The sequence below is a fragment of the Streptomyces sp. cf386 genome (assembly GCF_900103585.1).
Taxonomy (GTDB): Bacteria; Actinomycetota; Actinomycetes; order Streptomycetales; family Streptomycetaceae; genus Streptomyces.
In genome coordinates, this window is sequence record NZ_FNHV01000003.1 from 1 (window position 1) to 56,556 (window position 56,556).

At 69.8% G+C, this 56,556-nt stretch carries 53 protein-coding genes and 2 pseudogenes (1 of these 55 only partly in view); 21 read left to right on the forward strand and 34 right to left on the reverse strand.

Annotated features, from left to right (window positions below; genetic code table 11):
* The coding region (locus BLU79_RS07890) for an ATP-binding SpoIIE family protein phosphatase (RefSeq protein WP_107489281.1) at positions 1–1,713 on the forward strand (1,713 nt) is incomplete at its 5' end.
* 81 nt (positions 1,714–1,794) lie between these two features.
* Here the strand turns inward: BLU79_RS07890 and BLU79_RS07895 are convergent.
* Positions 1,795–4,188 carry a transglycosylase domain-containing protein gene (locus BLU79_RS07895; RefSeq protein ID WP_093904941.1) on the reverse strand — a complete coding sequence of 798 codons (2,394 nt, stop codon included), beginning with the start codon at positions 4,186–4,188 and terminating at the stop codon, positions 1,795–1,797.
* Between the two features lie 268 nt (positions 4,189–4,456).
* Here BLU79_RS07895 and BLU79_RS07900 point away from each other — a divergent pair, with 268 nt between their 5' ends.
* From BLU79_RS07900 to BLU79_RS07920, 5 genes are all read left to right on the forward strand, one after another.
* A complete protein-coding gene (locus BLU79_RS07900) occupies positions 4,457–5,410 on the forward strand; it encodes an SPFH domain-containing protein (protein ID WP_093904942.1) in 954 nt (317 codons plus the stop codon).
* A complete protein-coding gene (locus BLU79_RS07905; RefSeq protein WP_093904943.1) occupies positions 5,407–5,652 on the forward strand; it encodes a type II toxin-antitoxin system antitoxin in 246 nt (81 codons plus the stop codon). The genes BLU79_RS07900 and BLU79_RS07905 overlap by 4 nt, the downstream gene beginning before the upstream one ends.
* Positions 5,653–5,757: 105 nt before the next feature.
* Complete coding sequence (locus tag BLU79_RS07910; protein ID WP_093904944.1) at positions 5,758–6,282, forward strand: PadR family transcriptional regulator; 525 nt, start codon at positions 5,758–5,760, stop codon at positions 6,280–6,282.
* The gene (locus BLU79_RS07915; protein ID WP_093904945.1) at positions 6,279–6,968 is read left to right on the forward strand and encodes an ABC transporter ATP-binding protein; all 690 of its coding nucleotides are present in this window, start codon (positions 6,279–6,281) and stop codon (positions 6,966–6,968) included. The genes BLU79_RS07910 and BLU79_RS07915 overlap by 4 nt, the downstream gene beginning before the upstream one ends.
* A gap of 68 nt (positions 6,969–7,036) precedes the next feature.
* On the forward strand, positions 7,037–9,337 hold the full coding sequence (locus BLU79_RS07920) for an ABC transporter permease (protein ID WP_177000930.1): 2,301 nt from the start codon (positions 7,037–7,039) through the stop codon (positions 9,335–9,337).
* A 90-nt stretch (positions 9,338–9,427) separates the two neighbouring features.
* Here BLU79_RS07920 and BLU79_RS07925 read toward each other — a convergent pair whose 3' ends face one another.
* The 3 genes from BLU79_RS07925 to BLU79_RS47825 are packed head-to-tail and all read right to left on the reverse strand — an operon-like array spanning position 9,428 to position 11,122.
* A complete protein-coding gene (locus BLU79_RS07925; protein WP_093904947.1) occupies positions 9,428–10,480 on the reverse strand; it encodes a M12 family metallopeptidase in 1,053 nt (350 codons plus the stop codon).
* A 34-nt stretch (positions 10,481–10,514) separates the two neighbouring features.
* A complete protein-coding gene (locus tag BLU79_RS07930; RefSeq protein WP_107489282.1) occupies positions 10,515–10,856 on the reverse strand; it encodes a DUF1036 domain-containing protein in 342 nt (113 codons plus the stop codon).
* 2 nt (positions 10,857–10,858) lie between these two features.
* Positions 10,859–11,122 (reverse strand): hypothetical protein, encoded by a 264-nt coding sequence (locus BLU79_RS47825; RefSeq protein WP_143052470.1) that lies wholly within the window; start codon positions 11,120–11,122, stop codon positions 10,859–10,861.
* A gap of 968 nt (positions 11,123–12,090) precedes the next feature.
* Between BLU79_RS47825 and BLU79_RS07935 the strand changes: the two genes are divergently transcribed.
* Genes BLU79_RS07935 through BLU79_RS07945 form a run of 3 tightly spaced genes read left to right on the forward strand, consistent with a single transcriptional unit; the run spans position 12,091 to position 13,890 of the window.
* Positions 12,091–12,750 (forward strand): hypothetical protein, encoded by a 660-nt coding sequence (locus BLU79_RS07935; RefSeq protein WP_143052471.1) that lies wholly within the window; start codon positions 12,091–12,093, stop codon positions 12,748–12,750.
* A gap of 46 nt (positions 12,751–12,796) precedes the next feature.
* A complete protein-coding gene (locus BLU79_RS07940; RefSeq protein ID WP_093904950.1) occupies positions 12,797–13,351 on the forward strand; it encodes a peroxiredoxin in 555 nt (184 codons plus the stop codon).
* Between the two features lie 5 nt (positions 13,352–13,356).
* Entirely contained in the window at positions 13,357–13,890 is a 534-nt protein-coding gene (locus BLU79_RS07945) for an alkyl hydroperoxide reductase (protein WP_093904951.1), read from the forward strand.
* A gap of 53 nt (positions 13,891–13,943) precedes the next feature.
* On the opposite strand, the gene BLU79_RS07950 is transcribed toward BLU79_RS07945, so the two are convergent.
* The 4 genes from BLU79_RS07950 to BLU79_RS07965 all read right to left on the reverse strand — a co-directional run bounded on the left by BLU79_RS07950 (position 13,944) and on the right by BLU79_RS07965 (position 19,058).
* Complete coding sequence (locus tag BLU79_RS07950; RefSeq protein WP_177000931.1) at positions 13,944–15,368, reverse strand: AI-2E family transporter; 1,425 nt, start codon at positions 15,366–15,368, stop codon at positions 13,944–13,946.
* 138 nt (positions 15,369–15,506) lie between these two features.
* Positions 15,507–16,199: an aggregation-promoting factor C-terminal-like domain-containing protein gene (locus BLU79_RS07955; protein WP_256333199.1), complete on the reverse strand. Its 693-nt coding sequence runs from the start codon at positions 16,197–16,199 to the stop codon at positions 15,507–15,509.
* Between the two features lie 417 nt (positions 16,200–16,616).
* Positions 16,617–17,942 carry a PhoH family protein gene (locus BLU79_RS07960; protein ID WP_093904954.1) on the reverse strand — a complete coding sequence of 442 codons (1,326 nt, stop codon included), beginning with the start codon at positions 17,940–17,942 and terminating at the stop codon, positions 16,617–16,619.
* 342 nt (positions 17,943–18,284) lie between these two features.
* Positions 18,285–19,058 (reverse strand): isoprenyl transferase, encoded by a 774-nt coding sequence (locus BLU79_RS07965; RefSeq protein WP_093904955.1) that lies wholly within the window; start codon positions 19,056–19,058, stop codon positions 18,285–18,287.
* 769 nt (positions 19,059–19,827) lie between these two features.
* On the opposite strand from BLU79_RS07965, the pseudogene BLU79_RS49895 reads away from it, so the two are divergent.
* A pseudogene (locus BLU79_RS49895) lies at positions 19,828–20,415 on the forward strand (DNA glycosylase AlkZ-like family protein); the annotation flags it as partial.
* Between the two features lie 408 nt (positions 20,416–20,823).
* Positions 20,824–21,357: pseudogene (locus tag BLU79_RS49900) on the forward strand (DNA glycosylase AlkZ-like family protein); the annotation flags it as partial.
* Positions 21,358–21,378: 21 nt separating this feature from the next.
* Here the strand turns inward: BLU79_RS49900 and BLU79_RS07975 are convergent.
* On the reverse strand, positions 21,379–22,209 hold the full coding sequence (locus tag BLU79_RS07975) for a class I SAM-dependent methyltransferase (protein ID WP_093904957.1): 831 nt from the start codon (positions 22,207–22,209) through the stop codon (positions 21,379–21,381).
* 51 nt (positions 22,210–22,260) lie between these two features.
* Here BLU79_RS07975 and BLU79_RS07980 point away from each other — a divergent pair, with 51 nt between their 5' ends.
* Complete coding sequence (locus tag BLU79_RS07980; protein ID WP_256333200.1) at positions 22,261–22,773, forward strand: DinB family protein; 513 nt, start codon at positions 22,261–22,263, stop codon at positions 22,771–22,773.
* A gap of 8 nt (positions 22,774–22,781) precedes the next feature.
* Here the strand turns inward: BLU79_RS07980 and BLU79_RS07985 are convergent, their stop codons facing one another.
* Positions 22,782–23,660 (reverse strand): LLM class flavin-dependent oxidoreductase, encoded by an 879-nt coding sequence (locus tag BLU79_RS07985; RefSeq protein ID WP_093904959.1) that lies wholly within the window; start codon positions 23,658–23,660, stop codon positions 22,782–22,784.
* Positions 23,661–23,721: 61 nt separating this feature from the next.
* Between BLU79_RS07985 and BLU79_RS07990 the strand changes: the two genes are divergently transcribed.
* The 3 genes from BLU79_RS07990 (at position 23,722) to BLU79_RS08000 (ending at position 25,774) form a co-directional block, all read left to right on the forward strand.
* Entirely contained in the window at positions 23,722–24,108 is a 387-nt protein-coding gene (locus BLU79_RS07990) for a DUF192 domain-containing protein (RefSeq protein WP_093904960.1), read from the forward strand.
* Positions 24,109–24,458: 350 nt separating this feature from the next.
* On the forward strand, positions 24,459–25,370 hold the full coding sequence (locus tag BLU79_RS07995) for a trypsin-like serine peptidase (protein WP_177000932.1): 912 nt from the start codon (positions 24,459–24,461) through the stop codon (positions 25,368–25,370).
* A gap of 11 nt (positions 25,371–25,381) precedes the next feature.
* Positions 25,382–25,774 carry a carboxypeptidase-like regulatory domain-containing protein gene (locus BLU79_RS08000; RefSeq protein ID WP_093904962.1) on the forward strand — a complete coding sequence of 131 codons (393 nt, stop codon included), beginning with the start codon at positions 25,382–25,384 and terminating at the stop codon, positions 25,772–25,774.
* Positions 25,775–25,778: 4 nt separating this feature from the next.
* Here BLU79_RS08000 and BLU79_RS08005 read toward each other — a convergent pair whose 3' ends face one another.
* The 14 genes from BLU79_RS08005 to BLU79_RS08070 all read right to left on the reverse strand — a co-directional run bounded on the left by BLU79_RS08005 (position 25,779) and on the right by BLU79_RS08070 (position 37,118).
* Positions 25,779–26,408 (reverse strand): OmpA family protein, encoded by a 630-nt coding sequence (locus tag BLU79_RS08005; protein ID WP_093904963.1) that lies wholly within the window; start codon positions 26,406–26,408, stop codon positions 25,779–25,781.
* Between the two features lie 8 nt (positions 26,409–26,416).
* Complete coding sequence (locus tag BLU79_RS08010; protein ID WP_093904964.1) at positions 26,417–26,995, reverse strand: hypothetical protein; 579 nt, start codon at positions 26,993–26,995, stop codon at positions 26,417–26,419.
* 34 nt (positions 26,996–27,029) lie between these two features.
* Complete coding sequence (locus BLU79_RS08015) at positions 27,030–27,629, reverse strand: pilus assembly protein TadG-related protein (protein WP_093904965.1); 600 nt, start codon at positions 27,627–27,629, stop codon at positions 27,030–27,032.
* On the reverse strand, positions 27,626–27,820 hold the full coding sequence (locus tag BLU79_RS08020) for a Flp family type IVb pilin (protein ID WP_093905470.1): 195 nt from the start codon (positions 27,818–27,820) through the stop codon (positions 27,626–27,628). Before BLU79_RS08020 ends, BLU79_RS08015 begins: the two co-directional genes overlap by 4 nt.
* 145 nt (positions 27,821–27,965) lie before the next feature.
* Positions 27,966–28,712, reverse strand: a complete 747-nt coding sequence (locus tag BLU79_RS08025; RefSeq protein WP_093904966.1) for a response regulator transcription factor — start codon at positions 28,710–28,712, stop codon at positions 27,966–27,968.
* Complete coding sequence (locus BLU79_RS08030) at positions 28,709–30,136, reverse strand: sensor histidine kinase (RefSeq protein ID WP_371131842.1); 1,428 nt, start codon at positions 30,134–30,136, stop codon at positions 28,709–28,711. Before BLU79_RS08030 ends, BLU79_RS08025 begins: the two co-directional genes overlap by 4 nt.
* A gap of 79 nt (positions 30,137–30,215) precedes the next feature.
* Positions 30,216–31,127: a DUF5936 domain-containing protein gene (locus tag BLU79_RS08035; protein WP_093904968.1), complete on the reverse strand. Its 912-nt coding sequence runs from the start codon at positions 31,125–31,127 to the stop codon at positions 30,216–30,218.
* Between the two features lie 31 nt (positions 31,128–31,158).
* On the reverse strand, positions 31,159–32,106 hold the full coding sequence (locus BLU79_RS08040) for a type II secretion system F family protein (protein ID WP_093904969.1): 948 nt from the start codon (positions 32,104–32,106) through the stop codon (positions 31,159–31,161).
* Positions 32,107–32,151: 45 nt separating this feature from the next.
* On the reverse strand, positions 32,152–33,489 hold the full coding sequence (locus BLU79_RS08045) for a TadA family conjugal transfer-associated ATPase (RefSeq protein WP_093904970.1): 1,338 nt from the start codon (positions 33,487–33,489) through the stop codon (positions 32,152–32,154).
* Between the two features lie 12 nt (positions 33,490–33,501).
* Complete coding sequence (locus tag BLU79_RS08050) at positions 33,502–33,852, reverse strand: TadE/TadG family type IV pilus assembly protein (RefSeq protein ID WP_093904971.1); 351 nt, start codon at positions 33,850–33,852, stop codon at positions 33,502–33,504.
* A gap of 1 nt (position 33,853) precedes the next feature.
* Positions 33,854–34,174 (reverse strand): pilus assembly protein, encoded by a 321-nt coding sequence (locus BLU79_RS08055; RefSeq protein ID WP_256333249.1) that lies wholly within the window; start codon positions 34,172–34,174, stop codon positions 33,854–33,856.
* A gap of 53 nt (positions 34,175–34,227) precedes the next feature.
* Complete coding sequence (locus BLU79_RS08060; RefSeq protein ID WP_093904973.1) at positions 34,228–35,493, reverse strand: CpaE/TadZ family protein; 1,266 nt, start codon at positions 35,491–35,493, stop codon at positions 34,228–34,230.
* Between the two features lie 9 nt (positions 35,494–35,502).
* Positions 35,503–36,210 carry a Flp pilus assembly protein CpaB gene (cpaB, locus tag BLU79_RS08065; RefSeq protein WP_093904974.1) on the reverse strand — a complete coding sequence of 236 codons (708 nt, stop codon included), beginning with the start codon at positions 36,208–36,210 and terminating at the stop codon, positions 35,503–35,505.
* 98 nt (positions 36,211–36,308) lie between these two features.
* Positions 36,309–37,118: a hypothetical protein gene (locus BLU79_RS08070; protein ID WP_256333250.1), complete on the reverse strand. Its 810-nt coding sequence runs from the start codon at positions 37,116–37,118 to the stop codon at positions 36,309–36,311.
* Between the two features lie 231 nt (positions 37,119–37,349).
* Between BLU79_RS08070 and BLU79_RS08075 the strand changes: the two genes are divergently transcribed.
* Entirely contained in the window at positions 37,350–39,038 is a 1,689-nt protein-coding gene (locus BLU79_RS08075; protein WP_093905471.1) for a chitinase, read from the forward strand.
* Positions 39,039–39,050: 12 nt separating this feature from the next.
* Here BLU79_RS08075 and BLU79_RS08080 read toward each other — a convergent pair whose 3' ends face one another.
* A complete protein-coding gene (locus BLU79_RS08080; protein ID WP_093904976.1) occupies positions 39,051–39,500 on the reverse strand; it encodes a hypothetical protein in 450 nt (149 codons plus the stop codon).
* Between the two features lie 126 nt (positions 39,501–39,626).
* Here BLU79_RS08080 and BLU79_RS08085 point away from each other — a divergent pair, with 126 nt between their 5' ends.
* Positions 39,627–40,142: a SigE family RNA polymerase sigma factor gene (locus BLU79_RS08085; protein WP_093904977.1), complete on the forward strand. Its 516-nt coding sequence runs from the start codon at positions 39,627–39,629 to the stop codon at positions 40,140–40,142.
* 87 nt (positions 40,143–40,229) lie between these two features.
* Positions 40,230–41,498: a hypothetical protein gene (locus BLU79_RS08090; RefSeq protein WP_177000933.1), complete on the forward strand. Its 1,269-nt coding sequence runs from the start codon at positions 40,230–40,232 to the stop codon at positions 41,496–41,498.
* Between the two features lie 37 nt (positions 41,499–41,535).
* Here BLU79_RS08090 and BLU79_RS08095 read toward each other — a convergent pair whose 3' ends face one another.
* The 4 genes from BLU79_RS08095 to BLU79_RS48905 all read right to left on the reverse strand — a co-directional run bounded on the left by BLU79_RS08095 (position 41,536) and on the right by BLU79_RS48905 (position 47,622).
* Positions 41,536–42,855 (reverse strand): Nramp family divalent metal transporter, encoded by a 1,320-nt coding sequence (locus BLU79_RS08095; RefSeq protein WP_093904978.1) that lies wholly within the window; start codon positions 42,853–42,855, stop codon positions 41,536–41,538.
* 94 nt (positions 42,856–42,949) lie between these two features.
* Positions 42,950–43,387, reverse strand: coding sequence for an ATP-binding protein (locus BLU79_RS08100; protein WP_256333201.1), 438 nt, complete (start codon positions 43,385–43,387; stop codon positions 42,950–42,952).
* Positions 43,388–43,486: 99 nt separating this feature from the next.
* Positions 43,487–44,407, reverse strand: a complete 921-nt coding sequence (locus BLU79_RS08105) for an MEDS domain-containing protein (RefSeq protein WP_093904979.1) — start codon at positions 44,405–44,407, stop codon at positions 43,487–43,489.
* 56 nt (positions 44,408–44,463) lie between these two features.
* Positions 44,464–47,622: an ATP-binding protein gene (locus BLU79_RS48905; protein WP_256333202.1), complete on the reverse strand. Its 3,159-nt coding sequence runs from the start codon at positions 47,620–47,622 to the stop codon at positions 44,464–44,466.
* A 365-nt stretch (positions 47,623–47,987) separates the two neighbouring features.
* Between BLU79_RS48905 and BLU79_RS08120 the strand changes: the two genes are divergently transcribed.
* Positions 47,988–49,340: a M14 family metallopeptidase gene (locus BLU79_RS08120; RefSeq protein ID WP_093904980.1), complete on the forward strand. Its 1,353-nt coding sequence runs from the start codon at positions 47,988–47,990 to the stop codon at positions 49,338–49,340.
* Between the two features lie 24 nt (positions 49,341–49,364).
* Here BLU79_RS08120 and BLU79_RS08125 read toward each other — a convergent pair whose 3' ends face one another.
* The 5 genes from BLU79_RS08125 to BLU79_RS08145 all read right to left on the reverse strand — a co-directional run bounded on the left by BLU79_RS08125 (position 49,365) and on the right by BLU79_RS08145 (position 53,910).
* The gene (locus BLU79_RS08125; protein ID WP_093904981.1) at positions 49,365–49,970 is read right to left on the reverse strand and encodes a hypothetical protein; all 606 of its coding nucleotides are present in this window, start codon (positions 49,968–49,970) and stop codon (positions 49,365–49,367) included.
* A gap of 75 nt (positions 49,971–50,045) precedes the next feature.
* A complete protein-coding gene (locus tag BLU79_RS08130) occupies positions 50,046–51,524 on the reverse strand; it encodes a GntP family permease (RefSeq protein WP_093904982.1) in 1,479 nt (492 codons plus the stop codon).
* 118 nt (positions 51,525–51,642) lie between these two features.
* Entirely contained in the window at positions 51,643–52,053 is a 411-nt protein-coding gene (locus tag BLU79_RS08135) for a RidA family protein (RefSeq protein WP_093904983.1), read from the reverse strand.
* Between the two features lie 22 nt (positions 52,054–52,075).
* Entirely contained in the window at positions 52,076–52,837 is a 762-nt protein-coding gene (locus BLU79_RS08140; RefSeq protein WP_093904984.1) for an IclR family transcriptional regulator, read from the reverse strand.
* Positions 52,834–53,910, reverse strand: a complete 1,077-nt coding sequence (locus BLU79_RS08145) for a sugar kinase (protein WP_093904985.1) — start codon at positions 53,908–53,910, stop codon at positions 52,834–52,836. Before BLU79_RS08145 ends, BLU79_RS08140 begins: the two co-directional genes overlap by 4 nt.
* 138 nt (positions 53,911–54,048) lie before the next feature.
* On the opposite strand from BLU79_RS08145, the gene BLU79_RS08150 reads away from it, so the two are divergent.
* Both BLU79_RS08150 and BLU79_RS08155 read left to right on the forward strand, forming a co-directional pair.
* Complete coding sequence (locus BLU79_RS08150) at positions 54,049–55,320, forward strand: amino acid deaminase (protein WP_093904986.1); 1,272 nt, start codon at positions 54,049–54,051, stop codon at positions 55,318–55,320.
* A 52-nt stretch (positions 55,321–55,372) separates the two neighbouring features.
* A protein-coding gene (locus tag BLU79_RS08155) for an N-acyl-D-amino-acid deacylase family protein (RefSeq protein WP_093904987.1) crosses the window boundary here: on the forward strand, positions 55,373–56,556 show its 5' portion. 439 nt of this gene lie beyond the right edge of the window; 1,184 of the gene's 1,623 nt are visible here — the first part of the coding sequence; the start codon lies at positions 55,373–55,375; its stop codon lies off the right edge, out of view.

Below are 56,556 nucleotides of genomic sequence, written 5' to 3' on the forward strand. Positions count from 1 at the left end.
CGGGACGGTGACCGGCTGCGCTTCGTCGGCGCCGCGACCCGGCGGATCGCGCGCGGTATCGACCTGGACGAGATCGTGATGGGGCTGTGCCGGGCGACCGTGCCGACCTTCTCCGACGCGATCCTCGTCTACCTGCGCGACCCCCTCCCCGTCGGCGACGAACGGCCCACCGGCCCCGTCGTCCTGCGCCTGCGCCGCACGGACCGCATCCCCGAGGAACGGGACACCGACGGCGGCTTCCTGCCCGCGCAGGCCCAGCCGGAGCCGACGGAGCTGGCCGAGTTGTCGGCCCTGACCGCCGAGTTGTGCGAGGTCCGCCCCGGCGGCGCGCTCGCCGAGGTCCTGCGCGGCGTACGCCCCGTCTTCGCCGACGCACCCGCAGCCCGCGCCGCCCTGCCCGAACTCCTCGGCGACGACGGCGAACTGATCATCCCCGACGGACAACGCGCCATCCTCGCCCCCCTACGAGGCCGCCGCCGCGTCATCGGCGCCGCCGTCTTCCTACGCCGCCCCGACCGCCTCGCCTTCGAACCCGACGACCTCCTCGTCGCCGCCCAACTCGCCACCCACAGCGCCCTCGGCATCGACAAAGCCGTCCTCTACGGCCGCGAGGCCTACATCGCCGACGAACTCCAGCGCACCATGCTGCCCGAAACACTCCCCCGCCCCACCGGCGTCCGGCTCGCCTCCCGCTACCTCCCCGCCGCCGAAACCGCCCGCGTCGGCGGCGACTGGTACGACGCGATCCCCCTGCCCGGCAGCCGCGTCGCCCTGGTCGTCGGCGACGTCATGGGCCACTCCATGACCTCGGCCGCGATCATGGGCCAACTGCGCACCACCGCCCAGACCCTCGCCGGCCTCGACCTGCCCCCACAAGAAGTCCTCCACCACCTCGACGAACAGGCCCAACGCCTGGGCACCGACCGCATGGCCACCTGCCTGTACGCCGTCTACGACCCCGTATCCCACCGCATCACCATCGCCAACGCCGGCCACCCACCACCCGTCCTGCTCCACCTCGGCGGCCGGGCAGAAGTACTCCGCGTTCCCGCGGGCGCCCCGATCGGCGTCGGCGGCGTCGACTTCGAGGCCGTGGAACTGGACGCGCCGGCCGGAGCGACGCTGCTTCTGTACACCGACGGCCTGGTCGAGTCCCGGCTGCGCGACGTCTGGACCGGCATAGAGCAACTACGCGAAAAGCTCGCCGCGACCGCCCAGCTCACCGGACCCGACCACCCCCCGCCCCTCGAAGCCCTCTGCGACGAAGTCCTCGACATGCTCGGCCCCGGCGACCGCGACGACGACATCGCCCTGCTCGCCGCCCGCTTCGACGGCATCGCCCCCAGCGACGTCGCCTACTGGTTCCTCGAGCCCGAAGACGCCGCCCCCGGCCGCGCCCGCCGCCTCGCCCGACGCGCCCTGGCCCGCTGGGGACTGGAAGAACTCACCGACTCCGTCGAACTCCTCGTCAGCGAAGTCGTCACCAACGCCGTCCGCTACGCCACCCGACCCGTCACCCTGCGCCTGCTACGCACCGACGTCCTGCGCTGCGAAGTCGGCGACGACGTACCGCAGTTGCCGCGGTTGCGCCAAGCCCGCGCCACCGACGAAGGCGGACGCGGCCTCTACCTCGTCAACCGACTCGCCCGCCGCTGGGGCGCCACCCGCCTCAGCACCGGCAAAGTCGTCTGGTTCGAGCTGAACCGGGGCTGAGCAGGCACCGCAGGACCTCGCAACAGAGAAGGGCGCCCGGCAGCAGGCCGGGCGCCCTTCTCTGTAGCCACTGGTCGTCAGCTACCGGTCGTCGTTGGGTCTGACCGGGTCCAACGTGATGTCGTCCGTCGGTTCGGTCGTCGGCTCGTCCGTCGGTGGCTCGGTCGTCGGCTCGTCCGTCGGTTCCTCGGTCGTCGGCGTTTCCGTCGGCTCCTCGGTCGTCGGGGTCTCCGTCGGCTTCTGGGTCGTCGGTTCCTCCGTCGGCTCCTGGGTCGTCGGCTCCTGCGTCGGAGTCGGCGTCCAGGTCGGCTGGACCGCCGCGCCCTGGTCGGTGTCGAGGTCGAACTTGGCGTTCGTCTTCGTCACGCCGAACATGTACGCCGCCCAGATCTCCGCCGGGAAGCCACCGCCGTTGACGCGGACCTCGCCGCCCGCGCCGTACATCTTGGTCTGAGCGTGGGTCTTCTCGTCCTCGCCGAACAGGCCGACCGAGGTGACCAGGTCGGGTGTGTAGCCGGTGAACCAGGCCGACTTGTTGTCGTCGGACGTACCCGTCTTGCCGGCGACCTTCTGGCCGTCGCGCTTGGGGTTGTTCGCCACGGACTTCCGGGCCGTACCGTCGTCGACCACGCCCGTCAGCACCGAGGTCACGGTGTCGGCGACCTCGCGGCTGATGACCTGCTCGCCGATCGGGTTCGGTATCTCGACCGCCTGGCTGTTGTGCTCGGCCGTCTTGATGATGCTCGGGGTGACCTTCTTGCCGTGGTTGTCCAGGGTGGCGTACACGCCGGCCATCTGCAGCGGGCTCGCGCCCATGGTGCCCAGGGTCTGGGCGGGTACGGCCTGCTCGTCGGCGACGTCCATGCCGAGCTTGCCGGCCACGTCCATGACGTTCTTCATGCCGACGTCGACGCCCATCTGCGCGAAGACGGAGTTGACCGACTTGTTCATCGCCGTCTGGACGGTGATGTCGCCGTAGTTCTCGTCGTCCTCGTTCTCGGGGGCGAAGCCGACCTTGTCGCCGTTGCTGTCCAGGACCTGCCGCTTGCTGGTGCCGTCGTAGATCGTGTTCGCGGTGATCGGCTTGCCGGACCGGGTCTCGGCGTTCTCCTCCAGGGCGGCGGCGAGGATCACCGGCTTGAACGTGGAGGCGGGCTGGTAGTCCGTGCGGGTCGCGTTGCTCGTGTAGTGCTTGAAGTAGTCCACGCCGCCGTACAGCGCCACGACCTTGCCCGTCTTGGGGTCGACGGAGGCGGCACCGGCCTGGATGTCCGCGTCGACCTTGCGCTTCTTCGCGTCCAGCTTGCTGGTCAGCTGCGCCTTGACGGCCTTCTCCAGCTGGGCCTGCTTCTTCTTGTCGATGTTCAGGGTGATGGTCCAGCCCTGGTCGACGACCGCGGCCTCGGCCTGGGAGCGGGTGAGGCTCTGCTGCTTCATCAGCTGGTCCTCCAGCTGACGGTTGGCGAGCGCGACGAAGTAGCCCTTCTGGCCCTCCAGTCCGGCGGCGGGCTTCGGTTCCCTCGGCTTCGGGAACGTCATGTCCTGGCGATCGGCCTTGCTCAGCCAGCCCTCCTCGACCATGTTGTCCAGGACGTAGTTCCAGCGGGCCTGGACCAGCTTCTTGCCGGTCTCGGACGCGGCCTGCCAGTCGTACTGACTCGGCGCCTGCAGCAACGCGGCGAGATACGCGCCCTGTGCGACGGAGAGCCTGTCGGCGTCGACGCCGTAGTAGGCCTGGGCGGCGGCCTGGATGCCATAGGCGCTGCGGCCGTAGTAGCTGGTGTTGATGTAGCCGGCGAGGATGTCGTCCTTCGACATCTGGCGGTCGACCTTCAAGGAGATGACCATCTCCTTGAGCTTGCGACTGACGGTCTGTTCCTGGCTGAGGTAGTAGTTCTTGACGTACTGCTGGGTGATCGTCGAACCACCCTGCGCGCCCTTGCCCATCACCGTGTTGAGCAGACCGCGGGCCGTGCCCTTCAGGTCGATGCCGTTGTCGTTGTAGAAGGACTTGTTCTCGGCGGCGACGAAGGTGTACCGGACCTCCTTCGGCACCTTGGTCAGGTCCACGATCTCGCGGTTGATCTCGCCGTCACGGGCCAGGGTCGAGCCGTCGCTGTACTTGTAGACGTTGCTCTGGCGCTGGGCGGCCTGGGCGGCGGCGTTGTCCTCCGGGATGTCCACGTACAGATACAGCGCGATGAAGGCCCCGATGCCGAGCAGGCAGATGCCGAGGAACGTGCCGAGCATCTTCTTCCAGGTGAAGAGCCTCCGTATTCGGCCCTTGCCTGCACCACCCTTGCCGGCCCCGCCCTTGGCCGCTCTGCGGGCCGCGGCCCGGCCTCCCGGGACGGGCGCCGAGCCCACCACGGTGACCGCGTCGCCTCCGGCGGCCGACGGTGTCGCTTCCGAGCGCCGGGGGGCGGCGCGGCGGCCACCACGTTGACGCGCTCGTCTCTCTTCCGCTCGTCCCATGGGTCCGTTCCGCTCCGCTTCGCTCTTGTGTGCGCTCCCGCCACACAGGTTCGCCGCTCAGGTCAGCTCAGAAAGCTAACACCAGAAGTTGTGACAAAGGACTGCCGATCCGGGCTTTTACGGACGTGACAATCAGCACCTGTCCCACAGGAACCGACGACCGAGGGATGCATAGGGTTGCTCGCTCGGGGTAAAGTGATATCACTTAGATAGACGCGCGATAGGGGAAGTCGGCCGCGGCTTCCGGACGAAACGGGGGATACCGCCCATGTCGAACGACAAGAGCGACGCGACATCCGTCGCCGCCGAAGCACCCGACGTACCCGACATGCCCGCACCGCAGGTGCGCGAGTTCACCGCGCACAGCATCGGCGGCGGGCTCGCCCTGCTGCTGGGGCTGGTCGGGCTGCTGCTCGGCGCGGGACTGCTGGTCAGCGCCGGGGCCGTCTCCGGGGCCGGCGCCCAGGCGGTGCTGATCATCGCCGGCATCCTGGTCGCCATCGCCGCCATCCTGGCGATGTGCGGGCTGAACATGGTCGCGCCGGGCGAGGCGCGGGTCGTCCAGCTCTTCGGGCGGTACCGGGGGACGATCCGGCAGGACGGGCTGCGCTGGGTGAACCCCCTCACGTCCCGCACGAAGATCTCGACCCGGGTCCGTAACCACGAGACGGCCGTCCTCAAGGTCAACGACGCCTACGGCAACCCGATCGAGCTCGCCGCGGTCGTGGTGTGGAAGGTCGAGGACACCGCACAGGCGACCTTCGAGGTGGACAACTACCTGGAGTTCGTGGCCACTCAGACGGAGGCCGCCGTGCGGCACATCGCCATCGAGTACCCCTACGACGCCCATGACGAGGGCGGCCTGTCGCTGCGCGGCAACGCCGAGGAGATCACCGAGAAGCTCGCCTTCGAACTGCACGCGCGCGTGGAGGCCGCCGGAGTGCAGATCATAGAGTCCCGCTTCACGCATCTCGCGTACGCTCCCGAGATCGCCTCCGCGATGCTCCAGCGACAGCAGGCCGGAGCGGTCGTCGCGGCCAGGCGGCAGATCGTCGACGGGGCGGTCGGCATGGTCGAGGCGGCGCTCGCGCGGATCTCCGAGCGGGACATCGTGGAGCTGGACGACGAGCGGAAGGCGGCGATGGTGTCGAACCTGATGGTGGTGCTGTGCGGCGACCGGGCCCCACAGCCGGTCCTCAACACCGGGACGCTCTACCAGTGACGGTTCCCGCCGGGGGTTCGGCCCCCCAGGGTCGGCCGCAGCGCAAGCAGGTGCTGCTGCGGCTCGACCCGTCCGTGTACGACGCGTTGGCGCGCTGGGCGGGGGACGAGCTGCGCTCGGCCAACGCGCAGATCGAGTTCCTGCTGCGGCGCGCCCTCGCGGAGGCGGGGCGGCTGCCGGGTGAGGCCAAGCCGATTCCCCGCAGGGGACGCCCGTCGGCGAACCCGCCCGAGTCCCAGTAGCAGAACCGTGACAATCGACCCCCACCTGGGGCTTCACACCCCACGCCATGATCTACACACTGCGCGTATACATGCCGCGTATACACCCGGTGTAGTGTCCTGGTCATGTCCATCGGTCACACCCTTCTAGGGCTCCTGGAATCGGGCCCCCGCCACGGCTACGACCTCAAGCGGGCCTTCGACGAGAAGTTCGGTCACGACCGGCCGCTGCACTACGGCCAGGTCTACTCGACGATGTCCCGGCTGCTGAAGAACGGCCTCGTCGAGGTCGACGGGATCGAGCCCGGCGGCGGGCCCGAGCGCAAGCGGTACGCCATCACCGACGCCGGGATCACCGACGTACAGACATGGCTCGCGACGCCCGAGAAGCCGGAGCCGTACCTCCAGTCGACCCTGTACACCAAGGTCGTCCTCGCCCTGCTCACGCGGCGCAACGCGGCCGACATCCTCGACACCCAGCGCGCCGAGCACCTGCGGATGATGCGGATCCTCACCGACCGCAAGCGCAAGGGGGACCTCGCCGATCAGCTGATCTGCGACCACGCCCTGTTCCACCTGGAGGCCGACCTGCGCTGGCTGGAACTCACCGCCGCGCGTCTCGACAAGCTGGCCGAGGTGGTGACCAAGTGACTCCGCCTCCCGGTTCCCTGCTCGCGGCCGAAGCGCTGCGCAAGGCCTACGGCCCCACCCTCGCCCTCGACGGCGCCGAGTTCTCCATCCACCCCGGCGAGGTCGTCGCCGTCATGGGGCCGTCCGGCTCCGGCAAGTCGACCCTGCTGCACTGTCTCGCCGGCATCGTGCCACCCGACTCCGGGTCCATCACCTACAACGGGCGCGAGCTGGCCACCATGAACGACGCCGAACGCAGTGCGCTCAGACGCTCCGAGTTCGGGTTCGTCTTCCAGTTCGGGCAGCTCGTACCGGAGTTGACCTGCGTCGAGAACGTCGCCCTCCCGCTGCGGCTCAACGGCACCTCCCGCAAGGAGGCCGAGAAGGCCGCCCTGACCTGGATGGAACGACTGGAGGTCGACGACCTGCGCAAGAAGCGGCCCGGCGAGGTCTCCGGCGGTCAGGGGCAGCGCGTCGCCGTCGCCCGCTCGCTGGTCACCAACCCGCGCGTGCTGTTCGCCGACGAGCCGACCGGCGCGCTCGACTCCCTCAACGGCGAGCGCGTGATGGAGCTGCTGACGGATGCGGCACGGTCGACCAACGCCGCCGTCGTCCTCGTCACGCACGAGGCACGGGTCGCCGCCTACTCCGACCGCGAGATCGTCGTACGGGACGGCAAGTCGCGGGACATGGAGCGCGCCGTATGAGCGTGGGAGGGGGGCACCCCCGGGCTCGAGCGAAGTCGAGAGTTTGGGGGAGGACCAAGGATCTGGGCATGGGGATGCGGTTCGCCTTCGCCGGCGGACGCGAGGGCTGGGTCCGGGCCCTGCTGACGGCCGTCGGCGTCGGGCTCGGCGTGGCGCTGCTGCTGCTGACCACCGCCATCCCGAGCGCGCTGTCCGAGCGCAACGAGCGCGGCAGCGCGCGGGACGACTTCACGTACAGCGGCAAGGTGCTGCCGAAGGCGGACGACACGCTGATCATCGCCCACACCGACACCTTCTTCCGCAGCAAGGACGTACGCGGCCGGCTGCTGGAGCCCGAGGGAGCACAGGCGCCGCTGCCGCCGGGGGTCGAGAAGTTCCCCGCGAAGGGCGAGATGGTGATCTCGCCCGCGCTGGACCGGCTGCTCAAGTCCGACTCCGGCCAGCTGCTGCGCGAACGCCTCCCGTACCGGATCACCGGCACCATCCAGCAGGCCGGGCTCATCGGGCCCGGCGAACTCGCCTACTACGCGGGTGCCTCCGGGTTGGAGGACCAGCTGTCCGGCGGCACCGTCGAGCGCATCGACTACTTCGGCCCGTCGCCCGGGAACACAGGGGATGAGCTGGACCCGGTACTGCTCCTGCTCATCCTGATCGTCTTCACCGTCCTGCTGCTGCCGGTCGCGGTGTTCATCGCGGCGGCCGTGCGCTTCGGCGGCGAACGCCGGGACCGTCGGCTCGCGGCGCTCCGGCTGGTCGGCGCGGACGGGCGGATGGCGCGCCGGATCGCGGGCGGCGAGGCACTCGCCGGGGCGCTGCTCGGGCTGGTCTTCGGCACCGGCTTCTTCCTGGTGGGGCGTCAGGCGGCGGCCCTGCTGGAGGTGCGGGACATCAGCGTGTTCCCGAGCGACCTCAACCCCTCGCCCGCGCTCGCCGTGCTGGTCGCCGTCGCCGTACCGGCCGCGGCGGTCCTGGTGACGCTGTTCGCTCTGCGCGGGGTCGTCATCGAGCCGCTGGGTGTGGTCCGTACGGCGAAGCCCCCCCGCCGCAGGCTGTGGTGGCGGCTGCTGCTGCCGCTGGGCGGCCTCGCGTTGCTGTACCCGATGGTGGGGCAGGGCAACAGCAACGGGGACTTCAACCAGTGGATGGTGATCGGCGGCACCGTGCTGCTGCTGGTCGGCATCACCGCGCTGCTGCCGTGGATCGTCGAGGCCGTGGTGGCCCGCCTGAACGCGGGCTCGGTCTCCTGGCAACTGGCCGTCCGCAGGCTGCAGTTGAGCAGCGGCTCGGCCGCCCGCATGGTCAACGGCATCGCTGTCGCGGTGGCCGGGGCGATCGCGCTGCAGATGCTGTTCTCCGGGGTCGAGGGCGACTACACCAAGGCCACGGCGAACGACCTGAGCCGAGCTCAGATGGAGGTCTCCGTGCGCGGCGACGCCTCGCTGGACGAGGTCAACCGGCAGCTGCAGCAGACCAAGGGCGTACGCCGTGCGTCGGCCGTCTCCCTGGGCTCGGCCGCAGACCAGGCGCAGGACCCGGAGAACTCGGTGGAGGTGGCCGTCGGCAGCTGCGCCCAGCTGCGCGAGGTGGCACGTCTGACCTCGTGCCGGGACGGCGACGTCTTCCAGATCCTCGGCGGGGAGTACGACAGCGACACGACCAAGGTCACCAAACCGGGCGGCACCCTGTACTTCGACCCGGCGTACACCGGGTCGACGAGCCACACGGTGGCCTGGAAGGTGCCGTCCGGCATCAAGACGGCGGCGCGACGCGCGGACCCGACCGGCTACGAGCGCGGCGGCCTGCTGTTCACCTCCGCCGCACTGCCCGAGGCCGCGCGAGCCGGCATGAGCCAGCAGGTGTTCCTCCAGCTGGACCTCTCGGAGCCGGACGCCTCCGAATACGCGCGCAACACCGCCGCGCGGCTCGCCCCCCTCGCGAACGTGTACACGATGGCGTCCAGCACGCGCTCGCTGCAGTTCCAGTCCATCCGCACCGGGCTGTTCGTCGGCGCGACCTGCGTGCTGCTGCTCATCGGCGCGAGCCTGCTGGTCTCCCAGCTGGAGCAGCTGCGCGAGCGCAAGAAGCTGCTGTCGTCCCTGGTCGCCTTCGGCACCCGGCGCCGCACGCTGAGCCTGTCGGTGCTGTGGCAGACGGCGATCCCGATCGCGCTGGGTCTGGTGCTGGCGTCGGTGGTGGGACTGACGCTGGGCGCGGTGCTGCTGAAGATGGTCGACACCGCGGTGAGCGTGGACTGGGCCAGCGTGCTGACGATGACGGGCATCGGCGCCGCGGTCGTCCTCGCGGTGACCGTCCTCAGCCTGCCGCCGCTGCTGCGGCTGATGCGCCCGGACGGGCTGCGCACGGAGTGAGTGACAGGGGTCGACGCCTGCGCGTCGGCCCCGGCACATGAAAGAGCGAGGCCCGGTCTACAGGGCCTCGCTCTTTTCTCCCGCCTGCGGTCACCAGTACATGACCGACGCGTTCGCAGAACCCCACGTGGAGTACATCCGGACGCGGAGGACATACCGGCGCCCTTTGAAGAGTTTGACTTCAAAGCGGCCGTTGCGGTCCTCGCCGCTGTCGTCATCTCCGGTGACATAGCGCAGGTTCTCACCGTCGACCTGCTCGAAGAGAACCATCTTCACGTCGGCGTTTCCGAAGGTGCCGAACTGGTATTTCTGGCTCTTCTCCGGGATGACCTCGTAGTCGGCCTGGTCTCCTGAGGCGAGGCCGAGGACCGACGACTGGAACGGCTTCAGCTCGTCCATTTGAGGGGCCAGCGGCGGATACCACGTGCGCACGTACTCCTTGTCCTGATCAGACAGTTTGAGCGGAGAAGGAATGCCGTTCCGGTATGCCTCCGGCCGCTTTATCAGACCGGGTCCGAAGCCGTATTCCATGATGGACAGCACATCCCAGTGCGAACCGGCCACCTGATCCGTGGAGAGTTTGCGGATGATGTTGTGGTAAGTCGTCTCCGGGGGCCAGAAATTGGGCGATCCCGCCATGTACTCGTAGACCTTGTCCACGTTCCACTCGATGCCGGCGAACGGATTCTGATGCTCATGGCAGAAGCCGAGCGCATGCCCTATCTCGTGCCGGACCGTGGCCTTGCCGTAGGGCGAGGTCGGGTCCCATCCGAAGTTCATCGTGGCCTCTTCGGCGCCGATGCCGAGACAGTCCGTGCCGACGTACGACCAGGATCCGTCATCGGCAAAGGTGATCCGGATCTCCGATTCCGCAGGGTTGTCCTCGGGACGGAACTTCAGTCCGATGCCCAGGCCCTCCCACTCCTCAAAACCGTCGTGGACCTCGGTCAACCACGCTTTTGCCACGCCGTCGTCGGCACCGTCGAGGAAGCTGTACCGCAGCTGGGTGCCGTTCACCCACTTCGCGTGATTGGCCAATATCGCCCTGGTCCGCGGAAGACTGAGGTCCGAGGGCAGCGCCGGGATTCTCTGCGGAGGCTGGGCGCAGTACCGCTCAGCGTCCTTTTCCTGTTGAGCAGTCATGGTGATGCTCCAGACTTCCTGCTCGCGGTGCGGCTCAGATGTCCACGTTCACGCCACCGGGATAGGCGTACTGGTCGTGCGGGCGCATCGTCACCGTCTTCCACGCTCCGGTCGAGCCGATCTGCAGGCAGGATTCGAACGGGTAGAGATAGGTATAGACGGGACCGTAGCGGCCGTCCCACTTGTAGCCGTCGTCGGACTCGGCGTACCAGTAGAAGAACTGCTGATTGTTGGGCGCAAGGAGGATTCGCTCGTAGGGCTTGATGCGCCACCAACCCAGGGTCCGGTAGTTTCCGTACTGCCCGCATCTCTGCGGGTCCCAGTACATTCCAGCCACCTGGATCGTCGAGGAATGACTGTTGCGGACATACGGCATGATCACGCTCCTCGCTGTCGAGACGCCTCTATGTGCTCGCGCCACCGTTCTGCGAGGGTGGTCTGCGGCACTTCTTCCACCGGCACGAAGGGAGGTGGCTGTGCCGCCGCGGCATCGGCGTCACCGGCCCCCTGGCCCTCGACCTCATGGAGCGTCGCGTCCAGCCCGCTCCGGGCGTCCTCTTCCGGTGCCTCCTGGAGCAGTTCGACAGCCGGCTCGAAGCTCTGGAGCGGTGCCGGGACACCACTCGGTTGATTGTTGGACATAGCGCATCGCCCCATCGATTTCTTCTTGATGACGGAATTCTCGGGACATGCCCGGGCCGAGAGTGATTGACCGTTGAAAGGTCGTTCCTGTGCAATCGGAGAATCCCCGTCGAACCGAAGCCCCTGGAAGCAAACCGATGCCCCTGGATTCGATGCTGAGCCAGCTTTCGCTGTCGCGCATCTCGGGGACCGTCTTCACCGCGGTGATGTTCACTGTTGACGGCATGAACGGATCACGCACGGCGTCGAGCCACCGGCTTCAGATGGTGCGCGAGAGAGTTGGAGGAGCTCGCCGTCGCCCCACAATGCAGGGCAGGGAGTGCACAATCTCTCTGTGGATCAGGGAATCGCGGCGCTGCTGGGGGCCGTTCAGGCGTCCTCGGAACCGTCTCAGCGTCGGCCATATCCGGGTGGTCGAGCCGCCGGCAGATACGAGCCCAGGCAACAGTTGACCACGCACAGTGGCGCAGACAGGCCCGGCGCGACGCCTACAGCGCCTTTCTCGCGCCCGCCCACGAGACACGTAACGCTCTGAAACGGGCTGCACGTTCCCTGATCGATGACGCGGACGTTGAAGAAGCTCATCGCCAACTCCAAGCCGCACACGACAGGTTGGGAGACGCGCAGGCATCCTGGTCCGCTCGCGCAGTCTCGCATGTTCGCCGCGGCAGCCCGAGCCGCACTCGACGAAGCAACTCTTCCCGTGGACACGGGCAACAGCTGAACGAGGTACGGAGCACGCCGCGGACGCAGGGCCCTACGGCATGACGCACCGTGCAGTGCACCGCCGTACGGTCTTTGCCCGCCTGCGAAACGCTCGCCCAGACAGTGACCGCCGACAACCCGCCCGCGGATCACCTATGGGACTGCGCCAACCCCGATCAAGCCGTGTGACCGGTCCTCGGCGTGCTCTGGCTGGTGGTGGGCGGCAGTCTACGGAGTAGATCGACTGGGTGCAGGCAGGGTCGGTGCAGAGCCTGGTGACGAACCGTCCGCGTATCGAGATCGTCGGTGTGATGCTCGGGTTATCGGCGATCACGCTGACTGAGCCGTTTGTTCATTCATGGTGGCCTGGCATGTTGATCGCTGTGAGCGTTGCCGCCCTCGGCGCCTTTACCGTTGGACAGGCTGTCAATAGCCTGCCTCTTGTTTCGGCTGCTCGGCTCGCCACCGTCACGACGGTCATCATCTGCGGCGGCGGGATGGTCGCCGCCGTCATCGCAGGGCCCCGAGCAAATGCCGGCCAAGAATTCGCCATAGTCCTGGCCGGCTATGTGATGTTGCGTCTCATCGGTGCGACGGTGGATCGGCTGACGTCGTGGGTGAACATCTCCAGAGCGGAGCAGCTGAAGGCCCCGTGGGATCAGCTGCTGACGGGGGCGCAGGCTGTCACGAGACCGGTCGACATCCACACCAACCACACGGGCGGTCCCATGTCGCGCTGGAGGAGCGCTCGGGCGCCAAGGCCCCTTCCTGCACCCTGGCAGAGGCTCTCGTCGTATCCGTCGTCTGCCCCGCGCGGGGAATCCCCATGTGAGCAGCCAGGCACTCGCCCGGCGTGCGCACTGATCGACATTGCTGATCACATTGACCAATTGGTCGATTTTACCTCCGACAGGAGTGTCTGACAGGGTTACACCTGTCCAACCCAAGTAATGTCTGAAGGGCCTGTACGTGCTCACTGTCGGTGACAAGTTCCCCGAGTTCGAACTGACCGCCTGCGTCTCGCTGGAGAAGGGCAAGGAGTTCGAGACGATCCACCACAAGACCTACGAGGGCAAGTGGAAGATCGTCTTCGCCTGGCCGAAGGACTTCACCTTCGTCTGCCCGACCGAGATCGCGGCCTTCGGCAAGCTGAACGAGGAGTTCGCCGACCGTGACGCCCAGGTGCTCGGCTTCTCCGGTGACTCGGAGTTCGTGCACCACGCCTGGCGCAAGGACCACGACGACCTGCGCGACCTGCCGTTCCCGATGCTGGCCGACTCCAAGCACGAGCTGATGCGCGACCTCGGCATCGAGGGCGAGGACGGCTTCGCCAAGCGCGCCGTCTTCATCGTCGACCAGAACAACGAGATCCAGTTCTCCATGGTGACCGCCGGCTCCGTCGGCCGTAACCCCAAGGAGGTCCTGCGGGTCCTCGACGCCCTCCAGACGGACGAGCTGTGCCCGTGCAACTGGACCAAGGGCGAAGACACCCTGGACCCGGTCAAGCTGCTTGCCGGAGAGTGAGTGACATGTCCCTCGACTCTCTCAAGTCCCGCGTACCTGACTACGCCAAGGACCTGAAGCTCAATCTGGGCTCGGTCATCGGCAACTCGGACCTGCCCGCGCAGCAGCTGTGGGGCACGGTACTCGCCACCGCGATCGCCTCCCGCTCCCCGATCGTGCTGCGCGAGCTGGCGCCGGAGGCCAAGGCGAACCTCTCGCCGGAGGCCTACCACGCGGCCAAGTCCGCCGCCGCGGTGATGGCGATGAACAACGTCTTCTACCGGACCCGGCACCTGCTGTCCGACCACGAGTACGGCAACCTGCGCGCGGGACTCCGTATGAACGTCATCGGCAACCCCGGTGTCGACAAGGTCGACTTCGAGCTGTGGTCCTTCGCGGTGTCCGCCATCAACGGCTGCGGGCTGTGCCTCGACTCGCACGAGCAGGTGCTGCGCAAGGCGGGCGTGGACCGTGAGGTCATCCAGGAGGCGTTCAAGATCGCTTCGGTGATCCAGGCGGTCGGCGTGACGCTGGACGCGGAAGCGATTCTGGCGGAGTAGCGCTTCGCCGAGAAACGCGGGGCCCGTTCACCCTGAGGGTGAACGGGCCCTTGTCAGTGCTCCGACGCCGCCTTGTCCGTGCCCCTGGCCTTGTCCTTGTCCTTGTCCCTGTCGGACGGTGGCGGGTCCACAGCAGCCACACCCACCGCTGTCGCTCCCCTGGGTTCGGGTGCGTAGCGAAGTGCCGCCTCCTGCGAGTACGCCCGCAGATACCCCACGATCGTGTTCGTCACCGCCACCAGCGGTACGGCCACCACCGCGCCGCCGATCCCCGCCACCATGCCGCCGGCCGCCACCGACAGCACGACCGCCAGCGGATGGACGCGCACCGCGCGGCCCAGGATGAACGGCTGGAGGATGTGGCCCTCGATCTGCTGCACGGCCAGGACGACCGCGAGGGTCATGACCGCGGTGAAGACGCCCTGTGTCACCAGGGCCACGACCACGGCCAGCGCGCCGGAGGCCACCGCGCCGACGAGCGGGATGAAGGAGAACAGGAAGATGAAGACGGCGAGCGGGACGGCCATCGGGACGTCGAGGAAGTAGATGCCGATGCCGATGAAGACGGCGTCGATCAGGGCGACCATCACCGTGCCGCGCACATACGCCGTCAGCGTCGCCCAGGCCCGCGGCCCGGCACCCGCAACGCCCGGACGGGCCGCGGCCGGGACCAGCTTGAGGGTCCACTGCCAGATCCGCTTGCCGTCGTAGAGCAGGAACAGCGTCGAGAAGGCCGCCAGCAGAATGCCGGTGAGCGCCTCGACGATGACCGTGACGCCTTCGAGGCCGGCCGAGGTGATCGCGTCGGTGTTGGCGCCGATCGCCTCCCGGAGGTTCTCGGCGATGTCGTTGATCTGCTTGTCGGTGACGTGGAACGGGCTGTTGAGCAGCCAGTTGCGCAGCTCGTCGATGCCGTCCTGGACCTGGTCGGAGAGGTTGTCGATGTTCTCCATGACCTGCCAGGTCACGAACCAGCCCATCAACCCGATGACCACGAACCCGAGGATCGCGGTCAGGGCTGTGGCGAGCCCGCGCGGCACACCGCGCCGTGTCAGCCCCGCCACGGCCGGCTGCATCAGCGCGGTGAGGAGCAGGGCGATGACGAACGCCAGCACCACCAGCTGTACGGCGCTGATGACCCGCATCAGCACCCAGACCGTGCCGGCCAGCACCAGCAGTCGCCAGCCTGCCTCGGCCGCGACCCGTACGCCCCACGGCACGACCTGTGCGGGGTCGGGGCGGGGCGGCGGGGCGGCGGGCGCGTAGTCGGGGGGCCGTGGGACGTGGTCGGCGGGCGGCGGTGATGCCTCAGCGGCGGCGGAGTCGGGCACGGTGGCGGGTCCCCCGGCACCGGACCGCCGTGCCGGCTGGAGCTCGTCGCTCTCCCGTTCCACCGCGGCGCGGCGCTCGTTCAACCGCTCGCTCATCTCGCTCAGTCCGGCGCCGAGCCGACCGAGCCACCCTGGCACTCGCGACATGATCCGTCCTCTTCCCCCGTCTCTCCTCACCACTCCCCCCTGGAGTCGTTCCGTCCGACCGTACATGGCGTTGCACGGAGGCAAGCGAAAGCCCCTCACCGAAGGACGGTGAGGGGCTCCACAAGGTTGAGCGCGGACTCAGTACCAGTTGTTGGCCTGCCAGAAGTCCCAGGCGCCGCACGGGCTGCCGTAGCGGTCGTTCATGTAGTTGAGGCCCCATTTGATCTGGGTGGCCGGGTTCGTCTGCCAGTCCGAGCCGACGGACGACATCTTGGAACCGGGCAGGGCCTGGAAGAGACCGTAGGCGCCCGAAGACGGGTTGACGGCCTTGTAGTTCCAGTCGGACTCGTGGTCCACGATGTTGCTGAAGCACTGGAACTGGTCGCTCGGGACCATCGAGCGCGCCATCGACTGGATCTCGGCGATGCTGTACGAGCCCTGGATGGGGAAGTCGGAGGCGGACCGGGAGGCCTTCGCCTCGGCCTCTTCGCGCTCCTTGGCTTCCTGCGCCGCCTTCTCTGCCTTCTCGGCGGCTTCCTTCTTGTCGATCGCGGTCTGGGCGGCAGCCTTGCGGGCGGCCTCCTCAGCATCCTTCTTGGCGCTCGCGTCCGCGGCGATGGCCTGGACATCGGCCTGCGCCGACATGGACTCGATCTGCACCTGGGCCTGCTGGCCCGCGGGTATGTCCGCGAGGAGCGTCGAATCGGCAGCCGTCGCCTCGGCGTCGTTGTTCTGCGCGGTGCTGCCCGAGGCAACGCCGACGACGCTTCCGACAGCGGTGACCGCGGTGGCCGAGGCCACTGCGAATCCCCTGACCGAAATCGGACTCACACGGTTTCCTTCCAGCATCGTCCACTTCGGTGACCCTGGCGGACGCAATCGTGCCCCTGGCTCTGGCCTCCCAACTGCGGGGTCACGGGAGGCTCGGACCCGGTGGGCAACTCCCCTGGGGGAGCGCCGCGTGAGAACTCGGGCGGCATACGACGACGCTATGGAGTTAGCTGTGGTGTTGCTGTGGTGCCGTACCGCTGGGGGTACAGATGTGTCGTATGCGGGGCCTGACAGGAGTGAGACTCTGCCGCACCCGGACGCCGCAAGGCAATTCTGTGTTGCGTGTGAAAGCTCACACCTCGTTTGTCCCAGGGGTTTTACGGAAAGCCGCACACGCCAAGGCGCCGCCCGGATAGGCTCACTGCCTTTCCGAACGGCGCCAACCAACGAGTAGCTACCGCAAGTTGAGCACTTGGGTCAGATCTGCCCGTCCTCCAGCATTTCGGTCACAAGGGCGGCGATCTGGGACCTCTCGGACCTCGTCAGCGTGACGTGGGCGAAGAGCGGATGTCCCTTCAGCTTCTCCACGACGGCGACGACACCGTCGTAGCGCCCGACCCGCAGATTGTCCCGCTGGGCCACGTCATGGGTCAGAACGACCCGCGAATTGGCGCCAATTCGGGACAGAACCGTCAGCAGGACATTCCTTTCCAGTGACTGCGCCTCGTCCACGATCACGAACGCGTCGTGCAACGAGCGTCCGCGGATGTGGGTGAGAGGAAGCACCTCCAGCATTCCGCGCGCGGTGACCTCTTCGATGACCTCGCGGCTGGTGACCGCGGACAGCGTGTCGAAGACCGCCTGCGCCCAGGGGCTCATCTTCTCGGCCTCGGAGCCGGGCAAATAACCGAGCTCCTGCCCGCCCACCGCGTACAGCGGCCGGAAGACCATCACCTTCTGGTGCTGACGGCGCTCCAGCACCGCCTCCAGGCCGGCGCACAGCGCCAGCGCCGACTTGCCGGTGCCGGCCCGGCCGCCCATGGAGACGATCCCGATGTCCGGGTCGAGCAGCAGGTCGAGCGCGATCCGCTGCTCGGCGCTGCGGCCCTTGATGCCGAACGCCTCCCGATCGCCGCGCACCACCCGGACGTTGCCCTCGGGTGTGATCCGGCCCAGCGCCTTGCCGCGCTCGGACTGGATGGTCAGCCCGGTGTGCACCGGCATTCCGGCGACCTCGGGGACGTAGACATGCCCCTCCTCGAAGAGGATGTCCACCTGTTCGCCGGGCAGGGTCAGTTCGGACATTCCGGTCCAGCCGGACGAGTCCGTGATGGCGAGCTCGGCGCGGTACTCCTCGGCGAGGAGGCCGACGGACGAGGCCTTGATCCTGAGCGGCAGGTCCTTCGACACGACGGTGACGTCGAACCCCTCGGCCTGCAGATTGCGGGCGACCGCGAGGATGCGGGAGTCGTTGTCCCCCAGGCGGTAGCCGGTCGGCAGAACGCTGGGGTCCGAGTGGTTGAGCTCGACACGGACGGTCCCGCCGAGGTCCCCGATCGGAATGGGGGCGTCGAGGCGACCGTGCCGGACCCGGAACTCGTCGAGCAGACGCAGTGCCTGCCGGGCGAAGTAGCCGAGTTCGGGATGGTGCCTCTTGGCCTCCAGTTCCGTCACCACGACGATGGGGAGCACGACCTCGTGCTCGTCGAAGCGGCTCAGGGCATTGGGGTCGGCCAGCAGGACGCTGGTGTCGAGAACGTAGGTGCGCCGGTCTGGCTTGTGGCGCTTTGTGCTGGTCACCACGGAAGGACGTACCCCCTCGGATGAGGTCGGGGAGCGACGGAGTGGAGCTGGACCGGTCGACGGCCCTGCACGGGCCGAAAACCGGCCCCCCGCGTCTTCTTCCGTGCTGTGACCGCACGGTCGGGCTGGTGCAAAGGGCCTCCCGGGCGGACGGCTCCGGCGCCGCCCGCTGAGATACGACACCCGTGGTTCGGGTGTCGACCTGCTTGGCTTATGCCCTCGAACATGCGGTGCCATGCCAGCGCATATGACGGCGCGCTGGTGAACTCCTTGTTACTTCTGTCCCGGAGAGGGTGACTTTCGCCTCGTCCGGATACGGCGAGGAGAGCGGCGGAAAGCGGCTCAGCCGCCGTAACGCCGGTGCCGTGCCGCGTAGTCGCGCAAGGCGCGCAGGAAGTCGACCTTGCGGAAGGCCGGCCAGAAGACCTCACAGAAGTAGTACTCGGAGTGGGCCGTCTGCCAGAGCATGAATCCGGACAGCCGCTGCTCGCCGCTGGTGCGGATCACGAGGTCGGGGTCGGGCTGGTCGCCGGTGTAGAGGTGGCGGCCGATCAGATCGACGCTGACCGAGTCGGCGAGCTCCTCCATCGAGGTGCCCTTGTCCTGTGCGTCGAGGACCATCGACCGCACCGCGTCGGCGATCTCCTGGCGACCGCCGTAGCCGATGGCGACGTTGACCAGTATCCCGTCGACGTCGGCGGTGGTCTCCTCGGCTTCCTTGAGGGTGTTCTGCATCCCGGCCGGCAGCAGGTCGGGCGTGCCGACGTGATGCACGCGCCAGCGGCCGTCGGTGGCCAGGGAGCGGACGACGTCCTCGATGATCCCGAGGAGCGGGCCGAGCTCGTCCTGCGGCCGGTCGAAGTTGTCGGTCGACAGCAGCCAGAGGGTGACGACCTCGACGTCGGTCTCGCTGCACCAGCCGAGGAACTCCTCGATCTTCTCGGCGCCTGCGCGGTGACCGTGCACGGTGGTGGAGCCCGCCGCCTTCGCCCAGCGCCGGTTGCCGTCCATGATCACGCCGATGTGCTTGGGCACCTGAGCGTGGTCCAGGTGACCTTCCACCCGGCGTGCGTACAGCCTGACCAGCAGGCCGCGCAGCTTGTCGCGCAGGTTCACGTGATTGTCAGCCCCTCCGTACGGTGGCGGTCCCCGCACATGCAGGGTAGCGGTGCCTGTTGTTGGCGCCTGTTTCAGGGTGCGAGGCGCACAAAAAAACGGGCCGGTCCGTGGGGGGGAGACGGACCGGCCCGAGGGGGGGTTTCCACCATAACCCTTCGTAAGGGATGCTGCGCGCATCGGCGTGCCACAACTACTCTCCGAAATCGCTCGGCGACGGCCCGGTGACGACCAGAGGGCCCTTTCGTGGCGAAATCGTGCCCTAGTCGGGGCGGATTCCCTGGGGAAAACGGGTGGGATGCGGAGGGATCCGTAGGAATCCATGGGGTTTGCCGCATCTTGGGAGCTGCTCGGCGACTTGTCCGCGCTTCCCTCGCCCGGGTGACCCCGACCGCGAACGCCCACTTGACGGCACGGAGGGCGCCATGGGGCGGAGGCGGGGTCGACGCGATGCGCGTCCAGCAGGGGCGCCTACGGGCGCACGGCACCGCGCAGCCCCCTCCGCTGCGCGGCCCCGCCGCGCAGCTTTGCTTACGCGAATTACCTTGGTCTGAACTTACGCGACAAGCGGGATGAAAGCGAGTCAGCCGTCATAACAATGTGGAAAAGGCGAGGGCTCCTTTGATGCGCAGGAGGCGACGGGCGTTCGCGCACGGATGCACGGTTTGCACCGCGCGGCACACGGTGGGTGACGAGCCGCCGACGATCCGCCGAAAGAGCCGCCTGTAAGCGGACAGCATCTGTCCTCTGTCCGGCCTAACGTCGACCTATGACTGTCACTGTCACGTGGGACCAGGCGAGTGCGCGGCGGCTGGAACGGCAGTTCCTGGACCGTCCCGCCGGGCGCGGCACGCCGGTGGCCGACGTGGTCGGGGCGATGCTGGGCGCGCATGCGCAGGTGCTGTCCGCGGCCGAGGTGTCGGTGGGGGTGCGGGTCGCGGGGGTGACGCGGGCCGACGTACGGGCGGCACTGTGGGAGGACCACTCACTGGTGAAGACGTTCGGCCCACGCGGCACCGTGCATCTGCTCCCCGCCGCCGAACTGCCCCTGTGGTGCGGTGCGCTCAGCGCGATTCCGACCGGCCCGAGCCCGTTCCCGCCGGACGTGCGGGTGACGGAGGAACAGGCGCAGCAGATCGTGGCGGCGATCGGGGACGCCCTGGACGGGGTGTGCCTGACCGTGGAGGAGCTGGGCACGGAGGTGGTCGCCCGCACCGGGCCCTGGGCCGGCGACCTGGTGATGCCGGCTTTTCAGGACCTGTGGCCACGCTGGCGGCAGGTGATGCATCGGGCGGGGCAGGCGGGGGTGCTGTGCTTTGGGCCGAATCGGGGGCGGAGGGTTACGTATACGCGGCCGCGGGGGGTGGGGGCAGGGGGGCCGTCGGATTTCGGGGCGGGGCTGGAATCCGGGGCGGGGGCGGGGGCAGTTTCAGGGCCGGGGTCGGGCTCCCGGGCGGGGCTGGGATCCGAGCCAGCGCTGTGGCACGGATCCGGGCTGGGACCCGGGTCAGGGCCGTCGTCGGGTTCGGGGCCGGGGCAGGGTTCCGGGGTGTCCCGGTCGGGGCCGACGGCCGGCGAAGAGACAGAGCCCGGGCTGTCCCAGTCAGCGCCGACCGTCGGCGAAGAGACAAAGTCCGGGCTGGCCCGGCCAGGACCGACCGCCGGCGAAGAGACAAGGCCTGGACTGTCCCAGTCAGGGCCGACAGCGGGCGAGGGGACGGAGGCCAGGGTGTCCCGGTCAGGGCCGACGGGGGGTGAAGGGGCGCTTCGGGAGCTTGTGTTGCGGTATTTGTGGGCGTATGGGCCGGCGACGCCTCAGCACTTTGCCAAGTGGCTGGCGGCGCCGGTGGGGTGGGCCGTGGGGCTGTTCGGGGAGTTGGCGGAGGGTGGGGAGGTCGAGGAGGTGTCGTTCGAGGGAGTGGCGGCCTGGGTGGCGGCGGGGGACACGGGGTTTCCGGGCGGGCGGGTGCGGGGCGTGCGGTTGCTGCCGTACTTCGACGCGTACGCCATTGCCGCGCAGCCGCGGGAGTCGCTGTTCCCCGGGAACGCGTACCGGCGGGCTCTGGCGGGCGGCCAGGCGGGGAACTACCCCGTGCTGTTGGTGGACGGCGTGGTGGCCGGGGTCTGGCACCAGCGGCGTCAGGGCCGCCGTACGACGGTCACGGTGGAGTTGGTCGGGCGTCGGCTCACGGCGCGGCAGGAGCGGGAGCTGGGCGAACAGGTGGAGCGGATCGGGGAGGTGCTGGAGGCGAGGGCCGAGTTGCTGGTCGGGGAGGTGACGGTCGGTCCGCATGCGTGAGGGGCGCGGCGGCGGACCGGCTCAGGCGTCGGGCTTGCGGGCCTCGAAGAGGTGGCGGGTGCTGTGCGCGACGAAGGGGCCGTCGGACCGGATCTGCTCGTGCAGGGCGCGCAGTCGGGGTTCGTACGCCTCTACGGTGAAGTCGGGGACCATCCACACCACCTTCCGCAGGAAGTGGACGACGGCCGCGATGTCGTGGAACTCGATGCGCAGCCGCTCGGCCCGCAGATCGACGACGTCGAGCCCGGCGGCCTCGGCGGCGGCGCGCTCGCGGTCGGGGTGGCGGCCGTTGCTCTGCTCCTGCGGGAGCGGGCCGAGGAAGTACTCGACGAGCTCGAAGACGCTGCGCGGCCCGACGTGCTGGGCGAAGTAGCTGCCGCCGGGCTGCAGGACACGGGCGATCTCGGCCCAGTGCGGACTGACCGGGTGCCGGCTGCTGACCAGGTCGAAGGCGCCGTCGGCGAACGGCAGCGGGGCGTCCTCGGGCGCGGCCACGACGGCGACGCCGTGCGGACGGAGGACGGCGGTGGCCTTGGCGACGTTCGGCGGCCAGCCCTCGGTGGTGACGGTGAGGGGCGGAACCTTCGGGGCGGCGCGGCGCAGCGCGAAGTCGAGTACCTCCCCTCCCCCGGTCTGGATGTCGAGGGCGGCGGTGGCGCGGGAGAGCCGCTCGGCGAGGGACGTGGCGTATCCCCAGGAGGGCCGCGCCTCGGTGGCCCGCCCCTCGAACCAGGAGAAGTCCCAGCCCTCGGTGGGGACGGCGACGCCTTCGGCGACGAGGTCGTCGAAGGTCCGGGTGTCCTGGGTCTCCTGGGTGTCCTGGGTGTCCTGGGTGTGCTGCGGCTCCTTCATGCGGTGATCGTCCCAGGGCGTTGTCAGTGGGCGCTGCTAATTTTCTGCGGCATGACGAATCCTGGGGCATCGGACATGCCGTACGCGGGGGCCGAGAGGGAAACGCTGCACGCAAGCCTGGACCAGATGCGGGACGCGGCGCTGTGGAAGCTGGAGGGGCTGGACGACGAGCAGCTGCGCCGCCCGATGACCCCCTCGGGCACGAGCCTGCTCGGTCTGGTGAAGCACTTGGCGTCGGTGGAGTACGGCTGGTTCGTGGAGGCCTTCGGCGGTGCGGTGGAGCCGCTGTGGTTCGACCCGTACCAAGGCGAGGACATGCGGGCGGACGAGGACGAGACGACCTCACAGATCGTCGAGTTCTACGGCCGGGCCCGGACAGCCGCAGACCGCACGATCACCGAGCTGCCCCTTGACACCGTCGGCCGACCGCCGTGGCGGGACCACTCCGTCACCCTGCGCTGGGTCCTCGTCCACATGATCGAGGAAACGGCGCGGCATGCGGGGCACATGGACATCGTGCGGGAGTTGATCGACGGGATGGCGGGGGATCGCCGCCCGGGGTGAGCGCCGGCCTACGGCACCAGCGGCCGCACCTCCTCCGACGCGAACCGCACGAACCCCTCCGGATCCGGCTCGTCCCCCGTCGGCTGCAGCACCACGGTGTCGGCACCGGCGTCCGCGAGCCGCTGCACGGCCTTCGCCACGGTGCCGGCGTCCCCGGCGACACCGAGATCCGGCACGGAGCCGAGCCCCTCGGCGGCCAGCTCGGCCTTGACACGGGCGGCCGCGTCGGGCCCGGTGGCGGTGAGGAGATAGACGACGACCGGGTGCGGCTCGGTACCGGCGCGGCCGGCCGACTCCCGCCCCTCGTCGATGAGCTGCCGTGCCCGCCGTACCCCCTCGGGCGACGTCGACGCGGTGAGCAGGGTCCCGTCGGCGGCCTCCCCGGCGAGCCGCAGCGAGCGGGGCCCGGTGACCCCGGCGATGACGGGCACCGGCCCGGCGGGCGGCCAGTCCAGGGCGACGTCGTCGAGCTTGACGTACCGGCCCTCGGTGCTGACCCGCTCCCCGCCGAGCAGGGCACGCAGGGCGACGAGATGCTCCCGCAGCAGGGTCACCGGCGACTCGACCCGGGCCCCGACCTGCCCCATCCAGTCCTGCACACCGTGCCCGACGGCGAGGATCGGCCGCCCCGGGAACATGCGGTGCAGCGTGGCGGCCTCCATGGCGGCGATGGCGACGTTCCGCAGCGGGACCGGCAGCAGCCCGACGCCGATCTTGACCCGCTCGGTCCAGGCGAGGGCGGCCGCGGCCGTGGAGATCCCGCCCTCGCGGAAACAGTCCTCCCAGAGCCAGAGCTCTTCGAGGCCCGCGGCGTCGGCGAGTTCGGCGACGGATCGGAGTCGTTCGGGGGCGAGCTGGGGGCGGAATACTGCGCCGAGTCCGGTCATGCGATCTTTCCTACCCGGGTAGCACTCGGCGGACAACAGAAAATCCAGGAGGTGGCCAAGGATGGGGCGACGGTGGCGTGACGGGCGAGGGGCCCTGGTCGTCCACGGGGAGTCGGGCGACGTCCGGGTGCCCCTGGAGATCGCCGCGTCCTATCGGGCCCGTACGAAAGGGCTTCTGGGGCGGGACGCAGTCGACGGGGCGATGCTGCTCACGCCCGCCAGTGGTGTGCACACGTTCCGGATGCGCATCCCCATCGACGTGGCGTACCTCGACCGGAAGCTGAACGTCATCGCCGTACGCACCATGAAGCCGGGGCGGTTGGGGCTGCCCCGGCTTCGGTCGCGGCATGTGCTGGAGGCGGAGGCCGGGGCGATGGCGGGGTGGGGGGTGCGGGTCGGGGTGCGGGTGACGGTCGAGGACGAGGCTGGGGCTGGGGCTGGGGCTTGAGCGAGGTTCCGGAATTCCCGCCGACAACGCGAAATGGCCGAAACACCCCCGCTCGCGCCGCCACTGACTGATCTTCCGCAGGTGAGGCGAGCAGCACAGCAATCGGAACATGACATTCGAGGCATGTCTGACTGAATCCCGCCTCCTTTGATCGAGCAAGCGCGTTCTTGCGCTCTTCTGTGCCCTCTCTCCGCGTTGTTAACGTGCCCGCACCGGTGCTCACTTCGGGCACTTCGGTCGCACAGGTCCCCCTCGCACGTCCGACGACTCACGTCCAAATGACTCCAGGGAGTGGACAGTTGACACACTCTTCACGGCTCCGTCGCTCACGAAGACCCCGCCTGCTTGCCGTGAGCGCGGCGATACTCCTCGGCGGTCTCCTGGCCGTACCGTCCCAGGCGGTCGCCGCAAGCACAGGTGAAGCAGACGCGGCAACCGACCTCGCCGTGGGTCTCACCGCGTCCGGCGAGGAACTGGAGGCACCCGGCGGTGCGTTGGCCGCCACCGAGGAGACGATCGAGCCCTACACGGGATCCGGCGACATGACGGGCGCCGGCCCCAACGTCTCCTTCGAGCCCACGCCCGAGGACACATCGGGCGGCGACGTGTCCATCGACTCGGTCATCGGAACCGACAACCGCACTCGCATCACGGCGACGACGTCCCACCCGAGCCGGGCGATCGTCTACCTGACCTCAAGTGACGCCAGGTGCACGGGATTCCTGGTCTCCAAGGACACCGTCGTGACGGCGGGCCACTGCGTGCACCCCGGCGGCACCGGCAGCACGGCCGACTTCTTCAGCGACTTCCGCGCCTACCCGGGCAAGAACGGCTCCAGCAATCCCTACGGCAGCTGCGGCTGGACCCAGGTATGGACGGACAACGCCTGGATCAACGACGAGGACGGCTCCCACGACTGGGGCGTCATCAAGCTCAACTGCAGCATCGGCAACACCGTCGGATGGCTCGGCTACCGCTGGCAGGGCGCCTCGCTCAACGGCACCTCGGTGACGGTCCGCGGCTATCCGGACGACAAGGCGTATGCCACCTTGTGGACGCACAGCGGGTCGATCCAGTACTCGTACACGAACATCCTGGGGTACACGATCGACACCGGGGCCGGTCAGAGCGGCTCCCCCGCCTACGACGCCAACCTCTACGCTGTCGGCATCCACGTGCGCGGGGCCGGTGGATCGATCGCCTACAACCAGGCCAAACGCATCACGGAAAGCCTGTTCGACATCATCCAAGGCATCACCTGACGCGGAGACACATGAGCGGCATCCGCCAAGCACTGCTGACCGGCGTCGTCCTCGCGGCGCTCACCGCATGCGGCACGTCGAGCGGCGACGGCCAGGACGGGGGCGGCGCGCACGGCACCGTCTCCGGCAAGGTGCGGGCCGCCGACGGCACGGGGGTACCCGGGTGCCCCGTCGTTCCCAAGCTCGTCGAGGGCGATGTGGGCGTACCGGAGAAGAGCGTCGTCTCCAAGGAGGACGGCTCCTACAGCTGGCCTCTGCCCCCGGGCACCTACGACTTCACGGTCGTGTGCGACAACGAACGGGATCCCGCCGTACCGGACAGATACGACGGGCTCGAAGGAAGCTCCTCGAACGTGCAGGTCCCCTCCGGCGGGACGACGGCTCTGGACATCGACCTGTCCTGAGCCGTCAGCTCTCCGTGCGCGGGAAGGAGACCTCCACCCTGCGGTTCTTCTTACGGCCCGACTCCGTCTCGTTGGAGGAGATCGGGTACTGCTCGCCGTAGCCCCGCACCTCGTACGTGATCGTCGAGTCGTTCAGCTCCGACTCCAGAACGCCCTGTACGGCGTTCGCGCGCTTCCGGGACAGGACGTCGCCGTGTGCGGAGGAGCCCAGGTTGTCGGTGAAGCCGAAGACGCGGATCCGGGTGGCGTTCTGGGTCTTGATCTCCTCGGCGATCGACGAGATACGGGCCTTCGCCTCACCGGTCAGCTTCGCGCTGTCCTTGGGGAACAGGACCTCGGCCTGGAGCGCGAACTTCACGTCCGTGTTGGTGTCCTCCCGGCGCTCCTCGCCGGCCTGGTCCTCCACCACCTGCTTGATGTCCAACACCTTGGCCTCGGCGAGCGTCGCGCCCTCCGGAAGCTTGAGGTCGGGGTCGTTCGCGTCGACTTCGACGGGGGCGGCGGCCGTCGCCTCGGTGCCGGGCGGGACGCTGGGGTCGTCGGCCGCGTCGGCGGTGGTGGCGCCGAGGATGTTGGCGGCGACCATGAGGGTGGCCGCGGTGAGGGTGAGGGGGAGGCGGGGGGTGCGGGTCATGGTTGGCCTCACCCGGAGATCTGGATGGTGGCTGCGGCGAAGGTGGGGAGCTGGAAGCTGACGTCGGCCGTGTTCGAAGGCGGGGAGGGGAACTGCATGAAGACCGGGATCGAGTCGCCGGGCTTGATCCGCGGCATGCCCGTCGTCGTGAGGGGTCGGCCGTCCGTGTCGCGCAGCACGTAGTAGCGCTTCTTGCTCGCCGAGTCGACGAGCGTGGCTCCGCCCAGCGATGTCCCGTGCCTGATGATCTCGGTCTCGTCGCCCGACGTACGCGCGGACAAGCGAGCCGCCTCGTCTCCGTCATTCTTCAGCTCACCGCTCACAGTGACGAAGCCCCCGGAATCGCGCTGAGCAGAGATGATCTTGAGGATCAGTCCGTCCTCGCCCTTGAGTTCGGCCAGCGGCTGGTCTTTCCCTTCCTGAGCACTGGGGTTGGACCCACCGTCCGTAGAAACGGGAGCCGATGCCTCCGGCTTCTTGTCGTCGTCGCCTCCACTACCGCAGCCGGCCACGCCGAGGGCCAGTCCAGCCGCAACGGTCAGCGCGACCATCCCCCTCTGGGCCTTCGTGGTGAACCGAATGCTCATGCCTCTGCTTCCCTCGTCACTCGTCGATCGCTTGTCAGTCGGCCAGATGGACATGGAAGAGGTCCTCGGGCCCCGGGAGATCGCCGAGATCCTCCGGGTCCAGGGTCCATTTCCTGTCCTTGCAGGTGAGCTCCGGCAGTACACCCTCCCCGGCATCCTCCCCCGGGAGCTCGAACTCGCAGAGCGGCTCGATCACGGCGGTGGCGGTCGCAGTCGAGTGCATGTCCTCCGTGCCGGGCACGATGGAATCACCGACAGGTTTCGTGGTCTCGACATCGACCACGTAGCCAGGCGGCAGTCCGAGCATCGACTCGCAGGCCGCCGTGGCGTCGTTCTGCGCCGCCAGTTGTTGCGCGCGCCCGCAGCCGTCGAACACCACACCCTCGCCGTCGAAGATGTCCTGCCACTTCGTCGGGTCGAGTACGTTCTCCACCCACTCGTCCGTGAGCTTGTCCCGAGTGTCCAGAGCCGCCGCGAGCGCTGCCGCGTCCGCTGCCGTCTGGGCGCCGTTCCGATTTGCAGCGGCCTGGCCGACCGCAAGATAGGCGAACGCGAGAAAGAGCAGGCCCCCCACCACCGTGATGTAGATGGGAAAGGCCTGCCCTGCGTCGCCGAACCTGCGGCGCCTGCTCATCCGGTGAGCTCGTCGATCTTCTCCACAATCGCGTCGTAGATCGTCTGCCCGATGTCCGTCCCCGTGATCGCCAACACAATGGCCACCACCACCGCAATGATCCCCAGGTACTCCACCGCCGTCTGCCCCCTGTCGTCGCGCCCCGCGCGTGAGCGGAGGTGTGCGACGGCGGTGTAGATCCACTTGCTCATGGTGTTCCCCTCTGGTGTCCGGCGATCGCTGAGCACTTCGCTCGTAATGCTCATGAGAAAAGTAAGCGCGATTACCCGGAACACCAGAGGGTCCCAGGGCCCAATTCCGGGCCCCGTCCGAAAACCATCGCTGCGCCATCCCCGATCAGCTCCGTCCTGGGTGTGAACCCGGGGCCGTGCCCAGCCACTTGGCGGCGGCCTCCGCTCGGCTGGTGCTGTGGAGTTTGGCGAAGATGCGGTTGATGTGGTTCTTGACCGTCTTCTCGCTGATGAAGCAGGCGGCGGCGATCTGCTGGTTGTTCATGCCCGATGCGATGAGGTCCATGATCTCCGCCTCCCTCCTGCTCAGCTGGAACCGCGAACGGTACACCGATGACTGTCCCACATCTGGTTGCACTTGCGAAAGGCGTTCCGGGGAATTGCTTGTAGTGGTTGATAGTTGAGGGTTTGCTTCCGCGAGCGACGGCGCTGCCGCTGCCGTAGCGCTGAGACGAGGCGGCCCACCCGACCTGATGTCCCGTACGGCCTCCACCAGTTCGTCCGTCGTGAACTCACCGTGGACCAGATAGCCGACTGCCCCTCGGCGCAGGGCCTCCCGGACCGTCTCCGACTCCCCGCTGTACGTCAGCATCAGCACCGGGGCGATGCGGACGAGGTGGGGCAGTGCCGTGATGCCGTCCATGCCCGGCATGCGGACGTCCAGGAGGATCGCGTCGGGGCGGTGGCGGCGGGCCGCCTCCTGGGCCTCATGGCCGTTCGTCGCCTCGGCCACGACCGTTATGTCCGCGTGGGTGGAGAGGAGGGCCGTAAGGCCTGCTCGGACCACCGGGTTGTCGTCGGCCACGACGAGTCGGAGAGGCGTGGTGGCAGGGGGTGGCTTCCGCTCGGTCATGGGGTCGCCGCCTCTGTCGTCCTTGTCCCCGTCCCCGTTCCCGTCCCTGTTCCCGTCCCTGTCCCCGTCCCCGTCCCCGCCAGGGCCGCCAACGGGAGTTCCAGGCTGATCTCCGTGCCGCGTGCGTGTCTGCCCTGGCCGATGTGGATGCGGGCTCCTATCGAGGCGGCCCGTTCGGTCATGCCCAGCAGGCCGAAGTGGCCCGTCCGGCGGAGGTGTTCGACCGTTGTGCCGGCGGGGAGGCCCCGGCCGTCGTCCCGGACGGTCAGGCGGAGCGCTTGCGCCTCCACGCCCGCGCGTACGTCGACCCGGGTCGCGTGCGCGTGGCGGTGGGCGTTCTCCATGGCCTCCTCGGTGATGGTGAGGAGGTGGCGGGCCACGGCCGGCGGGACCGGAGGCAACGGGGTCTCGCCCATGGCCTCGTACGTGGCGCGCATTCCGGTGCGGGTCGTGAAGTCCTCGGTGCGGGCCGCCAGTTCCGGCGCGATGTCCGTCGCGTGGTCCGGGTCGGACTCGCGGCGCAGGTCCGCCAGAAGCTCCCGGGACTCGGCGGCCGCCCGGCGGGCGGCGCGGGAGACCAGTTCCGCCTGCTGCCTGATCCGGGAGGGGTTGGCGGAAGACGCCGCCGAAACCGCCAGCCCGTCCGCCGCCAGCGCCACGCCGTGCAGCGTCTTCGCCACCGAGTCGTGCATCTCGCGGGCCAGCCGGGCCCGTTCCGCGCTCACCGCCTCCGTGACCGCCAGGCGGGCCTGGACCTCCGTCAGGGCCTGGGTGGCCGTGCCGAAGCGGAGCATGAGGTTGCGCAGGGACGAGCCGAGGGCACCCGTGATGACGCAGAGGCCCGGGCGGAGGAGTTTCTCCGCCAGGCCGCTGCCCGCCTGCGCCTCCCTGTCGATCGCGTAGGCCAGGAGCAGGATCAGGGACTGCGCGCTGGCGAACACCGCCGCGCCTCGGTAGCCGTAGACGATGCCGGCGAGCAGCGGGGTGCAGACGCTGACGTAGGCCAGCGTGGTGTCCGGGCCCGCGGAGACGAGGAGGAGGGAGGTGAAGAGGGTGTCCGCCGCGAGGAGGGTGGGGTGGCGCAGGAGGAGGGGGCCGAAGCGCTCCCAGTCGCGGAACAGGACGTAGGAGCCCATGAACGTGACCACCACCGCGGCTCCTACCAGGCGGGCGCCCAGGCCCGGCGCCGCGTTGAGCAGGGCTCCTGGTGCGGCGAGCGCGATCATGGCGAGCCGGAAGCCGAAGACCTGGCGGCACAGCGCCTGGAGGGCGTTTATCTGGAGGGCGATCGTCGACGAGCGCTCCGGCTGCTCCACGGTCACCGCCCGGGACGTCCGACGGGGTCGCAGCAGCGGTGCGAGGCCGAACGCCACCCTCGGCAGCCCGGCGTTCATCTGCGCCGTTGTTTCCATCCGTACCGGCATCCCTGCCATACCGCCCTCCCCTCCCTCAATTCCCCTACGCCCCGTACTTCCCGCACTTCCCGTACTTCCCCGTCAACGACTACTCCCCCGTCAACGACCCGAAGTCCGTCCCCGACCCCAGCAGCAGCCCCGCACCCAGCAGGATCATCGTCGCCGGAACCATGAACGTCGTGATCATCATCGTGGCCTTGGGTACCGCCCTGGCCGCCTTCCGACGGGCGTTCTGGGCGTCGGTCCTGCGCATGTCCTTGGCCAGCGCCACCAGTGTGTCGACGATCGGCGCGCCCAGCTCCTCCCCCTGCTGGAGCGCCGTCACGAACATCGCCACCTGCTCGGAGTCGTTCCGGCGGCGGAGTTCCGCGAAGGCCTGGCGGCGGCTCATGCCGAGGTCCATCTGGCGCAGGGTGATGCGGAGTTCGTCGGCCCAGGGGCCCTCGTACTTCGAGGCGACCCGGTCAAGGGCCTGGCGGAAGCCCAGGCCCGCGCTCACCACGACCGCGAGGACGTCGAGGAAGTCGGGCAGGGTGCGTTCGATCTCGTCCTTTCTGATACGGATCGCCGACCAGATGCCGACCTCCGTCCAGAAGGCGCCGAAGGCCAGCAGCAGCAAGGCGACCAGCACCTGGCCCCGGAGCAGGAACACCAGGAAGCCGACCGCGCCCAGGAAGCCGTACACCGCCCGCCGTGCCGCATAGCGGTCGATGGTCAGGCCGCCGGGGTTGCCCGCGAGGTCGATCTTGCGGCGGTACCTGGCGACCAGCTTCGGGCCCATCAGGCGCAGTACCGCGGGGGCGTAACGCATGCCCATGCGGTCGATGAGCGAGTCCACGGCGCCGGTGCGGGTCGCGCCGACCTCCAGGGCCAGTGCCAGGTCGCTCGGCAGCTTGGTGTCCGCCCGGTACATGCGGATACCGGCGAAGATGCCCCACACGCTCAGGCCCATCAGCAGGGCCAGGACCAGGCCGAGTTGTCCGATTGCGGTCGTCGTCATCGTCGTCTTCCTCCCTTCCCGCTTCCGCGCCTCAGACGTCGATCCGCGACAGGCGGCGGATCAGGATGAAGCCGACCGCGTACAGCCCGAACGCGATCAGCACCGCCGCCTGGCCGACCGGGGAACCGGTCATACGGTCCAGGGCGCCGTCCTTCACGCCGTTCATCAGGAACAGCGATCCCACGCCCAGCACCGGGACGGCGTACGACGTCATGCTCACCTGGGAGAGCTGGGTACGGACCTCGCGCCGGGTCTCCTTGCGCTCCTCCAGCGTCTCGGTGAGGTTGCGCAGTGCGCTCACCACCTGGCCGCCCGCCCGGTTCGACAGGACCAGCGTGGTGACCAGGACGACCAGTTCGCGGGACGGGAGGCGCTCGGCGAGCTCGCTGAGGGCGTCGTCCATCGAGGCGCCCAGGGCCAGCTGGTTGGAGACCTTGGCCAGCTCCTCGCCCGCCGGGGCCTCCAGCTCCTCCGCGGCGAGGCCGATGGCGGTGCGCATGGCGAGGCCCGCGTGGGCGGCGTTGGCCAGGATGCGGGCCAGTTCGGGGAGTTGGTTGATGAACTTCTCGATGCGCTTCTGGCGTTGCCAGTTGAGGAACTGGACCGCGGCCCAGATGCCCAGGAGGCCCGCGATCGGGCCGAAGAAGGGCGCGAGGGCCGCCTGGCCGATCAGCCACAGGCCCGCCACCGTCGCCAGCATGTAGGCGAAGAACTCGCCCGGCGTGATGTCCAGGCCCGTTGCCGCGAGCCGCAGTTCTAGCTGTTTGCCCAGTTTCGTACGGCGCAGTCGGCGGTCCAGATCGGCGAAGCGGCGGCGTCGGCCCCCGGCCCCGGTGATCTGTCCGGTGGACGTCAGGCGGTCGACCAGGGCCTGGCGCTGGGCCCGGCCGGCGGCGTACACCTGGACGCCCAGCACGACCAGTGCGCAGGTCAGCAGGGCTGTGCCGGTCGTGAGGGTGATGCGGGTCTGCAGGTCCATAGCGACCGTATGGACGACGGTATGGGGTTCCATGGCAACGGGTTCCTACCTGGCTTCTCGGGTGGCGAGCTCGAGCGGGGACTGGGCGACGCCGAAGGCCTGAGGGATCGGCTGGCTCGCCAAGTAGAGGCGGTCCGCGGTGCGGCGCGGGAGGGGGAAGTACTGGAACGCGCCGTGTACGCGGCCGTCCGGGGTCATGGGCTGGGCGTGGAAGCGGGCCACCGTCGCCAGGCGGTACGGCTCCGCCCCGTGGCTGTCCAAAATCGCGATCTCGGTGATCCGGCGGGCGCCGTCCGGGAAGCGGGTCAGCTGGATGAGCACGTCCACGGCGCTGTTGATCTGGTCGTGCAGCGCCTCGAAGGGCACCGTGACGTCGGACATGGACGCCAGCGTCTTCAGCCGCATCAGGGCGTCCTCGGCGCTGTTGGCGTGCACGGTGGCGAGGGAGCCGTCGTGGCCGGTCGACATCGCCTGGAGCATGTCCAGGGACTCGCCGCCGCGGACCTCGCCGACCACGATGCGGTCGGGGCGCATCCGCAGGGAGTTGCGGACCAGGTCGCGGATGGTGACCTGGCCCTTGCCCTCGACGTTCGGCGGGCGGGACTCCAGGCGGATCACATGGGCCTGCTGGAGCTGGAGTTCGGCCGAGTCCTCGATGGTGATGATGCGCTCGGACTCGGGGATGAGGCCGGACAGGGCGTTCAGCAGGGTCGTCTTTCCCGTGCCCGTCGCGCCCGAGACGATGATGTTGAACTTGGCCTGCACCAGCCCGGCCAGCAGATACACCATGGGCTCGTCGAGCGAGCCGAGGCCGATCATCTCGTGCAGGGTGAAGGAGCGGGGGAAGCGGCGGATCGTCAGGGTGGCGCCGGTGAGGGACAGCGGCGGGATGATGACGTTCACGCGCTCGCCGGACGGCAGGCGGGCGTCCACCATCGGGTTCGACTCGTCGACCCGCCGGTTCACCGTGGAGACGATGCGCTCGATCGTCTGCATCAGCTGGTCGTGGGAGGGGAAGCGGAGCGGCAACTGCTCGACCCGGCCGCCTCGTTCGACGAAGATCGCGTCCGGACCGTTCACCATGATCTCGGTGATCGACGCGTCCTCCAGCAGCGGTTCCAGGATGCCCAGGCCGAGGGCCTCATCGACGACCCGGCGGATCAGCTGCGAGCGCTCGACCGTCGACAGCACCGGGCCCTCACGGCTGATGATGTGCCCGAGCACCCGCTCCAGGCGGGCCCGGCGCTCGGCCGCCGCCAGCGAGCTCATCTCCGCGAGGTCGATCTCCTCCAGGAGCTTGGCCCGATAGGAGGAGACCATCTGGCCGTCCTCGCCCCGGCTGCCGTTCTCCTCCGGGGTGTTGATGCGTGACCTCAGGCTCATGGCGATCCTCGTTCAGTGGTCGAGCGGCATGGTCGCGGTCTTCTGGGCGTCGCCGAAGTCCCAGCCGGGGACGATGGACGGGATGTCGACGATGGCGGTGACGGTGACCTCGTCACCGCCCTCCGCGGGGACACAGCTGACCGAAAGCCAGTCGCTGATCGCGTTCACACAGCCGTCCTGCGCGCTCCCCTCCAGCGAGGCGGCCCGCGCCCCCGCCCTGGCCGCCGTACCGGCCTGCTGGGCGGTGTAGGCGATGAGCCCGACCTGTACGCCCGCCATGGCGACGAGGATCAGGATCGGGAGGAACCCGAGGTACTCGATGGCGACCTGGCCGCGGTCCCGGACTTTCGAGTCGTACGACATCTCAGTCCTTCTCCTCCTGCACGGCCCCCGCGTGGCCCTCGACGGTGAACGGGAAGCCGATCGCGCCGGGGAAGAGGACGGGCACCTCCAGGGACACATCGGCCGTGACATAGCCGCCGCTCACACCGCACTCCACACTGGCGCCGCCCTCCCACGCGCCGGGCAGATGCTGAAGCCCGGCCTCCTCGCAGGCCGCCTGCCCCTCGGACGCGGTGGCGGCCCGCGCCGCCTCGTCCGCAGCATTCCCCGCCAGCGAGAACGTGTACCCCACCAGCACGAACTGCCACAGCAGCACCAGCGTGATGATGATCAGCGGCATCATGCCGAGGAACTCGACGGTGACCTGCCCCTTGTCCCCTCGCCCCGGCCGCCCCCTCACCGCCCCAACTCCTTCCGCCGCCGGAACGTCAGCGCCGCCCGCTCCCCGCCCCGCGCCTTGCCGTTGCGCCGGTGCAGTGCCCCCTCCGTGCCCTTGACCAGCCCCAACTCCCCGGCGAGCGCCCAGAGGGCCTGCCTGACCGTGCTCTTGCCGTCCAGTTCGTGCACCCGGCCGGCGTCGACCGCGCCCTGGAGTTCCTTGAAGTTGGCGGGGATCGCGGTGGCGGCGATTCCGGTGCCGGTGATCTTCTGGATCAGGGCGGGCTGGATCTCCGCACCGCGCGAGTAGCGGTTGACGACGATCGTGGTCTCCTCCGCCTTGCGGATCTGCAGCCGGTCCCACATCCGTACGGTGCGCTTGGCGCCCCGGACGGCGACCACGTCCGGGGTGGTGACCAGGAGCGCCGTGTCGGCCATCTCGACGGCCGCCGCGCTCGCGCCGGTCAGCTGGCCGCTGCAGTCGATGACGACGACCTCGTAGCGGGAGCGCAGGGCGCTGACGATGTGGCGGGCGGCGCGGTCGGTGACCTCCTCGCCGCGCTCTCCGTCGCCGGGGGCGAGGAGCAGGGCGACCCCGGTGTCGTGCCGGAACACCGCGTCCGCGAGCACCCGCGGCGAGATGTCGTTGATGGCGGCGAGGTCGACGACCGAGCGGCGGAACTGGATGTCCAGGAAGGCGGCGACGTCCCCGGTCTGGAGGTCCATGTCGAGCAGCGCAGTGCTGCGGCCGGACGCCTGGGCGGCGAGGGCCAGTTGGATGGCGGTGAGCGTGGTGCCGACCCCGCCCTTGGCGCCGCTCACCGTCACGACGGTGCCGCCGACCCCGCTGAACACGTCCTCCCCGCCGGCGCCCAGATGCCGCCGTACGCCCACCGACCACTGGGCCACCGCGTGCACCCGGCTGGCCAGCTCCTCGTAGTGCAGCGGCAGGGCGACCAGGCCCCGTGCCCCGTAGTCCATGGCGGCCTGGAAGAGGCCGGGTCCGGCGTCGGACGTCACGAGGATGACGCCGACCGCCGGGAAGCGCAGGGCGACCTCGCGGATGAGCTCCAGGGCCGGGACGGGGCCGATGCGCTCGTGGACGACGACGACCTCGGGCAGCTCGTCGACGGACTCGGCGGCGAGGCGCGCGAGGGTGTCCACCAGCTGGGTGGAGTCGGTGACCGGGGCCACCGGCTCGGCGTCGGGGAGCTGGCTGAGCAGCGTCGTGAGGGACCGGACCGCGTCCGCGTCGCCGACCGCCGGGAGGATCCTCGTGGGCATGGGGGCCTCTCACTTGTCCTTGGCGAGTTCGTACGTGCGGTCCGTCGCGGAGGTGTCGGAGGAGCCGCCGGGTGCCACCAGGGCGAGCCGAACCTCGTCGGCGAACGACTCGGCGTAGGTGATGCGCTGGGCGTCGACGGCGGTCAGGGCGAAAGTGATCGGGACGGCCTCGGTGGGCTGCCGGCCGCGGTCGTTCTCGTCGGGCTCCAGCGAGGTCAGCTTGCCCACGTCGATGACCCTGGCGTTCTCGACGATCAGCTTTGACTGGTCGGGGGCGCTGTCGCTCCGGCCCTCGAAGGTGGCGTAGACGTTGACCTTGGAGCCCGGGGTGATCTTGCCGGCCACGCCGGTGGCCGCGTCGATCATGATGGCGAGTTCCTGCTCGTCCGGCTGGAGGGCGGGCTGGTCGACGATCATGTCGCTCTGGAGCAGGGAGCCCTGGCGCAGGGTCGTGACGGCGATCTTGCCCTGGATCTCACGGAGGTTCGTGACCGCGTTCTTCGACAGCCACCGCTCGGGCATCTCGATCTTCTCGAACTGGGCCGCGCTGAGCGGGGTGTAGGGGGCCACGTCCCGCCTGAGCTGGTAGGCGGTGACCTCGGGACCGACCTTGGACTTCACGTCGCTGATGACGGAGAGGACGCCGGCGAAGGCGCCGAGGGCGCAGACCACCGACAGGAGCAGGAGTATCACGCCGCGGCGCTGACGGGAGTTCATGAACCGTACAACCTCATTGGGGGACTCGGTCGGGAGCGGTCGGGTGGGGTCGGGCGGCCTCGGCGGCCGGGGTCCGGGGTCCGGGGTCCGGGGTCCGGTCAGCCTGCGCGGGCCGGTTGCTCGTGGGCGGGCGGGGTGGCGGAGCAGAAGACGCAGCGGTCGCCGATGACGTCGATGCCGCACCAGTGACAGGAGTTCTGCCGTACGGAGGTGACCAGTTGGTAAAGCACCGGCAGGTCGGGCAGATAGGCGCAGAACTCGATCAGCTTGGACGTCCCCCACCAGGTCGCCGACTCGGCGGGCAGCACCGCCTCGCGCAGGCCCCGCGCCCGCCAGGACGGGGCCAGGGTGGCGGTGACCCAGTCGGACTGGAGCTGCCCCTTGGCGACCAGCAATGAGGTGCCGAACTCCGGGCCGGGGAGGGTGACTCCCGGACCCATCTTCGCCAGGTACGGGGTGGGGTGGGCGAGGACACCGAACTGGCTGCCGGGCACCCAGGACTTGGCGTGCGACTTGAGGTCGACGGGGATGCGGTCCAGCTTGGTGACGGAGCCGAGCAGTGCCCCGGCGTGGATGTAGTGGGTGAGCAGCCGGCCGGCGGAGGCGAGGACGCCGGGGCTGAGGTCACAGGAGGCCAGCTGTCGCAACTGGCGGGCGAGGACGGCGAGTCCGAGCGGGGGCAGTTCGGGGCGGAACAGGGCGATACGGTCGCTCTCCAGCAGGGATCGTACGGTGCGCAGCCGCTGCACCACCGCGCGCGGGGCGGCCTGTGAGCAGACGACGACCACATGGCCGTGCTGATCGATCAGGGTCTGCATGTCCGCCAACGACAGGTCCAGCGACTCCTGACCGAGGTCCCCGAGCACGACGGCGGGCACGGTTCGCTCATCCTGCGCCGGCAGCGCCATGTCGGCGCTGGTCACGGCAATGGCAGTTGGCACACGCAGCTCCCCGGTGACTTCATTGCGTGACTACTTGAGCACTGTATCCACGGCTTTGTGGCCGGAGAACAGCTTCTCTCCAGCCGAGAAGCAACTCCACTCGCACAAGTCACGCTAAAACGGGGCAGGTTACGCACACGAACTCTCCACTACCGGAATCTCTTGACACATGAATTGGTCTGGACCAAGTTGTTCGACATGCCTATTGTCATGTCCATACGCGGCAGATTCAGGGCGGGCGCGGTCACCGCGGCCCTCGCCCTCGCCTTCCTCCCCACGGGCCAGGCGTCCGCGGCGGACGTCAACAACGCCAAGAACGCCGGCTTCGAGGCCGGCCTCAGCAACTGGACGTGCTCCGCGAACAGCGGCACGACCGTCACCTCCCCGGTGCACGGCGGCACGACGGCCCTGAAGGCCACCCCGGCCGGGCAGGACAACGCCCGGTGTACCCAGGCCGTGGCCGTCAAGCCCAACTCGACGTACACGCTGAGCGCCTGGGTGCAGGGCGGCTACAGCTACCTCGGCGTGACGGGCACGGGCACCACGGACGTGTCGACCTGGACGCCGGACTCGGCGGCCTGGAAGCAGCTGTCGACCACCTTCACCACCGGCGCCGCCACGACCTCGGTGACGGTGTACACGCACGGCTGGTACGGGCAGGCCTCGTACTACGCGGACGACGTGTCCGTCTTCGGCCCCGACGGCGGCGGTGGCACCGACCCGACCCCCACGATCCCCGGGGCGCCGAGCGGCCTCGCGGTGTCGGGCACCACCTCATCCTCGGTCTCCCTGGCCTGGAACACCGTCTCGGGCGCCACCGGCTACAACGTCTACCGGAGCGGCACCAAGGTCACCGCGGTGACCGGCACCTCGGCGACCGTGACCGGGCTCGCGGCCTCCACGTCGTACTCCTTCCAGGTCACGGCGACCAACGCGGCCGGTGAGTCGCCGAAGTCGGCGGCGGTGACGGGCACGACCACGGCGGGTCCGGTGGGTCCGGCGCTGCCCAAGCACGCGGTGACCGGCTACTGGCAGAACTTCAACAACGGCGCCACGGTCCAGAAGCTCGCCGACGTCCAGTCCCAGTACGACATCATCGCCGTCGCCTTCGCGGACGCGACCTCGACGCCGGGCGCGGTGACCTTCAACCTGGACTCGGCCGGGCTGGGCGGCTACACCGTCGACCAGTTCAAGGCGGACATCAGGGCGAAGCAGGCCGCCGGGAAGAAGGTCATCGTCTCGGTGGGCGGCGAGCGCGGGACGGTGGCGGTGAACGACGCCTCGTCGGCGGCGAACTTCGCGAACTCGGTGTACGCGGTGATGCAGGAGTACGGCTTCGACGGCGTCGACATCGACCTGGAGAACGGCCTCAACGCGACGTACATGACGCAGGCGCTGCGCTCCCTGTCTTCGAAGGCCGGCTCGTCGCTGGTCATCACGATGGCGCCGCAGACCATCGACATGCAGTCGACGTCGAACTCCTACTTCCAGACGGCCCTGAACATCAAGGACATCCTCACGGTCGTCAACATGCAGTACTACAACAGCGGTTCGATGCTGGGCTGCGACGGCAAGGTCTACAGCCAGGGCTCGGTGGACTTCCTGACCGCCCTGGCCTGCATCCAGCTGGAGGGCGGCCTGGCCCCGTCCCAGGTGGGTCTCGGACTGCCGGCCTCGCCGAGCGGCGCGGGCAGCGGGTATGTCTCGCCCACCCTCGTGAACAACGCCCTGGACTGTCTGGCGAAGGGCACGAACTGCGGCTCCTTCAAGCCGTCCAGGACCTATCCCGACCTGCGGGGCGCGATGACCTGGTCGACGAACTGGGACGCCGCGGCCGGAAACGCGTGGTCGAACGCGGTGGGGCCGCATGTGCACGGGCTGCCGTAGCAGCCGCTGACCTCAGCCCATCGGACGGTAGTGGCCGAGCACCCAGGCGAGCTGCGGGAACCACTCCTGCAGCCTCGTCCGGGGCTTGGCCTCCACCACACACTCGTAGAACCGGCCGTCCATATGGACCACGGCGACCATCAGGGCCTTGCCGTCGGGGCTCGCCTTGTAGTGGACACTGCGGATCTCGGGCCAGGGGAACTCCATCGTGAAGTCCGCCAGCTCGAAGACCACGCCGGTTACGTCGACGACGACCGCGTTGCGTTTGTCGACGGCCAGGAACTCGGGGCCGGCCGGCGCCGGCTGGGGCGGGGCCGGGGCGTACGGCGGCTGCGCGGGCGCGTAGGGGGGTTGTGCGGGGGCGTTAGGGGCTTGCGCAGGGGCATTGGGGGGTTGTGCGGGGGCGTATTGCGGCGGGGGCGGGCCGAAGCCCGGGGCGGGTGGGGGTGGCTGCTCGGTCATCGGGGTCCTGTGTCCTTGTGCGCGCTGGGAACTTCTCGGTGCTGCGGTGAAACATTCTCCCTGTCCCGCCGCATCAGTGAAGTGAGGACCTCGCCGACAGCCGGCACACAGCAGCAGGGGGAACGCATGAGACAGGGCCGCGCCGACGAGTACGCGGAGTTCGCCGCGGCCAGGGCCGGCCATCTGTACCGGTCGGCCTGTCTGCTGACCGCCGGGGACACCCACCTCGCCGAGGACCTCGTCCAGGAGGCACTCGGCCGGATCTACGTCCGCTGGGGACGCGTCTCCCGGGTGGACAACCCCGCCGGGTACGCGCAGACCGTCCTCACCCGTGCCTTCCTCGCCCATCAGCGGCGGCGCAGCAGCACCGAGCGGGCCACGGACACGATTCCCGACCGCGCCGCGTCCTACGGCGGCCAGAGCGACCTGCCGCTGCGGCTGACCCTGCTCCAGGCGCTCGCCGGTCTGCCCGCCAAGGACCGGGCCGTGATCGTCCTGCGGTACTGGGAGGACCGGTCCGTCGAGGAGACCGCCGACGCGCTGAACGCCAGTTCCGCGGCGGTGCGGACGCGGTGCACGCGGGCGCTCGGGCGGTTGCGCGAGCTGCTCGGAGAGGACCTCGACGAGTACGCGGCCTCCTGACCCCGGCCTCCTCGCACCCTGCCCTATCCCCATCCCCATCTCACTCCCTCTCCCACGACCCCACATCCCGAGAAACGGTGGTTTGCCATGCCTGTGGAACACGACGAGGAGCACTTCGCGGGGCGGCTCGGCCACGCCCTGCACTCAACCGGTGACCACTTCGAGGCCGACCGGGCCGCGCTCGTCGCCGGCGGGCTGGCGCGGGGACGCCGGCAGCGGCTGCGGCGGCGGGCCGCCGTGGCGGGCGGCGCGGCCGGGATCGCGCTGGTCGGTGTGGGCGGGGCGCTGCTCGTGCCCTGGGACGGGACGCCCGACCCGCTGCCGTCCACGGCCACGTCCACCTCCATGTCCAGCGTGGCCGGGCAGCCGTCCGGCACACCGGCCACCGCTCCCGTGACCGCCGGCGAACTCATCGAGACGCTCGAAGGGCTGCTCCCCGAGGGCAAGGTCAGCGAGCAGGAGGGGAGGGGCGCCGAGGAGGCCATGCTCTCGCCGTACGCGCACCTCGTGTTCGACGACGGCAAGGGGCCCGGAGCCCTCAGCGTCAGCCTGAACCGGATCGATCCGGGCAGCGACCGGGCCCGCCAGGTGGTCGACTGCCCCGACAAGGCCCTGATCCCGCACGACAGTTGCGTCTCCAGTCGGCTGCCCGACGGCTCCCTGCTCATGCTGTTCCAGGGCTACGAGTATCCCGACCGGCGCGTCGACACCAAGAGGTGGACGGCCGACCTGGTCACCCCGACCGGACAGCACATCTCCGTCAGCGAGTGGAACGCCGCCGCCGAGAAGGGCGCGCCGGTCAGCAGGCCCGAACCGCCGCTGTCCACCGGCCAGTTGAAGGAGCTGGTGACGGCACAGGCCTGGCGCGGATACGTCGACGCCATCCCCGAGGACCCGAAGAAGCCGGGGCCGTCGGCCACGCCGAGCACCGTCGTGGAGCCGGACGTGGACACGGTCCTGGCCACGCTCGTCCCGCTCCTCCCCAAGGGCGTCGAGGTCGTCGAGGAGGGCGACGACTACACCTACCTCGTCCTCGACGACGGCAAGGGCAGGAGCTACGTCCAGATCGACGTGCAGCACGGCATGGGGGACGTCGCCGACGAGCTGTTCGGCGAGGACGCCGAGACGCTCCCGGACGGCACCAAGGTCGCCTTCCGGGAGAGCGGCGGCGACAAGGGCGTCGACGGCGCCGTGATGTGGACCGTCGACACCCTGCGTCCGGAGGGCTTCCGCGTCGTCATCAGCGCCCTGAACGCCCCGACCCAGCACGACGCCCCCAGCCGCGAGACCCCCGCCCTCACCAAGAAGCAGCTCCGGGAGATCGCCCTCAGCTGGAAGTGGGAGCAGTTCCGCTAGGCCTCTACGGCTGCTGTCCGCTAGTTCTCTACGACTTCTAGAAGAACTCCGACCACGGCTGGTCCCAGACCTGCTTCACGCACAGCACCAGGAACAGCAGGCCCGCGATCACGAGCATCGCGTTGCTCACCGGCCCGTTGCGCCACTCCCTCGGTGTGCGGGAGGAGTTGAGGAGCCAGATGAGCGTGCCGGCGAGGAACGGGAGGAAGGCCGCGCCCAGGACGCCGTAGATGATGATCAGGCGGAAGGGTTCGCCCTGGAAGAGCAGGACCATGGGCGGGAAGGTCAGCCACAGCAGGTACGCGCGGAACGGCCAGGAGCGTTCGCGTGCGCCGGAGGCGACCTCCTCGCCCTTCTGCTCGCCCTGCCCCCGGAAGCGGGCGAAGAAGTCCGCGAACATCAGGCTCACGCCGTGCCAGACGCCGATCAGGGAGGTGTAGGAGGTGGCGAAGAAGCCGATCAGGAAGAACTTGGCCGTCGCGGTGCCGTACTCCGCCTCCAGGATGTCGCTGAGCTGGAGGAGCCCCTTGTCGCCGCTGGCGATGGCCACGTTCGCCGAGTGCAGCAGTTCGGCGCCGACGAGGAGCATCGCGATCACGAAGATGCCGGTGGTGGCGTAGGCGACGCGGTTGTCGAGCCGCATGACCTTCATCCAGCCGGTGTTCGTCCAGCCCTTGGCGTTGACCCAGTAGCCGTACGCGGCAAGGGTGATGGTGCCGCCGACTCCGCCGATCAGGCCGAGGGTGTTGAGGATCGAGTCCTTCTCGTCCGGGAGGACCGGCAGCAGGCCGGCGAAGGCGTCCGGGAGGTTCGGCGTGACGCGGATCGCGAGATACACGGTCACCACGAACATGACGCCCACCATGACCGTCATGACCTTCTCGAAGACGGCGTACTTGTTGAACCAGACGAAGACCAGTCCGACGAGTCCGCAGGCGATCGCCCACCATTCGAGGTCCATCACGTTCGGGAACAGCGCCTGGAGCGGCAGCGCGCTCGACGACATCGCGGCCGCGCCGTAGACGAAGCCCCAGATCACGGCGTAGACGCCGAAGAAGTACGTGGTCCAGCGGCCGAGGCTCGCCCAGCCGTCGAAGAGGGTGCGCCCGGTGGACAGATGCCAGCGCCCCGCCGCCTCCGCGAGCGAGATCTTCACCAGGCAGCCGAGGACCGCTGCCCAGAGCAGCGTGTAGCCGAAGTTGCTGCCCGCGATGAGGGTGGCGACGAGATCGCCGGCGCCCACGCCGGTCGCGGCGACGACGATGCCGGGCCCGATGTAACGCCAACTGGACTTACGGGGGCTGGAGTCCGCCTCGCCCACCGGTGATGCCGCTGTGTTTCCCGTGGTGTCCGCCATGAGCGTCAAGAAAGCGCAAAGGCGCTGAGGGGACAAGAGGGCGTGCGCGATCTCCACCCAATGTGCTCACGGAGGTTTGGGGGGTCCGCGACCGTCACCGGCAGCAGTCGTCGGACCCGCACGTACCCAGCTCGAACCACACCGTCTTGCCCGTCCCGTCCTGGTGGCAGCCCCAGCGCCGGGCCAGCGCTTCCACCAGGAACATTCCGCGGCCGTTCTCGGATCCGCCCGCGTCCAGCACGGTGGGGACTCGACGACCCGCGTCCCGCACCTCGCAGCGCAGGATCCCGTGCGCGGCGAACAGGGTGAGCCGGAAGCGGCCCGTCGAGTGCAGCAAGGCGTTGGTGGCCAGCTCGCTCACCAGTAACTCGGCCACGTCCGCCACGTCGTCCAGGTCCGCGAACCCCCATCCCTCCAACTGCCTTCGAACCTCCGCACGGGCATCACGGACCACGGAGGGACGAGGGTCGTACTCGACGCTCAGATGGCCGGCCCTCATGGGCGGTTGGGGATACCCGGAGAGGTGCAGCATGGGTCCAGGGTGGCGGTACGGGGGTGCGGGCGCACGGGGAGGAATACCTGATTCCATACCTGTGTCGATCCGTACGCGCGCACCCGCACCGGGCCCCCGCTACCCGTACTGCAGCCGGACGCTCGCCCCCTCCCCTTCGTCGCGGACATCGACGTACGCGCACACCTGCCGGGCGAACCACAGCCCCTGCCCGGGTTCCAGTTCCGCGCTCGGCGGCGGTACGAAGCCCGCGAGCGGGTCGTCGACGCGGCGCGCGATGCGCAGTTCGGCGACGCACGCCGGGGCCTCGCCCCACAGCAGGGCCCCGTCGAGCGGGCCGAGGGCACCCGCCGCCTCCGTGACGGCCGTGGCGAACAACTCCGCGTCCGCGGCGGACAGTCCGCGGGCTGCCGCCCAGGTGCGTACGGCGTCGCCGGTGGGCGCCGGGCCGGGGAACCGCTCGGCGTCGGCGGGGGCCGGTGGCTGCGGTACGGCGTCGAGTTCCGCGGCGAGTCGGACCGGGTCCTCGTACACGCCGGTGTCGGGGTGGGCGCGGCGGGCGGCGGCGACGATGGCGGGGCCCGCGACGCGGGCGTCGTAGGCGCACAGGGCCGTCGTCGCGAGTGGGGCGAAGAGGAGGTTGGCGAGGGCCTCGTAGCGGATCCACTCGGCGGTCTCCCGCGGCGAGCGGCCCGCTCGGCCGCCCCAGACGGGCTCCATGAGGAGATGGATACGGCCGCCGGGGCCGGCGTTCGCGGCGAGGTAACCGGCGCCCTGGGCGATCGCGTTGGCGGCGGAGCCGGTGTACCACTCGGTGTGCGGGACGAGACCGACGTCCTTCGCGTCGGTGCCGAGGGCGTCGCGCAGTAGGTCCAGGCTCGCGGGGGCTGCGATGGCCACGGGCGGGGGTTCGCCGGGGGCGGCGAGGGCTTCGGCGAGGAAGGGGAGGGCGGTGGCGAGGAACTCGTCGTCGGTGGCGTAGACGGCCATGCGATGGTCGAAGGGGGACTGGGACGGGGACGGGGCGGGTTGGGGGGTCATGGGGTGGGCCCTCCTTGGGAGCCGGTGTCGGGTGTGCCGGTCGTGGGTCGTGGGGCTCAGCGCTGGGCCGCCACCCAGGCCGCGATCTGGCTGCGGTTGCTGAAGCCGAGCTTGCCGAGGATGCGTTCCACGTGGCCCTCGGCGGTGCGGCGGGCGATGACCAGGCGGTCGGCGATCTGCTGGTTGGCCAGGCCCTGCGCGACGAGTTCGGCGACCTCGGTCTCGCGACGGGTGAGGTGGACGCCGGTCGTGGGGTGGAGGGATCCGGGTCTGCCGTTCGCCGTGCGAGTGTCCGTGGTGCCGGTCGTGGTCGTGGCGGCGTCTGTTGTGCTTGTGGTGCCGGTGGGCCGTCCGGACTGTTTGAGCTGCTTGAGCTGTTTGAGCTTTCTGCCGTCGTTGATCGCGTAGTCGACTGTCTCCGTGAGGCCGAGTGCGGTGCCGCGTTCGTACGCCCGTCGGAAGGCCGGTCCGTCCAGGGCCTCGCGGGCGCGGGTCTCGCTGTCGTGGCGGGTCGCGTTGAGGGCCGCCGATCCCCAGCGGTCGCGGTCGATGGCGGACCAGGTGCGGTCCGCGGTGCCGAGCAGGACGGCCGCGCGTTCGTGGGCGCCGGTCTCCGTGGCGATGGCGGCCAGCAGGTCGAGGGTGAGGGCGATGCCGATGACGTCGTGGACGGCGAGCTTGAGGCGCAGGGCCTGGCGGGCGTGGTGTTCGGCCCGGCGCCACTCGCGCTGCACGGTGTGGGCGAGGGCGAGCATCCGCAGCACGTACGAGTGCACCCACTCCTCGCCGTGCCGTTCGCACATCTGCCGGGCGCGCTCGCAGACCTCGACGGCGCGGTCGGCCTCGCCCAGGAAGCCCAGCGCGCAGGCGAGTTCGACCTGGTCGAGGCCGTGCAGGCTCAGGTGCTGGCCGGGGACGGGGCCGCGGGCGACGCTGGCCTCGAAGTGCTTCAGCGCGGTCGGGAGGTCGTCCAGGAAGAGGGTGATGACGCCGATGGCGTACTCGGCGTGCGCCGCCTCCGCCTCGTCGTCCAGGGCGCGGGCCAGGGCGTGGGCGTCGCGGGCGCGGGCGAGGCCGGCGGTGAGGTCGTGGGTGGCGGCGGCGAGGAGGCCCGCGATCCACAGGCCGCGGGCCCGTTCGCGGGTCGGCTCCGGGTTGGCGGCCAGGGCGCGGTCGAGCCAGTGGCGGCCCTCGCGGGGGGCTCCGCAGGCGTGCCAGTAGAACCAGAGGGTGCCGGCGAGGCGCAGTCCGGGGAGGCGTTCGCCCGGGGTGGTGAGGCTGAAGTCGAGAGCGGCGCGGAGGTTGTCCTGGTCGGCGCGGAGGCGGGCGACGATCTGTGGCTGGCCCGGGCCGAACCAGGCGCTCTCGCAGGTGGCGGCGCGGTGGAGCATCCAGTCGCGTTGGCGGCGGCGGGCGGCGTGTTCCTCGCCGGGGAGGCGGCGCAGGCGGTCCAGGCCGTAGTGGCGCAGGGTGTCGAGGAGGCGGTAGCGGGTGGTGTCGGGGGCGGACTCCCGGCACAGTACGGACTTGTCGACGAGGCCGGCGATGGCGTCGAGGACGTCGTCGGGGTCGATGCGGATGGCGGTGGCCGCCAGGGGTTCCTCGCCCCCGCCGCCCCTACCCGTCCCGTCCTCCAGGGGCGCGGCCCCTTCGCCCCCGCCAGGGACTCCGCCCCTGGACCCCACTGGGAGCTCCGCCCCCGGCCCCCCGACCTCGCCCACCCTCCCCCACGCTCGGCTTCGCTCACACGGGGGCACCCCCATCCCGACTCGGTCGGCCAAGAGGCCGGCCTCACCCCTCGGCTCCCCCGACCAGGAAGCTCCGCCAGCCCGAACCACCCCCGCCGCTTCCTCCCCACCTGCCCCGGCTCCCCTCAGCGCCTCCTGCCCGCTCCTCCCGAATCCCCCCGCTGAGCCCTCCCAACCAGCCCCGAATCCCCGCGCCGACTGGCCCCCACCCGCCCCGGCTCCCCTCGCCGCCTCCTGCCCGCTCCTCCCGAATCCCCCCGCTGAGCCCTCCCAACCAGCCCCGAATCCCCGGGCCGGCTCCTGCCCGCTCGTCCCACATCCGCCCACCGGCTCCTGCCCCCCCGCCCCAAGCCCCCTCGCCGGCTCCTGCCCGCCCGCCCCGAGTCCCCCCGCCGACTGCTTCCCGCCCCTCCGAGCTCCCCCCGCCCCTTCCTCGCCCGCCCGAACCACCCCCGCCACGTCCTCCCAACCCACCCGACCCGAGCCCGCCACGTCCCCCAAACCCATACGCCCCGCCCCCGCCACATCCCCCCAACCCACCCGACCGGCCCCCGCCACGTCCTCCCCACCCGCACACACCGCCTCCGCCGTCTCGAGATCAAAGCTCCCGGCCAGCACCGACAACCGCGCCCACACCAACCGCTCCCGCTCGGTGCACAGTTCGTGGCTCCAGTCGACCGCTGCCCGCAGGGTCTGGTGGCGGGGCAGGGCGGCGGGGCTGCCGCCGGTGAGGAGGCGGTAGCGGTCGTCGAGGCGGTCGAGGAGTTGGGTGACGTCCAGGACTCGCATGCGCACGGCGGCGAGTTCGATGGCGAGGGGGAGGCCGTCGAGGCGGCGGCAGAGGCGGGCCACGGCCGCCCGGTTCGCGGCGGTCAGGCGGAAGCCGGGGACCACCGCGGCGGCCCGGTCGGCGAAGAGGGCCAGGGCCGGGTAGCCCTCCGGAGCGGAGAGGTCGCCGTCCGGGTCGGGGACCGGCAGCGGCCGTACGTCCAGGAGGTGTTCCTCGGTCAGGCCCAGGCGGTGGCGGCTGGTGGCGAGGATCCGTACCCCGGTCGTGCCGTGCAGCAGGGCCGCGGCGAGTTCGGCGCAGGCCGGCAGCAGGTGTTCGCAGTTGTCGATCAGCAGGAGCAGCCGACGGTCCCGTACCCGCTCCACCAGCGCCTGCAACGGCGGGCGCGCGGAGTGGTCGTGCAGGTCGAGGGCGTCGGCCGCGGCGAGCGGGACGAGCTCGGGGTCGTCCAGGCCGGAGAGGTGCACGTACCGCACGCCGTCCGGGAAGGTGCGCCGTACGGCGGCCGCGATGCGCGCGGCGAGGCGGGTCTTGCCGACGCCGCCGGGGCCGGTCAGCGTGACCAGCCGGGTCCGGGTCAGCAGCTCGCGGCCTGCGGCGAGTTCGCCGCGCCGGTCGACGAAGCTGGTCGTCTCGACCGGCAGTTGGTGATCCCGTCGTGGCGCTGATCCGCCCATGATCAGCCGTTCCTTGGGGGGTGTCGTCCGAAGGAGCCAGGAGTGGAGGAGCCGGGGGGAGTCGGAGGGTGCGGCGTTCCCCACCACTCCCGCCGCTCCCACCGCTCCCCCCTTGCGCGGTTCCTCACCCTCCCCCGCCCTCACGCCGCCCCGCACATCCGGATCACCCCCCTGGGTGGACTTGGTCGGGGGCCACTCCGCGCGGAGGGCACGCGCGTACACTGCGCGGCTGATTTTCGAAGGGTTCTCGCCATCGGTCAGCGAGTCACTCTTGACCTGCACATGCCACCACTCCACGATGAGCGCCACACCCGCACTACGTACGTCGCACTGAACCCCACCCCCCACTCCCACAAGGAGACTTCATGCGACTCCGCATCCGCGGCTCAGGTGCCCGCAGCGGCAGACGTACCGCCGCGCTCGCCACCCTGCTCGCCCTCACCCTCGCGGCTCCCCTTTCCGCGAACGTGACCGCGAACGCCGACAGCGCCGCCAAGGCGGCCTCCTCGGCCGACGACGTCCGGCAGTACGAGATCCACATGCACTCCACCGCCGAGGACCGCACGGCACTTCAGCGCACGGGCGTGACCGTGGACGAGACCCACGGCCACGGCGTGGTCGTCTCCGGCCGCGCGGACCAGATCAAGAAGCTGAAGTCGCTCGGCTACGACGTCACCCCGCTCGGCGCGGTCCCCGACCGGTCCGCCGACGAGGACGACGTACGCCTCTTCGACTTCCCGTCCGGCGACTCGCGCTATCACAACTACGCGGAGATGACGAGCGAGATCAACTCGCTGGTCTCGGCCAACTCCTCCATCGCGAGCCAGCGCGTCATCGGCACGTCGTACCAGGGCCGGAACATCGTCGCCATCAAGATCAGCGACAACGTGGGCACCGACGAGGCTGAGCCCGAGGTCCTCTTCACGCACCATCAGCACGCCCGTGAGCACCTGACCGTCGAGATGGCGCTCTATCTGCTGCGCGAGCTGACCTCCGACTACGGCACGGACTCGCGGGTCACCAGCATGGTGAACAACCGCGAGATCTGGATCGTGCCGGACCTCAACCCGGACGGCGGCGAGTACGACATCGCCACCGGCTCCTACCGGTCGTGGCGCAAGAACCGGCAGCCCAACTCCGGTTCGTCGTACGTCGGGACCGACCTCAACCGGAACTGGAACTACCGGTGGGGTTGCTGCGGTGGGTCGTCGGGGTCGACGTCCTCGGACACCTACCGGGGCGCGTCCGCCGAGTCGGCGCCGGAGGTCAAGGTTGTCGCCAACTTCGTGCGCAGCCGGGTCGTCGGCGGCGTGCAGCAGATCAAGGCCGGGGTCGACTTCCACACGTACAGCGAGCTGGTGCTGTGGCCGTTCGGGTACACGTACTCCGACACGACGACCGGGATGACCGCGGACGACCGGAACGCGTTCGCGACCGTCGGGCAGAAGATGGCGGCCAGCAACGGCTATACGGCCGAGCAGTCAAGTGACCTGTACATCACCGACGGGTCGATCGACGACTGGCTGTGGGGATCCCAGAAGATCTTCGGGTACACCTTCGAGATGTACCCGTCCTCCAGTTCCGGAGGCGGGTTCTACCCGCCCGACGAGGTGATCGAGCGGGAGACGTCCCGGAACAGGGATGCGGTGCTGCAGCTGCTGGAGAACGCGGACTGCATGTACCGGTCGATCGGGAAGGAAGCCCAGTACTGCAGCTAGTCGGCCAGTTGGCCGACCGGCCGGCTACTCGGCGTCCGCGTCCTCGAAGTAGGCGTCGAGGACCGCGTCCAGTTGCTCGTCCCACTCCTTGAAGCGGCTCCTGGCCGTCGCCTCGATCTCGATCGGGTACCAGCGGCGGTCAGGAGTGTGCACCGTGATGGTGAACCGCTTCCCGAAGCGCGGGGCCTCCGTCTCGACGGCGCCGATCTCGTCCCAGCGGAACTCGCACTCCTGGTCGTCCAGGGAGAGCCGTACGCCCTTGTGGTCGGCGACGATACGAGCCCGGCGGTCGGCGGCCTCGAAGACGGGCCCGTCGACGGGAGCCTCCTCTTCGGCCTCGTCGTCCTCTTCCTCGGCCTCGTCGTCAGCCTCCTCGTCGTCCTCCGCCGCGGGCTCGCCGTCGGCTTCGAGGTCCGTCTCGTCGGCATCGGTGTCCGCGGACTCCGGCTGCTCGGATTCCCTCTCCTCGGAAGGGGCTTCCTCGGCGGTGACCTCATCGGCCACGTCCTCCTCCTTGCCCTGCACACCCCCCGACTTGGCGGACGCGGGCGAGGTGAGCCCGGGGATGAAGGCCGGGTCGAACCCGGCGCCTTCCAGGGGCTGGCTGCCTGAACCTATGCGCTGCTCCACAGCGGAGCAGTATGGTCGACGACCCTGTGTCCCGCGCAACCAGCCCCCGCATCGTTACACGATGATTCACTTGATTCAGACGAACAGGCTCAACACCGCCGCCACCACGAACCCGGCCACCGACAGCACACTCTCCAGCACCGTCCACGTCTTCAACGTGTCCCGCTCGCTGATGCCGAAGTACTTCGCCACGATCCAGAAGCCTCCGTCGTTGACGTGCGAGGCGAAGATCGAGCCGGCCGAGATGGCCATGATGACCAGGGCGATGAAGGGCTGGGAGTGATCGCCCTCGGTGAGGAGGGGGGCGACGATGCCGGCCGTGGTGACGATGGCGACCGTCGCCGAGCCCTGGGCGACGCGGAGGACCACCGAGATCAGGTAGGAGAGGACGATCACGGGGAGGCCGACGTCGTTGAAGGTGTCGGAGAGGGCCTGGGCGACACCGCTGCCCTTGAGGATGGCGCCGAAGACACCGCCCGCGCCGACGACGAGAAGGATGTTGCCGACCGGCTTGAGGGACGAGGTCGACACCGATTCCAGGGACTTGCGGGACCAGCCGCGGCGGATGCCCAGCAGGTAGTACGCGAGCAGCAGGGCGATCGTCAGGGCCACGAACGGGTTGCCGAAGAACTCGATCACCGAGCGGGTGGTGGAGGGGTCCAGGGCGATCGAGGAGAACGTCGCGGCCAGGATCAGCGCCAGCGGCGTACCGATGATGGCGAGGACCGTGCCGAGCGGGACCGGCTTCTCCTGGGGCTCGACCCCGGCCGCCCGCTGCTCGTCGAGCACGGCCTGCTTCGCCTCGTCCGCCGCCTCGACCATGTCCTGCGGCACGGCGACGAAGATGCGCTTGCCGATCCAGGCCGAGAACACCCAGGCGGCCAGCACCGCGGGGATGCCGCAGATGATGCCCATGAGGATGACCCAGCCCAGCTCGACGTGGAGGAGGCCGGCCGCCGCGACCGGGCCCGGGTGCGGGGGCAGGAAGGCGTGGGTCATCGACAGGCCCGCGAGCAGAGGCAGACAGTAGAGGAGGACGGACTTCCCCGAGCGCTTGGCGGCGGCGTACACGAGCGGCGCGAGGACGAAGATGCCGACGTCGAAGAAGACCGGGATACCGAAGATCAGGCCGGTGAGGCCCATGGCGAGCGGGGCCCGCTTCTCCCCGAAGAGGTTGAGCAGACGGGACGCCAACACCTCCGCGCCACCGCTCACTTCGAGGATCGCGCCGAGCATCGTGCCCAGGCCGATGATGATCGCGACATGGCCGAGGATGCCACCCATGCCGGACTCGATGGTCGACACGGCGTCGCTTCGCTGGACCGTGCCGAAGAGTTCGGTGACCGAGAGGCCGGCCATCAGACCGACGGCTATGGAGACCGCGAGGAGGGCCACGAAGGGCTGCAGGCGGACCTTGATGATCAGATAGAGCAGGAGCGCGATACCGATGGCGGCGACGGTCAGGAGACCGGCCGTACCGTCGATCAGGAGGAGCAGGCCGCCGGTGTGGGGTGGTGTCTCGGGGGCGGCGGCCGCGGCGAGCGGATGGGACATTTGGAGGTCCTCTTCGTAAGAACATCGAGCTTTCGGGCAGGGGGGATCGCGGTTCGGCGCCCCAGGGGGGGCGCCGAACCGTTCACGGCGTGCGGGAGTTTCGAGGGGAGAGGGGAGATCAGCCCAGTACGGCGAGGGCGTCGATCTCGATGAGGAGCCCCGCGGGCAGACCGACGTAGACCGTGGTCCGGGCGGCGGGCGGCTGGGTGAGGCCCTGCTCCTCGAAGTAGGTGTTGTAGATGTCGTTCATCTCGGCGAAGTGGGCGACGTCCGTCAGATAGACGCGGATCATCATCACGTCGTCCCAGGAGGAACCGCCCTCCTCCAGGATCGCCTTGACGTTGGCGAGGGTCTGGAGGGTCTGCTCGCGCAGGGTGGGGCCGGCGGGCGTCGGGGGCTGCCCCTCGACCGCGGGGAGGAACCCGACCTGGCCGGCGACCTGGAGGATGTTCCCCTTGCGCACGCCGTGCGAGAACTTCGCGGGCGGGGTGGTGTGGGTCTTCGGGGTGAGTGCGATCTTCTCGGTCATACGGGTTCCTTGCCGTCCTCGGTCATACGGGGTTCTTCGCTGAGTTCCTGCCGGAGTACTCGCCGCTGATGTCGTCCGCCGTACGGCGCACCAGCGGGAGCAGGGTGAGGAGTTCGTCGGCGGTGACGACGACGTTCGGCGCGGAGACCGACATCGCGGCGACGACCCGGCCGTCGGCACCGCGGATCGGCGCGCCGACGCAGTTGATGGACTCCTCGTGGCCACCGAGGTCGGTGGCCCAGCCCTGTTCGCGCACCTTGGCCAGTTCCCTGAGGAACGCGTCAGGATTCGGCGTCGAACGGGCCGTGTACATGGGGTAGTCGAGCTTCTCGGCGAGGGCGCGGCGCTCGTGCTCGGGCAGATCGGCGAGCAGCAGCTTGGCGACGGCGGCGACGGTGATGGCCACCGGCTTGCCGATCCGCGAGTACATCCGCACCGGGTACCGGCTCTCCACCTTGTCGATGTAGAGCACCTCGTCCTCCTCGTACACGGCGAGGTGCACGGTGTGGCCGCAGCTCTCGTTCAGTCGTACGAGGTGGGGGTGGGCGATCTCGCGGATGTCGAGGTTCTCCATCGCCTCCTGGGCGAGGGCGATGAGGCGGGCGCCGAGACGGTAGCGCTGGTCGGACTGGCGGTAGACCAGGCCGTGCTCGTGCAGGGTGCGCAGCAGCCGCAGGGCGGTGGACTTGTGCACCCCCAGCCGGTCGGCGACCTGGCCGAGGTCGGCGGGCCCCTCGGCGAGCAGCGGCAGGATGCTCAGCGCACGGTCGACGGTCTGGCTCATGGCGTACGTACCTCCTCGTCGGCCCGCTCAGCGGCTTGCGTCCAGCCGGGGCCGAGTCGAAGTTTCTCCCACCCGGCGTCGTCGAGGGCGACCAGGCGGTCGGCGTGGTCGCGGGGAGGGGGTGCTGCGAGGTCGCCGGGGGTGGTCAGGGCGGCGGCGGCCCAGAGGTGCCCGTGGCGGAGGCGGTCGCGGAGGGGGAGGCCGCGGAGGGTGGCGGAGAGGAAGCCGGCGGCGAAGGCGTCACCGGCACCGATGGTTGCCACGACGTCGACGGCCAGGGCGGGTTCGAAAGTGACCCGGGTGAGAGCCCCCAGCCTCTCGCCTCCCGGAGCCGACACGAATGCCGTAGCCCCCGCTCGTCCTTGCTTCACCACCAACACCTGCGGCTCGGGCAGCACGGCACGCACTGCCTCTGGCCCTCCAGTGACCCCCCAGGCCTCCTCCGCCTCGTCCTCGCCCACGAAGACCAGATCGCAGTCGCGGGCCAGCTCCAGCAGCACCTGCGGACTGTCGGCGTCCCGCCACAGCCCCGCCCGGTAGTTCACGTCGAAGGACACCAGCGGACGGTCGGCCGCAGGAGCCGTCAGCTCGCGCAGCAGCCCCAGGCACTCCGCCGACAGAGCCGCAGTGATCCCCGACAGATGCAGCACCTGCCCCGACCGCACCGCCCCCAGGTCCACGTTGTCCACGGACATCGCCGACGCCGCCGACCCCGCCCGGTAGTACGCCACCTCGTGCGCGTCCGTCGCCCGGTCCCCCGCCGTACGGAAGTACACGCCGGTCGGACGCGCGGCATCCCTCCCCACGGCCGAGACATCGACGCCGTGGTCGCCGATCGCCTCCACCAGGTGATCGCCGAAACCATCCGCCCCCACCCGGCTCACCCACCGCACCGCATGCCCCGCGGCAGCGAGCCCGCACGCCACGTTGGACTCGGCCCCGCCGATCGCCCGCTCGAACGAGGGCACATCGGCGAGGCGCCCCGGTCGTGTCGGCAGGAACGTGACCATGGACTCGCCGAGCGCGACAACGTCGACGACGTCGAGGGCATTGCAGGGTCCGGTGATGGTCACGATGGTCGTAGCTCCAGGTCTTGTGCGGGTGGATCGGCGGCTCCGTTGACCCGCGGTTGGCCGAGATGTTAGACAGCCGTAAGCGATATACGCAATGAGTGTTGCAGAGATTGCAACCTCGCAGATCAGGGAGGTTCCATGAGCAACGAGGCACTCGCCCGTCTGGCCGAGGAACGCGTCGACCACCGCTTCAAGGGCCTCCCGCCGGACGCCGACGGCCTCACCGTCGCGGAACTCGCCGCCGAGCGCCGCAACCTCTTCACCGGCGGCTTCGCCACCCCCGTCCTCGCGCTCTCCGCCGAGCGCCTGGAGCACAACCTCGACCTCATGGAGACGTACGCCGCCCGCCACGGCCTCGCGTTCGCCCCGCACGGCAAGACCTCCATGGCACCCCAGTTGTTCCAGCGCCAGATCGAGCACGGCGCCTGGGGCATCACGCTCGCGGTGCCGCACCAGGTGCGGGTCGCGCGGGCGTACGGCACCCGGCGGATCTTCCTCGCGAACGAGCTGGTGGACGCGGCGGCCCTGCGCTGGATCGCCGGTGAGCTGGCCGCCGACCCGGACTTCCGTCTCATCTGTTACGTCGACTCCGTGCGCGGTGTGCAGCAGATGGACGAGGCGCTCCGCGGCGCCGGGGCCACCCGTCCGCTGGACGTCGTCGTCGAGTTGGCGGCCGGTGAGGGGGCCCGTACCGGTGTCCGTACCGAGGCGGAGTGCGCCGCCGTCGCGGACGCGGTGGCCGCCGTGCCGACGCTGCGGCTGGTCGGTGTCGCGGGGTACGAGGGCGAGGTCCCGCAGGCGGACCCCGAGCGGGTGCACGCGTGGCTGCGGCGGCTCGTCGCCCTCGCCGCCGAGTTCGACAAGGCGGGCCGGTTCGCCGGCCTGGACGAGGTCGTCGTCAGCGCGGGCGGCAGCGCGTGGTTCGACGCGGTGGCGGACGTCTTCGCCGAGATCCCCGAACTGTCCCTCCCCGTGCTGAAGTTGCTGCGCTCGGGCGCGTACGTCTCGCACGACGACGGCCACTACCGCAAGCTGACCCCCTTCAACCGGGTCCCGGAGGAGGGCGCCCTCGAACCGGCCTTCCGCCTGTGGGCCCAGGTCGTCTCCCGCCCCTCCCCCGACCAGGCCTTCCTCAACGCGGGCAAGCGGGACGCGGCCTACGACCTCGATCTGCCGTTCGCCCAGGTGGTCCGCCGCGACGGCGCCGAGCGCGCGGCCACCGGCATTTCGGTGACCGGCCTGTCCGACCAGCACGCGTGGCTGCGGACGACCGGGGAGGCGGACCTGGAGGTCGGGGACTGGGTCGGCTTGGGGCTGTCGCATCCGTGCACGTCGTTCGACAAGTGGCAGCTGATCCCGGTCGCCGAGGCGGACGGGACCGTCGTCGATTACATCCGCACGTTCTTCTAGAGACACCAGAGACAGGTTCAAGAGACACCAGAGACAGGGGAGGCCATCGGCCATGGAAGAGCTGGTGATCCGGGACGCGGAGGTCGTGGACGGCAGTGGCGGTCCCTCCTACCGCGCCGATGTGGTCGTCGACGGCGGCCGGATCGTGTCCATCGTGCAGGAGGCCGCCGCGGCCGGATGTCAACGGCCGAAGGCGCGCCGGGAGCTGGACGCGGAGGGCCTCGTCCTCTCCCCCGGCTTCATCGACATGCACGCCCACAGCGACCTGGCGTTGCTGCGCGACCCCGACCACAGCGCGAAGGCCGCGCAGGGTGTGACCCTGGAGGTCATCGGCCAGGACGGGCTGTCGTACGCGCCCGTCGACGACCGCACCCTCGCCGAGGTCCGCCGCGCGATCACCGGCTGGAACGGCTCGGGCGACGACATCGACTTCGACTGGCGGACGGTCGGCGAGTACCTGGACCGCCTCGACTCCGGTTTCGAGGGCCGGGGCATCGCCGTCAACGCGGCGTATCTGATCCCGCAGGGCACGGTCCGCGCGCTCGCCGTCGGCTGGGAGGACCGGGAGGCGACGCCGGACGAGCTGGACCGGATGCGGCAGTTGGTCGCGGAGGGGCTGGAGCAGGGCGCGGTCGGCCTGTCGTCGGGGCTGACGTACACGCCGGGCATGTACGCCAAGGACGCGGAGCTGACGGAGCTGTGCCGGGTGGTGGCGTCGTACGGCGGCTACTACTGCCCGCACCACCGCTCCTACGGGGCCGGGGCCCTGCAGGCGTACGAGGAGATGGTGGCCCTGACCCGGGAGGCGGGCTGCTCCCTCCATCTGGCCCACGCCACCATGAACTTCGGCGTGAACAAGGGCCGGGCCCCGGAGCTGCTGTCCCTGCTGGACAAGGCGCTCGCCGAAGGGGCCGACATCTCCCTCGACACCTACCCCTACACGCCCGGCTGCACGACCCTCGTCGCCATGCTGCCGAGCTGGGCGAGCGAGGGCGGCCCGGAGGCGATCCTGGCCCGGCTGGCGGACGACGACACGGCCGAGCGCATCCGGCACCACATGGAGGTCATCGGCGCCGACGGCTGCCACGGTGTGCCCATCGAGTGGGACACGATCGAGATCTCGGGTGTGAGCGAGGCGGCACTCGGGGACTTCGTCGGCCGGACGATCCGGCAGTCGGCGGACGCCCGGGGCGAGGCCGCCTGGGTGACCGCGCGGCGGCTGCTGCTCGACGACCG

Coding starts and splice junctions, on each gene's coding strand:
- BLU79_RS07895 (WP_093904941.1), bottom strand. CDS start 4,188: ATGGGACGAGCGGAAGAGAGACGAGCGCGTCAACGTGGTGGCCGCCGC.
- BLU79_RS07900 (WP_093904942.1), top strand. CDS start 4,457: ATGTCGAACGACAAGAGCGACGCGACATCCGTCGCCGCCGAAGCACCC.
- BLU79_RS07910 (WP_093904944.1), top strand. CDS start 5,758: ATGTCCATCGGTCACACCCTTCTAGGGCTCCTGGAATCGGGCCCCCGC.
- BLU79_RS07920 (WP_177000930.1), top strand. CDS start 7,037: ATGGGGATGCGGTTCGCCTTCGCCGGCGGACGCGAGGGCTGGGTCCGG.
- BLU79_RS07925 (WP_093904947.1), bottom strand. CDS start 10,480: ATGACTGCTCAACAGGAAAAGGACGCTGAGCGGTACTGCGCCCAGCCT.
- BLU79_RS07930 (WP_107489282.1), bottom strand. CDS start 10,856: ATGCCGTATGTCCGCAACAGTCATTCCTCGACGATCCAGGTGGCTGGA.
- BLU79_RS47825 (WP_143052470.1), bottom strand. CDS start 11,122: ATGTCCAACAATCAACCGAGTGGTGTCCCGGCACCGCTCCAGAGCTTC.
- BLU79_RS07945 (WP_093904951.1), top strand. CDS start 13,357: ATGTCCCTCGACTCTCTCAAGTCCCGCGTACCTGACTACGCCAAGGAC.
- BLU79_RS07950 (WP_177000931.1), bottom strand. CDS start 15,368: ATGTCGCGAGTGCCAGGGTGGCTCGGTCGGCTCGGCGCCGGACTGAGC.
- BLU79_RS07975 (WP_093904957.1), bottom strand. CDS start 22,209: ATGAAGGAGCCGCAGCACACCCAGGACACCCAGGACACCCAGGAGACC.
- BLU79_RS07980 (WP_256333200.1), top strand. CDS start 22,261: ATGACGAATCCTGGGGCATCGGACATGCCGTACGCGGGGGCCGAGAGG.
- BLU79_RS07985 (WP_093904959.1), bottom strand. CDS start 23,660: ATGACCGGACTCGGCGCAGTATTCCGCCCCCAGCTCGCCCCCGAACGA.
- BLU79_RS07990 (WP_093904960.1), top strand. CDS start 23,722: ATGGGGCGACGGTGGCGTGACGGGCGAGGGGCCCTGGTCGTCCACGGG.
- BLU79_RS08000 (WP_093904962.1), top strand. CDS start 25,382: ATGAGCGGCATCCGCCAAGCACTGCTGACCGGCGTCGTCCTCGCGGCG.
- BLU79_RS08005 (WP_093904963.1), bottom strand. CDS start 26,408: ATGACCCGCACCCCCCGCCTCCCCCTCACCCTCACCGCGGCCACCCTC.
- BLU79_RS08010 (WP_093904964.1), bottom strand. CDS start 26,995: ATGAGCATTCGGTTCACCACGAAGGCCCAGAGGGGGATGGTCGCGCTG.
- BLU79_RS08015 (WP_093904965.1), bottom strand. CDS start 27,629: ATGAGCAGGCGCCGCAGGTTCGGCGACGCAGGGCAGGCCTTTCCCATC.
- BLU79_RS08020 (WP_093905470.1), bottom strand. CDS start 27,820: ATGAGCAAGTGGATCTACACCGCCGTCGCACACCTCCGCTCACGCGCG.
- BLU79_RS08025 (WP_093904966.1), bottom strand. CDS start 28,712: ATGACCGAGCGGAAGCCACCCCCTGCCACCACGCCTCTCCGACTCGTC.
- BLU79_RS08030 (WP_371131842.1), bottom strand. CDS start 30,136: ATGCCGGTACGGATGGAAACAACGGCGCAGATGAACGCCGGGCTGCCG.
- BLU79_RS08035 (WP_093904968.1), bottom strand. CDS start 31,127: ATGACGACGACCGCAATCGGACAACTCGGCCTGGTCCTGGCCCTGCTG.
- BLU79_RS08040 (WP_093904969.1), bottom strand. CDS start 32,106: ATGGACCTGCAGACCCGCATCACCCTCACGACCGGCACAGCCCTGCTG.
- BLU79_RS08045 (WP_093904970.1), bottom strand. CDS start 33,489: ATGAGCCTGAGGTCACGCATCAACACCCCGGAGGAGAACGGCAGCCGG.
- BLU79_RS08050 (WP_093904971.1), bottom strand. CDS start 33,852: ATGTCGTACGACTCGAAAGTCCGGGACCGCGGCCAGGTCGCCATCGAG.
- BLU79_RS08055 (WP_256333249.1), bottom strand. CDS start 34,174: ATGATGCCGCTGATCATCATCACGCTGGTGCTGCTGTGGCAGTTCGTG.
- BLU79_RS08060 (WP_093904973.1), bottom strand. CDS start 35,493: ATGCCCACGAGGATCCTCCCGGCGGTCGGCGACGCGGACGCGGTCCGG.
- cpaB (WP_093904974.1), bottom strand. CDS start 36,210: ATGAACTCCCGTCAGCGCCGCGGCGTGATACTCCTGCTCCTGTCGGTG.
- BLU79_RS08070 (WP_256333250.1), bottom strand. CDS start 37,118: ATGGCGCTGCCGGCGCAGGATGAGCGAACCGTGCCCGCCGTCGTGCTC.
- BLU79_RS08075 (WP_093905471.1), top strand. CDS start 37,350: ATGCCTATTGTCATGTCCATACGCGGCAGATTCAGGGCGGGCGCGGTC.
- BLU79_RS08080 (WP_093904976.1), bottom strand. CDS start 39,500: ATGACCGAGCAGCCACCCCCACCCGCCCCGGGCTTCGGCCCGCCCCCG.
- BLU79_RS08085 (WP_093904977.1), top strand. CDS start 39,627: ATGAGACAGGGCCGCGCCGACGAGTACGCGGAGTTCGCCGCGGCCAGG.
- BLU79_RS08090 (WP_177000933.1), top strand. CDS start 40,230: ATGCCTGTGGAACACGACGAGGAGCACTTCGCGGGGCGGCTCGGCCAC.
- BLU79_RS08095 (WP_093904978.1), bottom strand. CDS start 42,855: ATGGCGGACACCACGGGAAACACAGCGGCATCACCGGTGGGCGAGGCG.
- BLU79_RS08100 (WP_256333201.1), bottom strand. CDS start 43,387: ATGCTGCACCTCTCCGGGTATCCCCAACCGCCCATGAGGGCCGGCCAT.
- BLU79_RS08105 (WP_093904979.1), bottom strand. CDS start 44,407: ATGACCCCCCAACCCGCCCCGTCCCCGTCCCAGTCCCCCTTCGACCAT.
- BLU79_RS48905 (WP_256333202.1), bottom strand. CDS start 47,622: ATGGGCGGATCAGCGCCACGACGGGATCACCAACTGCCGGTCGAGACG.
- BLU79_RS08120 (WP_093904980.1), top strand. CDS start 47,988: ATGCGACTCCGCATCCGCGGCTCAGGTGCCCGCAGCGGCAGACGTACC.
- BLU79_RS08130 (WP_093904982.1), bottom strand. CDS start 51,524: ATGTCCCATCCGCTCGCCGCGGCCGCCGCCCCCGAGACACCACCCCAC.
- BLU79_RS08135 (WP_093904983.1), bottom strand. CDS start 52,053: ATGACCGAGAAGATCGCACTCACCCCGAAGACCCACACCACCCCGCCC.
- BLU79_RS08140 (WP_093904984.1), bottom strand. CDS start 52,837: ATGAGCCAGACCGTCGACCGTGCGCTGAGCATCCTGCCGCTGCTCGCC.
- BLU79_RS08150 (WP_093904986.1), top strand. CDS start 54,049: ATGAGCAACGAGGCACTCGCCCGTCTGGCCGAGGAACGCGTCGACCAC.